The sequence below is a fragment of the Streptomyces sp. ITFR-16 genome, assembly GCF_031844705.1.
GTDB lineage: Bacteria > Actinomycetota > Actinomycetes > Streptomycetales > Streptomycetaceae > Streptomyces.
This window is the reverse complement of sequence record NZ_CP134609.1, coordinates 677291-733839: the sequence shown is the minus strand read 5'-3', so window position 1 is coordinate 733839 and position 56549 is coordinate 677291. Positions and strand designations below refer to the sequence as shown.

Here is a 56549-nt window from a genome sequence, read left to right as displayed (position 1 = left end):
TCGTCGCGCTGAATCTCAGCAATCCGTTCTTCGGCACGCTGGAGAAGGCGACCGAGAACGCTGCCAAGGCCAAGGGGTGGAAGGTCATGAAGGCGGAGGCCAAGACGCCTGGCGACTCCGCGACCCAGGTCACGGCCATCGAGAACATGATCGCCAACAAGGTGAAGGCGATCGTGGTCACCCCGGCCAGCGCCACCGCACTCAACGGGGTCCTCAAGCGGGCCGAGGAACAGGGCATCCTGGTCCTCGCCGTGAACGCCCCGCTCAAGCCCGACAGCACCGCGGCGGCGACCTATGCGACGGACAACGTTGCGGCCGGCAAGCTGATCGGGCAGTGGGCCAAGGCGTCGGCACCGGCAGGTGCCGGCGTCGCGATGCTGGACTTCGACCTGTCGGACGCGCCGTCCGCCGACCGGCACAAGGGCTTTCTGGACGGCTACGGCATCGCCGCATCCGCTCTCGCGGGCAAGGCCCTGACCAAGGGGACCGAGGACACCGGCCAGCAGGAGATGGAGAACCTCCTCTCGGCGCACCCCGGCATCAACGTCGTTTACACCATCAACGAACCGACCGCACGCGGCGCGTACACCGCCATCAAGAACAAGGGGCGCGCGGGCAAGGTCGTGCTGGTGTCGGTCGACGGAGCGTGCAGCGGTGTGCAGGACGTCAGAGACGGCGTGATCGGCGCCACCGCCATGCAGTTCCCCGACAAGATGGGACAGAAGGCCGTGCAGGCCGCTGCCGCCTACATCAAGGACGGGACGAAGCCCGAAGGCGGGATCGTCGACTCCGGGACGCAGCTCATCACCGACCGCCCGGTGAAGGGGCTTGCCTCCCAGACCTCGCAGTGGGGTCTTGAGCACTGCTGGGGACCGAAGTGATGGCGGGCGGCGTCCGGGAGTCCGACATCGCCGAGCTGGAGACACCGCTCCGCGCGCGAAGGGATCTCCGCAGCCTCGTCACCCACCAGATCTTCGGGCCACTGCTCGCCCTGGTGGTGGCGGTGATCGTGTTCGCCCTCACGACCAGCACCTTTTTCAACTCCGGCAATCTGGCGCTGATCGCCCAGCAGTCCGTGGTGGTCGGAACCCTGGCCCTCGGACAGACGCTGATCATCCTGACGTCCGGGATCGACCTGGCCAACGGAGCCATCATGGTGCTGGGCTCCGTGGTGATCGGCAAAATGGCCGTCGGCAACGACCCTGTCCTGGCGGCCGTGGTCGGACTGGTCGTCTGCGTGGCCCTCGGCGCGGTCAACGGCGCTCTGGTGTCCTGGCTGAAACTGCCTCCTTTCATCGTGACCCTCGGCGTCATGTCGGTGGTCATGGCCGCGGCCCGCCTCTATACCGATTCACAGAGCTACCCCATCACCTCCGACTTCCTCACCGTGCTGAACGACGGACCGGCGATCGGCGGAGTCACCATCACCTACGGGGTGATGCTCTGGATCGGGCTGACCGCGGTCCTGGGCTTCGCTCTCACCCAGACTTCCTGGGGTGTCCGGGTCTACGCGGTCGGTGACAACACACGGGCGGCAGAACTGTCGGGGATCAAAGTGCGACGGGTGCTGCTGAGCGTCTATGTGGTCGCTGGCCTCGTATACGCCCTGGCCGCCTGGCAGGCGCTGGGCCGTACACCGACGGCCGACCCCAGTGGGTACGCCAACGGAAATCTCGACAGCATCACCGCTGTCGTCATCGGCGGCACCAGCCTGCTCGGTGGGCGGGGCGGCGTCGTGGGGACGCTCATCGGAGCCCTCATCGTGAGTGTGCTCCAGAACGGGCTCACCCAGGCGGGCATCGACTCGCTCTACCAGCAGGTCGCGACAGGCGTCCTGGTGATCGTCGCGGTGGGTGTGGACCACCTGGCACGAAGGAGGCAGCAGCGATGACCAGGTCGGACCCCACAGTCAACGTGCTGGAGGCACGAGGGCTCACCAAGCACTACGGGCACGTGGTCGCCATGGACAACTGCGACTTCGACCTGCGCCCCGGCGAGATCCTCGCAGTGATCGGTGACAACGGGGCGGGCAAGTCCACCTTGATCAAGTCTTTGACGGGAGCGGTCGTCCCGGACTCGGGGACTCTGTACCTCGACGGGGAGCCCGTACGGTTCCGCGGCCCGCTGGACGCCCGGGGCGCCGGCATCGAGACCGTCTACCAGGAGTTGGGGGTGGCCCCGGCCCTCGACATCACCCAGAACCTCTACCTCGGCCGCGAACAGCGCCGCAAGGGGCTGCGGGGCACCGTCTTCCGCCAGCTGGACACACGGGGAATGCGGCACGAGTCGGCCCGGCAGATGGCGGACCTGGGAATCCGGGTGCAGTCCATCACCCAGAAGGTGGAGACCCTGTCCGGAGGGCAGCGTCAGGCCGTCGCGGTGGCACGTGTCGCCGCCTGGGCCAAACGAGTGGTGGTGATGGACGAACCGACGGCTGCCCTCGGCGTACGGGAGACCAACCAGGTCCTGGACCTGATCCTGCGTGTCCGGGACAGAGGACTGCCCGTCGTGCTCATCAGCCACAACATGCCCAATGTGTTCCAGGTCGCCGACCGCATCCACATCCATCGGCTGGGACGCCGCATCGCGCTCGTCGAGCCGGCGCAGACCTCCATGGAAGAGGTCGTCGCGATCATGACCGGGGCAAAGAAGCCCGGTCCCGGACACAAGAGGGGAGAGCGGGGATGACCCGGAGCACGGGTGCCGAGGACGACCGCACACCGACGGTGGAGGATGCCGGCCACGCGGAGCTCATCGCCGCCGCCAGGTCCATGATCGTCCCCGGGCAGCGCACGGTCCTGGGCATCGTAGGGGCCCCGGGCTCCGGCAAGTCGACGCTCGGTGAGGCCCTGGTGTCCGCACTCGGCGGACAGGCGGTCCTGGTGGGACTGGACGGATTCCACCTGGCCAACGCCGAACTCGACCGGCTGGGCAGGCATCCCCGCAAGGGAGCCGTCGACACGTTCGACGCCGCGGGCTACGTCAACCTGTTGCGCAGACTCCGCGCGCGGGACGAAGAAGTCGTCTACGCCTCCCTGTTCGACCGGAGTCTGGAGGAATCCATCGCCTGCGCCGTACCGGTGCCCCGCGATGTCCCCCTCGTCGTGACCGAGGGCAACTACCTGCTCGTCGAGGACGGGCCATGGGAGCAGATACGCGGGCTGCTCGACACCTGCTGGTTCCTGGAACCAGGGGAGGTGACCCGGCTGCGGCGGCTCATCACCCGGCACATGTCGTACGGACGCTCACCCGAAGAGGCTCACGACCGCTCGCACGGTTCCGACCAGGCCAACGCCGAACTGATCACCCGTACCCGTCGCCGCGCCGATCGCGTCATACGCGTCGTGGCGTCGGACGAAAGCAATGATCACAGCAAGGAGCGCACCTCATGAACGTGTTGGACAGATTCCGCCTCGACGGCCAGGTCGCCGTCGTCACGGGAGGGAACCGGGGCATCGGCAAGGCCATCGCCACGGCCTTCGCCCAGGCGGGTGCCGCGGTGGCCGTCGTCGGACGGGACGAGGAGCGCAACGAGCGCACCGCGGCCGAACTCGTGGCCGACGGAGCCACGGCACTGGCCGTGCGGGCCGACGTCACCAGCCGAGCCGATCTGACCTCCCTGCACGACCGGGTGACCCGGCAACTCGGCCCCGTCGATGTCCTGGTCAACAACGCGGGGATCGGCATCCACGGCGCGTCCCTGTCCATCAGCGACGAGGACTGGGACCGGGTACTGGCCACCAATCTGAGCGCGGTCTGGAAGGCGAGTCAGGTGTTCGGCGCCTCCATGGTCGAGCGCGGCACCGGCTCGATCGTCAACATCGGCTCCATGTCTGGCATGATCATCAACCGGCCGCAGTGGCACGCCCCGTACGCCGTGTCCAAGGCAGGCGTGCATCACCTCACCAAGTCCCTCGCCGCCGAATGGGCCCCGCGTTCGGTCCGGGTCAACGCGATCGCACCCGGATACACCAAGACCGAGATCTCCGACATCGACAGCCCGGAGTACAAGCACTACTGGATCGACGAAGTGCCCATGGAACGGTACGCGCAAGCCCTGGAGATCGCCCCGGCAGCGCTGTACCTGGCGAGCGCCGCCTCGTCCTTCGTCACAGGGGAGATCCTCGTCGTGGACGGTGGGTACACGCTGTGGTAAACACCCCGTCGCCGGAGCAGACGCCGGCCTCCGCCCCTTTCGACTGGACCGATCTGGACCGGCGTGCGGTCGTCACCGCCCGGGTCCTGGCCATGGACGCTGTCGAAGAGGCAGGACACGGCCATCCCGGTACCGCGGTCAGCCTGGCCCCGGCGGCCCACCTGGTCTTCCAGCGCTTCCTGCGGCACGATCCCGCCGACCCGGCTTGGCCGGGCCGTGACCGCTTCGTGCTCTCGTGCGGCCACTCCAGTCTCACGCTCTACATCCAGCTCCTTCTCACGGGCTACCCCCTCACCCTCGACGACCTCCGCGACTACCGGAAGAAGGGCAGCCTGACACCGGCGCACCCGGAGTGGGGACATACCCCAGGAGTCGAGACCACCACCGGGCCGCTCGGCCAGGGCATAGCCACCGCGGTGGGCATGGCGATGGCCGCCCGACGGGAGCGCGGACTCCTGGATCCGGACGCGCCGGAGGGTACGAGCCCCTTCGACCACCGGGTGTTCGTGCTCTGCTCAGACGGCGACATCCAGGAAGGAATCAGCGCGGAGGCGGCGTCCTTCGCCGGTCACCAGAAGCTCGGCAACCTCGTCGTCATCCACGACGACAACCGGATCTCGATCGAGGGCAGTACCGAACTGGCGACGAGCGAAGACGTGGGCGGCCGTTACGCCGCCCAGGGCTGGCACGTCCAGCGCGTGGAACTGGCAGCGGACGGCGATGTCGATGTCGCCGGGCTGTCCGAGGCACTTGAGGCGGCGACCGGGGAGACGTCCCGGCCCTCGATCATCGTCATGCGGAGCACCATAGCGTGGCCCGTCCCCGGGGCGAAGAACACCGCTGCCTCCCACGGCTCCGCCCTCGGCGCCGAAGCGGTCCGCAGGGCCAAAGCAGTGCTGGGTGCCGACACCGACGCCACTTTCGCTCTTCCGGCGGACGTGTACGAGGCGACCACCAGGACGGCCCGGAGCAGGGGGGCTACCGCGCGCGGCGCCTGGGAGCGGGCGCTCACCGGGTGGGCCCGGGCGCACCCCGACCGCAGCGCTCTGCTGACCCGTATCAGGAGCGGTCGGCCCCCGGCCGACTTCCCCGACGCCCGCCCGGTGTTCCGCCCCGGCCCGCCGGTCGCCACCCGCAAGGCATTCGGCCAGGCCCTACGTGCGGCGGCTCTGCAACTGCCGGAACTGTGGGGCGGATCCGCGGATCTGGGCGACTCCAACCACACCACGGTCGAGCCGGCTTCCTCCTTCCTGCCCGCCTCCAGTACTCTGCCCGGCGCTGATCCGGCCGGCCGGACCATCCACTGGGGCATCCGGGAGCACTTCATGGCCGCGGCCATGAACGGCATCGCCCTCTCCGGGCTCAGCCGCCCCTATGGAGGAACCTTCCTCGTCTTCAGCGACTACATGCGTCCGGCCGTGCGCCTGGCCGCGCTCATGGGGCTGCCCACGCTCTATGTCTGGACGCATGACTCGATCGGCCTCGGCGAGGACGGCCCCACCCATCAGCCGGTCGAGCACCTCGCCTCGCTTCGTGCCATGCCTGGTCTGGACGTGGTACGCCCCGCCGACGCCAATGAGACCGCAGTCACCCTCTGGCGGGTTCTGAGCAACAGAGGCGGTCCCGTGGGCTTCAGCCTGAGCAGACAGGATCTCCCGGTACTGCCCGAGGAAGGGGACGGTCTGAGACCGACCGAAGGAGCCGCGCTCGGCGGCTACATCCGCTACGAAATGCCTGCCGGGGAGGAGGAGCGCAGTGCCCCGGACGTCATCCTCATCGCCACCGGATCCGAGGTGTGGGTGGCCATCGAGGCCGCTCGTGCCCTGGCGGCGGAGTCGATCCGGGCCCGCGTGGTCTCCATGCCGTGCCGAGAGTGGTTCGACGCACAGCCCGCCTCGTACCGTGAAACTGTCATCCCGCCGTCGGTACGCCGCCGGGTTGTCATCGAGGCCGGGGTAAGTCAGGGCTGGCATGACCTTCTGGGGCTGGAGGGGCGGGCGATCTGCGTGGAGAATTTCGGCGCCTCCGCTTCGGCCCGGGAACTCTTCGAACACTTCGGCATCACCCGCGAGGCGGTGGCAGAGGTCGCGCGGGCACTCGTGTGAGGTGGTGGCGCGGCGGGCTGCCGCGCGATGGGCGGAGCTCCCCCGCGCAGCGGTGCGGGGGAGCTCCTGGCAGTGCCCGACGAGCGGGGCAGACCGCGGAGCCATCAGTTGCCGAGGCGTACCGGCAGGGTCGAGGAGCTGTTGGAGAAGAGGGACGGCACGGGGACCAGCGCCCCGGGGTCGACCGCCAGCGAAAGATCCGGGTAGCGCCGGAAGACGGCCGGGATGGCCAGCGCGGCCTCCAGGCGTGCCAGGGGGGCGCCGAGGCAGAAGTGGGGGCCGTGGCTGAACGCCAGATGCCTGCGCTGCTCGCGGGTGATGTCGAACCTGTCGGCATCGGAACCGTGTTGGCGCCGGTCGCGGCCGACTGCGCTGTACGGGGCCATGATCGCTTCGCCCTTGGGGATGCGGACCCCGGCGATCTCCACGTCCTCCAGCGGGTAGCGGAAGGGGAAGTTGCCGATCGGCGCGTCCCAGCGCAGGGTCTCCTCCACCACGTCCGCCCAGACCGAGGCGTCGCCGCCCGTGGCGAGAGCACGCTGATCAGGATGGGTCAGCAGTGCGCGTACCGCGTTGGTGATGAGGCTCAGCGTGGTCTCCTGCCCTGCTGACAGCATCAGCAGGAGAGTACCGACGAGCTCCTCCTCGCTCAGAGCGTCGGGGTCCGCCTCACGCGCGGCGATGAGCGCGCTGGTGAGGTCATCACCGGGATCGCCGCGCCGAGCCTCCACGACCCGGCCCAGCAGCTGGTACTGCTCGATCTGGCTGGCGGCGACTTCCGCGGGAGGAAGGTCCGAGCGGAAGATGTTGTCCATCAGCTCCTGGAGCCGCTGACGCTCGTGGGAGGGGACGCCGAACAGCTCGCAGATGACCTGCATCGGCACAGGGTGTGCGAAGTGCCTGCGCAGGTCCACGCTGCCGTCGGCGTCCACTCGGTCGGGAAGGGAGTCGAGCAGGTCGCCGATGATCTGCTCGATCCGTGGGCGCATTTCCTGGACGCGGCGTGGAGTGAAGGTCTGGGTGACCAGTTTGCGCAGCCGGCGGTGTTCCTGGCCGTCGGACGTGACCATGTTGGTCACTTTCACCATGCCTATGAGCGGCCACCCGTCCTCGATCTCGCCGCGGACGATGGCACTCCAGTTGCGCCAGTCCTTGCTGAAACGGGGATCGGCGACCATGTCGTTGAGCAGGGCGTGTTCCGTCACCGACCAGGCCATGACGTCGCCCGGAAGCCGGACCCGGACGACAGGGCCGAGCGAGCGAAGCCGGGCGGCTTCGGCGTGGTGATCTGTTCCGCGGGGGTCGAGGGCGACGACAGGTATGTGGCCTTCGGAGGAATCCGTACGCGTCATGCGCTGCTCCAAGGTACGGGACCCGCGGCGGTGGCCGCAGGTCCGGCGGGGACAGGGGATGTCATCGGCGGATGTCGGCGCCGATGCGGGAGGCGGAGAACTCCGCGGGAAGCGACATCGGCACCCGTGTCCAGGGGGAGGGACGCCAGGTCACTTCTTCTGCCGGGATGCTGAGGCGCATGTCCGGCAGCAGGTGCAGGGCGGTCTGCACCGCTGTACGGGTGATCAGCCGGGCGGGAACCTGTGCGGGGCAGACGTGTGGGCCGGCGGAAAAGGCGAGATGGGCACGGTTTCCCCAGCTCTCCTCGTCGTTCCCGGGGCGGATCACGGGGTCGTCGTTGGCACCGCACAGACCGAGAATCAGACAGTCGCCACGCCGGATGACGTGACCGCCCAGCTCGGTGTCGTGCAACGCGTATCTGGCCGGCATGTTGTTCATGGGAGGATCGCGCCACAGCGCCTCGTCCAACGCGTCGTCGATACCGAGCCGGCCGCCGCGCAGGCGTGCGGCGAACCGGGGGTCGGTGAGCATCAGCCGGAGCGTGTGGGAGATCCAGGCCGTCACCGTCTCGTTGCCCGCCGAGATCATCACGACGACCGACTGGAGGTGTTCCGCCTCATTCCGCAGGTTCGGATCACTGATGAACGCCGTGGTCATGTCACCAGTCGGGTTGCGCCGCCGCTCACGCACAGTGTCCAGGATGATCTGCTCGAAGTTCCTGTTGCCGCTCTGCGAATTGTCGGCGCTCCCGAACAGCGCGATGAGCGCGTCCAGCAGTTCTCGTCCCTCGGTGGTGTCCAGGCCGAAGAGGGAGGCCAGCGACAGCATCGGCACGATGGTCGCGTACTCGTTCACGAGATCCGCGCGGCCACGCGGCGAGAACTCGGCGATCAGCTCGGTACAGAGTGCTTCCACCTCCCGGCGGACCCGCCGCTGGTCCATCTTCGCGACAGCGTTGTCGAGCGGCCTGCGCAGCCGACGATGCTCAGGGCCGTCGGCCCCGATGACGTTCGCCCGCCATGCCATCATCGGGAGAAGACCCGAATGGAGTGGCACGAGGCCGTTGTTGAGGTCGCGCCAGTTGCGGGCATCGCGGGAGAACAACTGTTCCTGCCGGGTGATGGTCAGGAGTTCCCGGTAGCCGAGGACGAGCCAGGCGGGTACTCCCGGTTCCAGTTCGACCTTGGCAACGTTGCCCCATTCGCTGCGCAGCCTGCGATAGGCAGCCTGCGGGTCCGCGGATCCCACCGCCGCCGACAGGGGCATCAGCCCGGTCGACTGCGCGTCGTGTGCCGGGCAGGCGGGTGGTGGTGTGAGGCTCATGACGTGGTCTCCCAGGCGGCCGCAGTCCGGTTGCCCGATACGTACTCCACAAGGCTCACCAGAGAACCGACCGACGAACTGTAGTGGCGTGCGTCGCAGCTGACGATAGGTGTGTCGGGCAGAAGGTCCAGGGCCCCGCGCAGTTCGTCCACCGAGTACTGCTCGCTGTCGGGGAACTGGTTGACGGCGACGGCGAAGGGCAGCCCGCGGATCTCCAGTTGCTCCAGGACGTCGAAGCTGTCCTCCAGCCGCCGGGTGTCGATGAGGACGAGCACTCCGATGGCGCCCTCGGACAGTCCTTCCCACAAATCCCAGAACCGACGCTGACCAGGCATTCCGAACAGATAGAGCACCAGCCGCGAACTGAGCGTGATTCTGCCGAAGTCCATGGCTACGGTGGTAGTTGACTTGGTACTCATCCCCGCCAGGTCGTCGATGCCGACGCTCGCCACGGTCATGACTTCCTCGGTGCGCAGCGGTTCGATCTCGCTGACGGACCCGACGAGCGTCGTCTTGCCCACGCCGAAGGCACCCACGACCAGGATCTTGGCCGCTTGCTGGACAGTGTCGGGTAAATAGCGATCAGACGAGCCGGCGGAGCCCATCCAGTACCTCCTGAAGCAAGTGGCTGTCGGGCAGTGCGGCTTGCGGGACGCCGGACCGCGCGGACAGATGACCGCTGTCCACGAGGTCGGACGCCAGCACCTTCATGAGACTGACCGGCAGCGCGAGATGTGCGGCAGCTTCCACCAGGGAGATCAGACGCTCGCACATGCGCATCAGAGCGAGCTCCTCCCGGGTGGCTGTGACGGGGAGCGGCTTGTGCGTATCGGCCACGATCAGGAGGGTCTCGACCCCGACGGTGTTCCGACTGGGCCGCGCGCGTCCTCGGGTGATGACGTAGGGACGAACGGCACCGTCCGGGAAAGGGTCTCCTCCGGACGCGGTCACACGGACCCCTGCCGCGGCGGACTGCTGAGGTTGTGGGCTCCGATCTTCATGACCTGGGCCTGCATCTGGCGGGCGACCAGCTTCGGATCGACGACCGGTCCCGTCACCACCGCGAGGTGTGCGCCGTTGGCGCTCCGCATGAAGAGGAAGCCGCCTTTGAACTCGACCATCTGCTGGTGTACGGCGCCGCCGTCCTCTCCGAACTCCCTGCCCAGGCTGCGTCCCAAGGACTGCAGCCCGGAACAGTTGGCCGACAGCCGGTCGGCCGAATCCCTGTCGATTCCGTCCGAACTGGCCAGCAGCAGCCCATCCGCACTGAACACAATGGCCTGCCGCACTCCCGGCACCGCTGTGACCTCAGCCAGCATCCATCCACGCTGCTGAGGGCTCTCCACGTAGCTCATGATCAGGTCTGTCCTTCTGTCGAATCTGGGTGAGTAGCGGATAGACCGTGGTCGCTGCCGTGCGTGTACTCGGCATGGCCGCCGGGCAGCGGAGCATCGGCGCGGCCGCCCTCGAAGAACTGCTCCATCCAGTTGCCCGCGTCCTCCGGCGAACCGGGTGGGGTGACAGCCGTCGGCGCCGCCTGGACCTGGGGCGTCTGGCCGTCGCGCCGGGAGCGGCGCTGCGGCAGTCTGCGGGAAGGCCGGTGCGCGGGCGCTTGCGACGAGGAGGACATGCGGTGTTCGGCGTCGGTCGATGCGAGAGGACCGCCCGGCAGCGGTTCCGGAGCAGGATCCGACGACGGCGCGGTCGGCTCCGTCATGGGCTGCGAGGGACGGGCCGCGGGTGCCCGATGCTCCTCCGGGGCCGGTGGCGCGGGCCTGGATCCGGGGACGCGCGCGGCTGCTGGTGTGCCCACCGGGGCAAGGGCCGTAAGCAGTTCCACCGGTACGAGGACCACGGCACGCACACCACCGTACGGAGACGGTCCCAGGTCGACGCCGAGGCCGTGCCGCCGGGCGAAGCGTCCGACGACCGCGAAGCCGGTCTGCGGAATCTCCCCCACATCGCCGACGCCGAGGAGCCGGCGGCCGGAGGCGATCTCGCGTGCTTCGGCCAGGCGGTACTCGTCGAGTCCGAGCCCGCCGTCGTCCACCTCGATGACTGCCCCCCGCTGCACGGTCCGGACCGTGACCGGGACACCGGTTCTCGGCGGGCTGTACTCCGTGGCGTTGGCGAGCAGTTCGGCGAGGAGATGGATGAGGGGCTCCACGACGGGAGCCGTGACGCCGACATCGGGGTCGCCCGTCACTTCGATGCGTTTGAAGGAAACGATCCTTCCTGAAGCGGCTCTGACCACGTCGACCAAGGCCAGCGGCCGCTGCCACTGCTGCCCGGGCCACTCACCGCACAGCACCTTCAGACTCTGGGCGTGCCGCGCCTGCTGGGTGGCCGCGTGGTCCACGTGCATCGTGGCTTCGAGTAGATCCGCGTCTCCCGGGTATCTCTCGGCCACTCCTGTGGCGGTGGCCTGAATGCGGTGAGCGGAGGTCTGGACGCGGTTCGCGAGTTCGATCAGTGCCAGCCGGTGTGACTCCTCACGATCCTCCACCGCGGTCGAGACCTGGGAGAGCAGCCGCTCCAGGCTGTCCGCCAAGACAGGGCCCAGTTGTGAGGCACCGCGGCGCGGAGGCGGAATCTCCCGTTTCCCGAGGGCCGCGGGCAGCCGCTCGGAGGCGAGATGGCCGACCTCCTCGACAACCAGTTCAGACTGTCGGCCGACGTACTGCCTCCACTCGGCGTCCTGGCGCGCAGCTTCCGCCTGCCGGGCCTGAGACTCCGTCCGCCGGAGAGCGGCATCTGCGGCCGTCTTCAGATGCCGTGCCCGCAGGGAGATGAGGCAGGCCATGGCCGACACCGCCGAGGCTGCGTAGACAACGGCCAGTGGGGCGGACAGCCGACTCGTGGAGAACACTCCGAACACGAGCGGCACAACGGTGAGCAGCAGAGCCGCCCACCAGAGGCCGGGCCTGTCGGGTGGGGCGCCCGAGGACGCAGGAGAACGTGCCATGGATAACCCTTGAGTTGGCTCGGAATCGCCGACTGATGCACGCGGGCCCCGCGTGTGCCGCCGGTGAGTCACGGCGGGGGACACGACGGTCGACGTGAGGCCTACGGATGAGGTGCCCGCCCGGAACTGCACCGTTGTCTCGCGGCGGGACCGGAGCGCGCTCGGCTGGGCTGATTGTGCATCAGGCATGGTCGGGTGATCGTATATGGCAGAGGCACATGGCGTAGCCGTCTACCGGTCAGATCGGCTCGGGATGGCTGGGATTGTTCGGTGCGTGTACGCCGCGCGGGCTCACAGGGGAACAGGTGTCTTCGCCTGGTCTCCCGTGAGCCCGCCGGTGGCGCAATCCGTTTGAAAAGAGGCGCATGTGTTGATCCGCGGTCCAGGGTGTGGCGGCGGCATCGGGCGGGGAAGGGCCGCGTTCCTACGGAGCGTGTCGCTTATGGCGAGTTGATCCCAGGGTGAAGAGGTTGATTCTGTACGAGTTGACGGCGGGCGGGACCAGGCGCGCCAGAAGCGGTATGCCGTATCGATGGCGCTATGGCCAGGTTCTGGCTATGTCCGCCTGCGGGCTGGCGAACGTCCTGCTCTCGCGCAGCGTCGGCCCCAGGCCTCCAGAGCCTTCGGGTCATCGCAGGTCCATGTCATCCGTGCATCAACGGACTTGAACACCGGGTTGCGATCCTGGTTGCGCATCATGGCGCCACCGCCGGTGTCGAAGCTCAGATCGGATCCGGGGAATCGGCCCGTCAGGGCTTCTACGACAGAGCGGACCTGACCTTCGTCCAAGTAGAGGAGCACGGCCTCGCTGACGAAGAAGTACGGACCGCCGCCGTCCGCCACTTGCTCGAACCAGTCGGTCTCCAGTACCGATGCCGCGAGGGTCGTGGTCCGCGGGGAGTCGCGAAGGAACCTCCGCCGCAACTCCACGGTGTCCGGCAGATCGAGGTCGAACCAGCGCGCTCGCCCGTTGTCGAGGCGGCGAGAGCGTGTGCCGAGCCCGGCGCCGAGTTCGACCACGGTGCCGTCGGGATGTTCGCTGAGGAAGCGGCGTACCCAGCCGTCGAAGATGGCGCTGCGCAGCACGGAGCCCACGAGCGAGGGCCCGCGGAACTTCTCGAAGTCGTAGTCGATGCGCTCGACCATCCTCAGCGCCTCGGCATCTCCGAGGATCGGTCGGCGAGCCTGCGCGTCGAGTGCGCGTCCGTAGAGCGGGATGAGCAGTGTCTCCTGTACGGTCCCGAGCCGCACGTTCTCCTTGGGCACTTGATCACCATCCAAGAGAAGTTAGGTATGCCTAAGTAACTCTATCGTGGGCGGTCTTCCCTGCGGTGATTCCTGGTGGCGTCTTGACCCGGTGGCGCCCCAGGACACACGCTCAGGGCTTTCCCCATGGGGACCAGCGGGGACAAGGGGGCGCAGGTTCACATCCGCAGAGTGCGTGCGTGCACGTCGGGAAGTCCGCGGAAAGAAATTCTGACGATGATGTCGAGAACCCGGGACCGGCTCCGTCCCCGTGGTGAACGCGACCGGACCGGTCGCACGACACCGAGGAGAAGACCATGGCCAAGTACCTGCTGCTGAAGCACTACCGAGGCGCCCCGGCCGCCGTCAACGACGTGCCGATGGCCGAGTGGACGCCGGAGGAGATCTCGGCCCACCTGCAGTACATGAACGAATTCGCGGCCCGGCTGGAGAAGACCGGCGAGTTCGTCGACAGCCAGGCGCTCGCCCCCGAGGGGACGTTCGTCCGGTACGACGGCGAGGGCCGCCCGCCCGTCACCGACGGCCCGTTCGCCGAGACGAAGGACGTCATCGCCGGCTGGATGATCATCGACGTCGACAGCTACGACCGCGCGGTCGAGCTGGCCGGGGAGCTGTCGGCCGCCCCCGGCGCGGGCGGGAAGCCCATCCACGAATGGCTGGAGCTGCGCCCCTTCCTGGGCGTGCACCCCACCGTCACGGAGTGACGTCCCCCATGGACGAGGTTCTGCTCCGCAGCCTCACGCCGCAGGTGCTCGCCGTCCTCGTCCGCCGCGGAGCCGACTTCGCGGCGGCGGAGGACGCGGTCCAGGAGGCGCTGGTCGAGGCGGTCCGCCGCTGGCCGGCCGCCCCCGCCCCGGGCTCCTCGCCCGGGGCCGGCGGGGAGCCCCTCCGGGATCCGAAGGGCTGGCTGGTCACCGTGGCCTGGCGCAAGTTCCTCGACGCGACCCGGGCGGACACCGCTCGCCTCCGGCGCGAGGAACGCGTCGAGGAGGAGCCGGCGCCCGGGCCCGCGCCGGCCGTGGACGACACACTCCAGCTCTACTTCCTGTGCGCCCACCCGTCGCTGACCCCGTCCTCCGCCGTCGCCCTCACCCTGCGCGCGGTCGGCGGGCTGACCACCCGCCAGATCGCCCGGGCGTATCTGGTCCCCGAGGCGACCATGGCCCAGCGCATCAGCCGGGCCAAGCGCACCGTGGCCGGGGTGCGGTTCGACCGGCCGGGCGATGTCGCCACCGTCCTGCGCGTTCTCTACCTGGTCTTCAACGAGGGCTACTCCGGTGATGTCGACCTCGCAGCCGAGGCCATCCGCCTCACCCGGCAGCTCGCGGCCCGGATCGACCACCCCGAGGTGGCGGGCCTGCTCGCGCTGATGCTGCTCCACCACGCCCGGCGCGCCGCCCGTACCGCCCCGGACGGCAGCCTGGTGCCGCTCGCCGACCAGGACCGGGGCCAGTGGGACACCAGGGCGATCGCCGAGGGTGTGGTGATCCTCCAAGCAGCCCTGGCCCGCGACCGGCTGGGGGAGTTCCAGGCGCAGGCCGCCGTCGCGGCGCTCCACGCCGACGCGCCGACCGCCGAGGAGACCGACTGGGTGCAGATCGTGGAGTGGTACGACGAGTTGGAGCGGCTGACCGACAGCCCGGTGGTCCGGCTCAACCGCGCGGTCGCCGTGGGCGAGGCCGACGGGCCGAGGGCCGGCCTGGCGGCGCTCGCGGCGCTGGACGACTCGCTGCCGCGTCACACCGCGGTGGCGGCCTACCTCCATGAGCGCGACGGCGACCTGGCGAAGGCGGCGCGGCTGTACGCAGAGGCGGCGGAGAAGGCCCCCAACCTCGCCGAACGCGACCATCTGACGCGCCGGGCGGCCCGGCTCAACGCCCGTCGCGACCGCTGACCGGCGGTACGGGGCCGGGGCTCCGGCGGGAGCGGTCAGCCCAGCTTGAGCAGCAGGTCCGACAGCTCGGCGGGCATGGTGATCATGCAGTCGTGCCCGGTCGGCAGCTCCCACACCTGTGCGGGGGTGCCGTCGGGCTGCACCGGCGGGACGGGGCGACGGGTGATGCCCTCCGGTTTGCCGACGGTGCAGTGGATGTGTGTCCGCCGGACCGCGTCGGCGGCGGGATTGTCGAGCTGGACCGGCTGCCGGAGGCAGCGCACCGGCTGGTCGGACAGCATGGCGCGCAGCCACGCGACGTCGGCCGGGTCGGTGACCCCGAACAGTCCGGCGGGCGGCGGCATCTCGGGCAGCGGCGGAATCCGCCAGGGGGTGTCCGACTTCGCGGCCTCGTCGATGAGGACCAAGGTGATCGGCTGGGCGTCGACCGCGGTCTCGCCGTGCTCGGGGACCATCGCGTCGAGGTAGACGAGGTGCGCGATCCGGTCGGGCACCCGGTTGGCGACGGACGTGATGACGAGCCCGGCGTAACTGTGGCCCACGAGCACCACATCGCTGAGGTCCTCTTCGGTGATCAGCCCGACGATGTCCTCGACATGGGTGTCCAGCCCCACGTCGGGGCCGAGCAGGTGCGCCTTGTCGCCGTAGCCGGTCAGGGAGGGGGCGAGCACCCGGTGTCCGGCCGAGGTCAGCAGCGGCACCACCCGTTCCCAGGCCTGCCCGCTGTGCCAGGCACCATGGACCAATAGATAAGTCGACATTGTTTCGCTCCTTCGCGCACGCGCCCGGCCGGAACCAGGGCGGTCCCGGGCGGCGTCGGCGGGTACGGGCGCCCGCGGTCTGTCATGATGGATAAACGGGACGCTGTCCCGATTGAAAATACGGGACACTGTCCCGTTTAGCAATCCCGGGTACGGAAGCCCGGTGCGAAGACCGATACGGAAGCCAGGTACGGAAGGACGATGCGGTGACTGACGCCGATCGGGACGCGGTGCGTGCGCCCCGGCCCAAACGCGCGGACGCGCGACGCAACGAGGAGGCCCTGCTCGGCTCCGCGGCAGCGGTCTTCGTCGAGTCGGGCGTGGAGGCGCCGATCCGCGACATCGCGGCCAGGGCGGGCGTCGGGACGGCCACCATCTACCGCCATTTCCCGACGCGGGCGGACCTCATCGTCGCTGTCTACCGGCACCAGGTGGAGGCCCTTGCCGAGGCCGGTCCCGCCCTGCTGGCGGACAGCGCCACCCCGCACGCCGCGCTGGGGCGATGGGTCGATCTCTTTGTCGACTTCCTCGTCACCAAGCAGGGGCTCGCCGGGGTGCTGCAGTCCGACGACCCCTGCTTCGACCCGCTGCACTCCTACTTCCTGGAGCGGCTCGTTCCCGTCTGCGCCGAACTGCTCGACGCCGCCGTCCGGGCCGGCGAGATCCGCTCCGACGTGGACGCCTACGCGTTCATGCGCGGCGTCGGGGGCCTGTGCGCGGGCGCCGGCGGCAATGCCCGGTACGACGCGCGCCGGCTGGTCGAGGTCCTGGTCGCGGGGCTGCGCCGGTCGTCCGGGTGAGGCCGGGCCGCGTGCGGTTCAGCGCGCGGTGAGCGTCATGTCGAACGAGTAGCGCGAGGCCCGGTAGAGGTGCGAGCCGAACTCCACCGGGCGGCCCGCGTCGCCGAGCACCGTGCGCTCCATGGTCAGCAGGGTGCCGCCGCGCGGCTCCGTCAGCAGGCGGCACTCCGCCGCCGTCGCCCGGCGCGCCCCGATCGTCTGCTCGGCGGAGCGCAGGGTCACACCGGCCCGGCCGAGCAGCTGGTAGAGGCCGTGCGCGGCGAGATCCTGCTCGCTCGGGCTCAGCAGGTCCGCCGGCAGATGGTTCTCCATGACCGCGATGGGCTCGTCGTCCGCGTACCGCAGCCGGCGCAGCGCCAGGGTGGGCGCACCCGGTTCGAGCCGGAGCGCCGTCGCGACCCTGCCGGCGGCCGGCAGGGTCTCCATCGACAGCAGCTCGGTGCGCGGCCGGCGGCCGTCGCGCTCCAGGTCCTCGAAGAGGCTGGTCAGCTCGATCTGCCGGCGGACGCGGTCGTTGACGACCTGGGTGCCCACTCCGCGCTTGCGCGCGAGCAGTCCCTTGTCCACCAGGTGCTGCATGGCCTGGCGCATGGTCGGACGCGACAGCTCGAACCGCTTCGCCAGCGAGATCTCGTTCTCCAGCTGCGTACCGGGTGCCAGTGTGCCCGACTCGATGAGCTGCTGGAGCTGCTGCGCGATCTGGAAGTACAGCGGCACCGGGCTGTCCCGGTCGATGGTGATCAGCCTGGTGATCGACTCCGCGTCGGGCATTTCGGAACGGTGCGCCACACGCCCAGTATGCCGCACCTTCCGGTCAAGCTCCATACATCTATATGTCAGAACAAAGGGGAGAGGGGAGTCAGCCGGCCAGCTCACCGAGGAGCGCCCAGGTCCGGCGCCGGTCTTCGTCTCCGGCCAGGTCCGTCCCCGCGAACACCACCTCGGTCGCCCCGGCGTCCCGGTAGCGCCGCACCTCGGCTGCCACCGCCTTCTCGTCGCCGATCACCGCCACGTCGGAGGCCCGCTTCCCGCCGGAGAGCTCGATCACGCGCGCGTAGGACGGGAACTGCTCGTAGAAGGCCAGCTGTTCGGTGGCGGTCGCGCGGGCGGCGTCGGGATCGCCGGTGACCACCCCGTGCACCAGGGCCACGATCCGGGGCGCCGGCCGGCCCGCGTCGCGGGCGGCGGCGGTCACCGCAGGGACGATGTGCTCGGACAGCGCCCGGGGCCCCGCCAGGTACGGCAGGATCCCGTCCGCCAGCTCGCCGCTGGCCCGCAGTGCCTGCGGGCCCATCGCGGCCACCAGCAGCGGCACGCCCTGCTCCGCCCCCGGCACCCGGGCGGGCAGCGGGGTGGTCGCGGTGATCAGCTCGCCGTGGAAGTCGGCCTCACCCGTCTCGGTGAGCCGGCGCAGCGCGGTGAGGAACTCCCGCAGCCGGGCGATGGGCCGCTCGTACGGGATGCCGAAGCCCGCCTCCGTCAGCGGCTTCGTGCCGAGGGCGAGCCCCAGGTGGTAGCGGCCGTGCGTGGCCGCCTGGGCGGTCTGCGCCTGGCTGGACACCAGCAGGGGGTGCCGGCCGAAGACGGGGATCGCGGACGTGCCCACGTGCAGCCCCGGCACCTCCCGGCCGACGATCGCCGCGAGCTGGGGTGAATCGGCGCCGAAGGTCTGCCCGAACCAAGCGGACCGCAGCCCTGCGGCGGCGGCCTCCCGGGCGAGCTCCACGGTGGCGTCGATCTGGTTGGCGGATCCGGTCGCGCTGAGCGCTACTCCCACAGTCATATCAAGGAAAACAAAGGCCGGTTGGGCCCGCATTCCGGCCCGTTCATGACGACTTCATGACCGCTGTGTGTACAGGCGCGGGGGGCCGATTGGGTGATCAAATGAAGGATGGTTACCATATGAGCGCCGCCTAGCTCGAAAGATAAACCTGTGACTGTCAATGACGACGCGTTCACCAACTGGAAGAACCGCGAGGAAATCGCGGAGTCGATGATCCCGATCATCGGGAAGCTGCACCGCGAGCGGGACGTGACCGTCCTCCTGCACAGCCGCTCCCTGGTGAACAAGTCGGTGGTGAGCATCCTCAAGACCCACCGCTTCGCCCGGCAGATCGACGGCGAGGAGCTCTCGGTCACCGAGACCCTGCCGTTCCTCCAGGCGCTCACCACGCTGGATCTCGGCCCCTCCCAGATCGACATCGGCATGCTCGCCGCGATGCACAAGGCCGACGACCGCGGCCTCACCGAGGCGGAGTTCACCGCCGGTGCCGTCGCCGGTGCCACGGGCGCCGAGAAGATCGAGCGCCGCGCGTCGCGCGATGTCGTCCTGTACGGATTCGGCCGCATCGGCCGCCTCCTGGCCCGGCTGCTCATCGAGAAGGCCGGCTCCGGCAACGGCCTGCGGCTGCGCGCCGTCGTCGTCCGCAGGGGCGGCGGCCAGGACCTCGTCAAGCGCGCCTCGCTGCTGCGCCGCGACTCCATCCACGGGCAGTTCCAGGGCACGATCACCGTGGACGAGGCGAACGACCGGATCATCGCCAACGGCAACGAGATCCAGATGATCTACGCCGACGACCCGGCGTCGGTGGACTACACCGCGTACGGCATCGACGACGCGATCCTCATCGACAACACCGGCAAGTGGCGCGACCGCGCGGGCCTCTCGAACCACCTGCGCCCGGGCATCGCCAAGGTCGTCCTGACCGCGCCGGGCAAGGGCGACGTGCTCAACGTCGTGCACGGCGTCAACCACGACATGATCAAGCCGGACGAGCAGATCATCTCCTGCGCGTCCTGCACCACCAACGCGATCGTCCCCCCGCTGAAGGCGATGGCCGACGAGTACGGCGTCCTGCGCGGGCACGTGGAGACCATCCACTCGTTCACCAACGACCAGAACCTGCTGGACAATTACCACAGCTCCGACCGCCGCGGCCGGTCCGCGCCGCTCAACATGGTCATCACCGAGACCGGCGCCGCCTCGGCCGTGGCCAAGGCGCTGCCCGACCTCGACGCGACCATCACCGGCAGCTCGATCCGTGTCCCGGTGCCCGACGTCTCCATCGCGATCCTCAGCCTGAAGCTCGGCCGCGAGACCACCCGCGAGGAGGTCCTCGGCCACCTCCGCGAGGTGTCGCTGACCTCCCCGCTCAAGCGGCAGATCGACTTCACCACCGCCCCCGACGCGGTCTCCAGCGACTTCATCGGCTCACGCCACGCCTCCATCGTCGACGCGGGCCCGACCCAGGTCGACGGCGACAACGCGATCCTCTACCTCTGGTACGATAACGAGTTCGGCTACTCGTGCCAGGTCATCCGGGTCGTCCAGTACGTCTCCGGGGTCGAGTACCCCACGTACCCCGTCCCGGCGCTCTGACCTCACCGGCGACCGCCGGCGCCCCAGGGGCCGGTCCCACCCTCCGACGGGTGGGACCGGCCCTGCGCGCTATCCGGCCGCGGCCGTGCCGGACACCGAGGCCGGGGCCCGGTCGTAGCCGGTGGCCCGGGTGGTGAACGTCCCCCGGCCCTGCGTCCGGCTGCGCAGCCGGGTCGCGTAGCCGAACAGCTCGGCCAGCGGGACGGTCGCGGTGATCACCACCGTGCCGGCCCGCGCGGTGGAGCCGGACACCCGGCCGCGCCGCGCGGCCAGATCACCGAGCACCCCGCCGACGGCGTCGTCGGGCACGGTGGCCGTGAGCTCGACCACCGGTTCCAGCAGCGCCGTCGCACCGGCACGCAGCGCCTCCCGCAGGGCGAACCTGCCGGCGGTGCGGAACGCCATCTCCGAGGAGTCCTTGGGATGGGTGGAGCCGTCGGTCAGCGTCACCCGCACCCCGGTCACCGGATGCCCGCCGAGCGGGCCCTCCACCAGGGCGTCCCGGCAGCCGGCCTCGACCGCGCGGACGTACTCCTGCGGCACCCGGCCGCCGACGACCGCCGAGCGGAACACGAAGTCCGCCGCCGCGCTCTCCCCGTCGTCCCCGCCGGTGGCTTCCAGCGGCTCGACGTCGATGACCACATGCGCGAACTGCCCGGCCCCGCCGTCCTGTTTGACATGCCGGTAGACCAGACCCGATACCCCGCGCACCGGCGTCTCCCGGTAGGCGACCTGCGGCCGGCCGACCCGGAGTTCCAGCACGTGGGCGCGGCGGATCTTCTCCGCGGCCACCTCCAGATGCAGTTCGCCCATGCCCGAGAGCACGGTCTGACCCGTCTCGGGGTCCGTCCGTACCGCGAGCGACGGGTCCTCCTCGGCCAGCCGGACCAGCGCGGCCATCAGCCGCTCCGTGTCGGTGCTCCGCCGCGCCTCGACCGCCACCGAGACGACCGGTTCGGCCACCGCGGGCGGTTCGAGGACGAGCGGGGCGTCCGGAGCGCACAGGGTGGCGCCGGCCCGGGCGGACTTGGGCCCGATGACCGCGACGATGTCCCCGGCCACCGCCGTGTCGACATCGACATGGCGGTCCGCCCGGACCCGCAGGATGCGGCCGATGCGTTCGCTGCGCCGCGTGCCGGCGTCCAGCACCGTCTCCCCCTTCCGTACCGTTCCCGAGTACACCCGCAGATAGGTCAGCCGGCCCGTCGCGGTCGCGTTGACCTTGAACGCGAGCGCGGCGAACGGCGCCGCCGGATCGGCCGCCCGCTCCTGCTCCGTGTCGCCGGACATCCCGCGCACGGGCGGTACGTCCAGCGGCGAGGGGAGATACGCCACGACCGCTTCCAGCAGTGGTTCGACCCCGCGGTTGCGGTAGGCCGAGCCGCACAGCACCACGACGCCGTCACCGGTCCGGGTCAGATCACGCAGGGCCCCGGCGAGCGTCCGCCCGGAGAGCTCCGACCGGTCGCAGAACTCCTCCAGCGCGGCCGGGTGCAGCTCGGCCACCGTCTCCTCCAGCAGCCTCCGGCGCCGGCGCGCCTCGTCCCGCAGCGCATCGGGCACCTCCCTCTCCTCGTACGTGTCCCGGCCGTCGGCCCAGACGAGGGCCCGCATGCGCAGCAGATCGACCACGCCGGCGAACGCGTCCTCGCGGCCGATGGGCAGCTGGACCACGAGCGGGACCGTGTGCAGCCGGTCGAGGATCGACGCCACCGCCGTGTCGAGGTCGGCGCCCGCCCGGTCCAGCTTGTTCACGAAGGCGATACGCGGCACGGCGTGCCGGTCGGCCTGGCGCCACACGGACTCGCTCTGCGGTTCCACCCCGGCGACCGCGTCGAACACGGCGATCGCACCGTCCAGCACCCGCAGCGAACGCTCGACCTCGTCGGCGAAGTCGACGTGCCCCGGAGTGTCGATCAGATTGATCCGGTGGCCCGCCCAGGTGCAGCTGACGGCGGCGGCGAAGATGGTGATGCCGCGGTCGCGTTCCTGGGAGTCGAAGTCGGTGACGGTCGTGCCGTCGTGGACCTCGCCGCGTTTGTGGGTGGTACCGGTGGCGTAGAGGATCCGCTCGGTGACGGTGGTCTTGCCGGCGTCGACGTGGGCGAGGATGCCCAGGTTGCGCACGTCGTCGAGCGCGTTGGTGAGGTGACGGTGCAGTTCGGTACGCACGGTCCGTGGCCTTTCGGGGTGATCCAGAAGGAGACGGCGCGATACCCCGGACGGGCGGCCCGGTCGGGGGCCGCGGGAACCCCGCCCCGCGCACGGCGGACAGCGCCGCTGTCGCGTGGACGGTCCGTCAGAAGACGGAAGGAGAAGAGGGGTTCAGATCGTCACGAGGGTCCGGGGCCGGCCGCGCAGCCGGCGCCGGGCGGCCGTGGACACCAGGATCACCTCGTACCGCGACAGGGGAACGACGACAGCGGTGCGGTAGCGCACGGCAGCTCTCCCCTCGATGGTCACGGCGCACACGGCGGGGCGAACTCCCGGCGTGTGCTGGCGCGGTGAGTCTAGGGAACGAAGGGAGTGCGGGGGAACCGGTTTTCCGGCCGGGCGGCGTCGCGGTGCGTGGCGCGGCGGGCGCGGGGCTTCCAGGTACGGCAGTGGCGCAGCGCGCTCCGGCCGCAGCCGCGCCACTCGGCGGGGGAGACCCCCGTGCCCTGACCGGTACGGGTGATCAGGGCATTGACCGGGGTCAGCGGGTCCAGGGCCATGGTGCGGGCCAGCAGGACCCCGAGGACCAGCGGGCCCAGGGTGACGGCCAGGGTGGTGCCGGTGCCGGCCATGTGCCGCATGCGGGGACGGGGTGCGTCGGGAGCCATGGCTCCATTCCAGCGGCGGCCGACCGGCACGGGATCGGGCGACGTACTCAGAACGCACGGCCCGGGTACTCACCCGGGCCGTGCGGCGCCCCCCGCGGCGGGACTACGCCGTGGTGCCGGGGCCGGAACCGGTGCCCGACGCGGCCTTGATGCCCTTGGTGATCCGGTCCAGGACGGACAGGGCGGGTGCCTTGGGATTGATGTCGAAGCCGGAGCGCACGAGGATGATCGTGTCCGGGGCGTGCGGCGAGGGGAAGGCCAGGGACTCCACGTAGCCGTCGTCGCCGTTCTTCGTCACGACCTTCCAGCGCACCCGGTAGCCCTGCTGGCCGGCCACCGTGACCGCCTCGGACTTCAGCTGCTGGTGCGAGGTGATGCCGCCGTAGATCTTCTCGCCGTACGACTCCTCGGCGTTGGTGGAGATGTCCTTCTCGGCGGTGGCCTTAGCCGTGGAGGTGGTGAGCTTCAGCGCCGCGGCCGGTGCGGAGAACACTCCGCCGCGTACGCACTGCTCGTCGGAGTCGCCGGGGCAGGCGTACGTGCCCGTGGTCACGCCGGCGCCCATGCCGGACTCGCCCTTCCAGCCGTCGGGGACCGGGATGCTGATGCCGCTGGCCATGTCCGTCGCATAGCCGTCCTCGGTCTGCGGCTGCTGCTGTCCGGGGCTCTCCTCGCCGCCGCCGTTCCCGCCGCTGTCACCGCGCCCGCCCGGTGCGCCGGGCGGGCGGGAGGGATCGGGGGAGGGGGACGGCGAGGCGGACGGGGACGACACGGTGTCCGACTTCCCGGAGTCGTCCGTCAGCAGGTACACACCGCCGCCGATGGCGGCGAGGACCACGACGGCCGCGGTGATGCCGGCGCCGATGCGGATCCGCCGGCTGCGGACCGCGGCCGGCGGGACCCGCAGATGGTCGGTCCACTGGGTGCCGTCCCACCAGCGTTCCTGGAGGGGGCCAAATCCTGAATACCCGGGGTCTGGATGCCAGCCGGGAGGGCTCGTCTGCGTCACGGCAGCCACCGTAGCCGTACTGCGTGAGAATCATATGAATCGGCTGAGGGCTGCCTGCCAGGATGCCGGGGTACCACCGGCGGGCGCACGGCCCGCCGCCGTGTCCGACCGGCACCCGTGGAAAGGCGCACGATGAGCGAGAGTCCCGCCGTACGGATCGAACGCGACGGCCCCGTCCTCACGGTGATCCTGTCCCGTCCCGGGGTCCGCAACGCCGTGGACGGCCCGACGGCGCGTCAGCTCGCCGACGCCTTCCGCGCGTTCGACGCCGCCCCGGATGCCTCGGTCGCCGTGCTGTGGGGCGAGGGAGGCACCTTCTGCGCGGGCGCGGACCTCAAGTCCATCGGCACGGAGCGCGGTAACGCCGTGACCGCCGAGGGGGACGGGCCGATGGGGCCCACCCGGCTGCGGCTCGGCAAGCCCGTCATAGCGGCGGTCGCCGGGCACGCGGTGGCCGGCGGTCTCGAGCTGGCCGCCTGGTGCGATCTGCGGGTCGCCGAACAGGACGCCGTGTTCGGGGTGTTCTGCCGCCGCTGGGGCGTTCCGCTGGTGGACGGCGGGACCGTGCGGCTGCCGAGGCTCATCGGGGAGAGCCGGGCCATGGACATGATCCTCACCGGCCGGGCCGTCCCGGCCCCGGAGGCGTACGCCATGGGGCTGGTCAACCGGCTCGTCCCCGTCGGCCGGTCCCGCCCGGCGGCGGAGGAGCTGGCCAGGGAGCTCGCGGCCTTCCCCCAGCTCTGTCTGCGCCACGACCGGCTCTCCGTGCGCGAACAGCACGGTCTGAGCGAGCCGGACGCCCTCGCGGCGGAGTACCGGCACGGGCTGGTGCCCCTGACGTCGGGGGAGACGCAGGCGGGGGCCGACCGCTTCGGTGCCGGTGCGGGCCGGCACGGAACCTTCACGGACTGACCCTTCGCGGACCGAATCCTTCGCGCACCGAACTGGGGCGTCTTTTGGTCTAGACAACTGGAGGGACGGTCGCTAGCATCCGCCGACAGGGCGCGGCGGAGCCGACCTCCCGCCGCCCGGCTGATCGTTTCGCCAGGAATGAGGGCCCATGGAAGCGACCGCTCCCGACCGTCGTTTCGCCGAGGACTACCGGCTCGCCCGGGAGATACCGCGTGACGGGCTCACCGCGTGGCGGGCGGCCGTCGCGGCGGAGGTGGACCTCGGGCCCGGCGCGACCGTGCTGGACGTCGGCGCGGGCACGGGTGCCTTCTCCTCGGCGTTCGCCGACTGGTTCGGCGTACGCGTCCTGGCGGTCGAACCGGCCGACGCCATGCGGGACCTGATCCCGCGTACCGCTCTGATCGAGCCCCTTGACGGACGCGCCGAGGCGCTTCCCGTGCCGGACGGCTGCGCGGACGCGGCCTGGCTGGGCTCGGTCGTCCACCACATCGCTGATCTGCCCGCGGCGGCACGGGAGTTGCGCAGGGCGCTGAAGCCCGGCGCCCCGGTGCTCGTGCGCAACTCGTTCCCCGGCCGGTGCGCACGGGATCTGCGGGTGCGTTTCTTCCCCGGGGCCGAGCGCATCGTCGAGGGGTATCCGACCGTCGAGGAGACGTGCGCCGCCTTCGCCGCCGCCGGTTTCGCCCGGGTCGCCCTGCATGCGGTGCCGCAGGAGAGCGCGCCGAGCCTCGCCGCGTTCGCCGACCGGATACGGCGCGACACCGACGCGAAGCTGCGGAACCTGGACGACGAGGAGTTCGAGCGGGGCATGCGACGGCTGCGTCGCGCGGCGGCGCAGGAGCCGGACCGGCCGGCCGTCAGCTGGATGGACCTGCTCGTCCTGGCCTGACCCGGGCCGACGCCCGTACGCAGGTCCTTCGCCGTCCCTGCGCCGGTCGCACGGCCGTCGGACGCCGGCCGGCCGGCGCCCGTAATCCGGCGGACGGCCCGCCGCTGTCCCGTCTACGCTCGGCGGATGACTGCCGCCATATACCCCGCCAAGCCCCTGCCCGGTGACCGCGTCGCCATCCTGTCGCCTTCGTCCGGACTCCCCGGCATCCTCCCGCTGCCGTACGAACTGGGCCTGCGCAGACTCCGGGACGACTTCGGTCTCGAACCCGTGGAGTACCCCTGCACCCGCAAGATGGGCTCCACCCCGCAGGAGCGGGCCGCCGACATCCACGCGGCCTTCGCCGACCCCACCATCAAGGCGGTCATCGCCAGCATCGGCGGCGACGACCAGATCACCGTGCTGCCCCACCTGGACCGGGAACTGCTGCGGGCCCACCCCAAGCCGTTCTTCGGCTACAGCGACAACACCAACCTGCTGGTGTTCCTCGACCGCCTCGGCATCGTCGGCTACCACGGCGGATCGGTGATGGTCGAGCTCGGACGCCCCGGGTCCCTGCACCCGCTGACCGCCGAGTCCCTGCGCGCCGCGCTGTTCACCCGGGGCGAGTACGAACTGACCCCGGCGAAGGACACCGGCAGCATCGGCGGCCGCTGGGAGGACCCGCGCACCTTCGAGCGCGAGCCCGACACGCTGCCCGCCGACGCCTGGATCTGGCACCACGCCGACCGGGTGGTGGAGGGTGCGAGCTGGGGCGGCAACCTGGAGATCCTGTCCTGGCTGCTGATGGCCGACCGGGAGATCCGGCCGGCCGAGGAGTACGCGGGGCGGGTGCTGTTCCTGGAGACCTCCGAGGAACTGCCGAGCGGCGACGAGGTGTACCGGATCCTGCGGAACATGGGCGAGCGGGGCCTCCTGCGGCAGTTCCCCGCCCTGCTCATGGCGCGCGCCAAGAACTGGTCCTTCGAACAGCCGCTGGAGACCGCCGCCGGTGAGGCGTACCGCGCGGGGCAGCGGGCGGCGGTGCTGCGCGCCCTGAGCGAGTACGCCCCCGACACCATGGCCGTCCTCGACGTCGACTTCGGCCACACCTGCCCCCAGCTGATCATTCCGTACGGCGGACAGGTGCGGGTGGACGGTCCGGCCCGGCGCATCGTCGTCACGTACTGAAGCCACGGCGCAGGGAGGGAGCGGCCCCACCGCTTTCTGGTCCGACCACATACCGTGTGTGACATAGTGGGAGGTTCTGACAGGACTGGTCGGTGAGGGAACGGCTCCGGCCGAGGCAGGTGGTGGCGGATGCCCGTCGAATGGCAGCCCGTACGGCAGTCTCGCACGCATGAGCTGGTGCTCCAGAGCATCGAGCAGCGCGTCTTCGCCGGTGACCTCAAGGCCGGTGACCGGCTGCCGCCGGAACGGGAGCTCGCCCCGGTCCTCGGGGTGAGCCGCTCCGCCCTGCGGGAGGCGCTGCGGGTGCTGGAGACCATCGGTGTCCTGGTGGCCCAGCCGGGCCGGGGGCCGGACGCCGGTGCGCGCATCGTCCGCAACCCCGACGACGCCCTCGGCCGGCTGCTCCGGCTCCACTTCGCCCTCGGCAGCTACAGCCTGGAGGACGTGCTGGAGGCCCGTGTCACGCTGGAGCGGGCCGGCTTCGAGGCCGCCGCGCGCCATGCCTCCCCGGCCGATCTCGACGAGGCCGGGGAGCTGGTCGTACGGATGGGCGCGCCGGACATCGGCGTGTCCGAGTTCAACGACCTGGACACCCGCTTCCACGTACGCATCGCCCGCAGCTCCGGCAACGAGCTGACCTCCACCCTCACCTCCGCCGTGCGCGAGTCGGTCCTCCCGCTGATCCTGCGCGCGCTCGAAGCCGCGGAGGACTGGCCGGCGACCGCGGCCGCGCTCAACGCCGACCACACCGAACTGCTGCGCCTGGTGCGGGCGGGCCAGGGGGCGCGGGCCGCCGATCTGGTCGAGCGGCACATCCGGGGGCTGCACGGCACGCTGGTCGACGAGAAGCCCCACGCCTGACCCGGGCCCGCGCGAAAGCCGTCGTGGCCGCCCCTTCCCGGGGCGGCCACGACGGCTTTCGCGTACCCGGACGGGCCTCTGTCCCGTTTCGGGTTGAGCGTAGTATGGTCGGACCATAAATCGGCTACCTTCACCCTTCACCCGCAGAACATCACGCAGAGCATTGATCGGGGAGACCCATGCGCATCGGACTCTTCGCCACCTGTCTGGGAGACACGCTCTTCCCCGAGGCGGTGAAATCCACCGCGGTGCTGCTGGCCCGCCTGGGCCACGAGGTGGTCTTCCCGCCGGGCCAGACCTGCTGCGGGCAGATGCACGTCAACACCGGCTACCAGCGCGAACCCGTCCCGCTGGTGCGCAACTTCGCCGAGCAGTTCGGCGACGCCTCCATCGAGGCCGTCGTCATGCCGTCGGGATCGTGCGCCGGATCCGTCCGCCACCAGCACGAGACCGTCGCCGAGCGGTACGGGGACGCGGCGCTGCGCGCGGGCGTGGCCACCGTGAAGGCGAAGACGTACGAGCTGTCGGAGTTCCTCGTGGACGTGCTGGACGCCACCGACGTCGGTGCGTACTTCCCGCACCGGGTCACCTACCACCCGACCTGCCACTCGCTGCGGATGCTCAGGGTCGGCGACAAACCGCTGCGGCTGCTGCGGGCCGTCGACTCGATCGACCTGGTCGAACTCCCCGACGCCGACGCCTGCTGCGGATTCGGCGGCACCTTCGCCGTGAAGAACGCCGACACCTCCACGGCCATGCTCCAGGACAAGATGCGGCACATCGCCACCACCGGCGCCGACGTCTGCACCGCCGGCGACTCGTCCTGTCTGATGCACATCGGCGGCGGTCTCTCCCGGATCCGGTCCGGCACCCGCACCCTGCACCTGGCCCAGATCCTCTCCTCCACCCGCACCTCGCCGCACGTCCTGACGGAGGCCGCCCGATGAGCGAGACGTTTCTCGGCATGCCCGCGACCCCGCCGCGCTCCCCGTACGGCACGGGAAACCTGCGCGGCGACCGGAAGTTCCCCGCTGCCGCCCACGACGAGCTGAACAACGAGCAGCTCCGCCGCAACCTCGGCCGCGCCACCCACACCATCCGCGCCAAACGCCTCCACGTCACCGGCGAACTGCCCGACTGGGAGGAGCTGCGCGACGCCGGATCGGCCATCAAGACCGACACCATGAACCGGCTCCCCGAACTGCTGGAGGAGCTGGAGCGCAACGTCACCGCGCGCGGCGGCACCGTGCACTGGGCGCGCGACGGCGTCGAGGCCAACGAGATCGTCGCCCGGCTGATCCAGGAGACCGGCAGCACCGAGGTGATCAAGGTCAAGTCGATGGCCACGCAGGAGATCGGTCTCAACGAGCACCTGGAAACCCTCGGCATCACCGCGCACGAGACCGACCTCGCCGAACTCATCGTGCAACTGGCCCACGACAAGCCCTCGCACATCCTGGTCCCCGCGATCCACCGCAACCGCGACGAGATCCGGGAGATCTTCCTCAAGGAGATCCCGGGCGTCGACCCGTCCCTCGACAACGTCCCGGCCCACCTGGCCGCCGCCGCCCGCGCCTATCTGCGCGAGAAGTTCATGACGACGAAGGTGGCCGTCTCCGGCGCCAACTTCGGCATCGCCGAGACCGGCACCCTGTCCGTCGTCGAGTCCGAGGGCAACGGCCGCATGTGCCTGACCCTGCCCGACACCCTGATCACCGTCATGGGCATCGAGAAGGTGCTCCCGCGCTACCGGGACCTGGAGGTCTTCCTCCAGCTCCTGCCGCGCTCCTCGACCGGCGAGCGGATGAACCCGTACACCTCGATGTGGACCGGGGTCACCCCCGGCGACGGGCCGGGGACCTTCCATCTGGTCCTCCTCGACAACGGCCGCACCGCCGCCCTCGCCGACCGGATCGGCCGCGAGGCGCTCAACTGCATCCGCTGCTCGGCCTGTCTCAACGTCTGCCCGGTGTACGAGCGCGCAGGCGGCCACGCCTACGGTTCGACGTACCCCGGGCCGATCGGTGCCGTCCTGACCCCGCAGCTCGCCGGCATGGACGCCGCGAAGGGCGACCCCAACAGCTCCCTGCCGTACGCCTCCAGCCTCTGCGGGGCGTGCTTCGACGCCTGCCCGGTGAAGATCGACATCCCGTCCCTGCTGGTCGAGCTCCGCCACCAGCACACCGAGCAGTCCGGCACCACCGCCGAGAAGACCGCCATGAAGGCGGCGGCCGCGGTGATGAAGCGGCCGAAGCTCTACACGGCCGCGCAGAAGGCGGCAGGCCTCGGCCGGGCCCTCGCCGGACGGGACGGCAGGATCACGCGTCTGCCGCCGCCGTTCGACGGCTGGAGCGACAGCCGCGACACCCCCGCCCCGCCCAAGGAGACGTTCCGCGCCTGGCTGGCCTCGGCCGAGGGTGCGGCGACGATGCGCGCCGCCGCCGACGCGCACACCGGCGACCAGCAGCAGGAGGAGGAGAAGTGACGACCGCTCGTGAGACGGTGCTCGGCCGCATCCGGGACGCCCTGGCCCTCGCCCCCACGGCCTCCGCCCCGGTCCCGCGCGCCTACCGCACCGGGCGCACCCTGCCCGACGCGGAGCGGCTGGCCCTGTTCACCGACCGCCTGGTCGACTACAAGGCCCAGGTCCACCCCTGCACCCGCGACCGGACCGCCGAGACCGTCGCCGAGGTGCTGCGGGAACGCGGCGCCCGGCGGATCGGGGTCCCCGCCGGACTCGACCCGCGATGGCTCACCGCCTACGACGGCGAGGTCCAGGAGGACTCCGCGGACATCCCGGCACCCCGGCTCGACGCCCTCGACGGCGTCGTCACCGCGTCGGCCGCCGGCTGCGCCGAGACCGGCACCATCTTCCTGGACGGATCGCCCGACCAGGGGCGGCGGGCCCTGTCCCTGGTGCCCGACCTCCATGTCTGCGTCGTCGATCTCTCGGCCGTGCGGGTGGGGGTGCCGGAGGCGGTCGCCCGGCTGGTGCCGGAGCGGCCCACGACCCTGATCAGCGGGCCGTCGGCCACCTCCGACATCGAACTCGAACGCGTCGAGGGCGTCCACGGCCCGCGCACCCTGGCGGTCGTGATCCGTACGGACGCCTAGGGCCCGGGGCGCGTACGGTGGGGGCGCACCCCCCCCGTACGCCGCTCAGCCGTGCGTGACCGTCACCGGTCCGAACGCGATCCGGGTCGTCGACGCGTCCTCGGCCCAGGACACCTCGACCGTGTCCCCGTCGACGTTCACCCCGCTCACCGCCGCGTCGAGCGCGTCCGCGCCCGGCTCCGCGCCGAGCGAGGCCAGCGCCACCAGCGCCACCAGGACCACCGTGCCCTCCGCCTCCGCGCCCAGCCGGGGCACCACCGCCCACGGGGTGTACGCGGTGCCCTGCGGGGCCCGTACCTCGTCGCGGGACTCCCAGCCGTGCAGCCCGTGCAGCGCGGAGGTCACCTGCTCGTCCGGACCGGTCGCCCAGCCCGTCTGCTCCACCCGGGCGCCGTACGGGGCACCGAGCACCCGGTGCACCCGCAGTTCGTACCGGCCGCGCGCCACGGTCACGCTCTCCACCCGCAGCCCCGGCACCATCGGCGCACCGCCCTCGAACACCGGGCGGTGCCAGGACGCGGCCCAGCCCCAGCCGTCACCGCCGCCCGCGCCCAGCGGGCGGATCGCCCGGCGACCGCTGCGGATCCCGGCGACCACCACCGCCAGGTGGTTGTCCGCGCTGTTGGCGCGGGCGGTGGGACCGGTGACCGTCGAGTACGCCTGACGGCTGTAGAGCGGGTCGTCCTGCACCGCCGACTCGCCCTCGTGCGGCCGGACATGGTCGCTGCCGTGGTTGTGCAGCCGGACGATCCCGTCGGCCCGCGTCGACTGCACGAGCAGCCCCGGCTCCGGGAGCGCGAGGACCCGGTCGGGCCCCTCGCTCGGCGCGGGCTCCTCGGTCGCCGTCCACAGCGGGTGGTCCGCGGGGGCGAGCAGCGAGACGAAGGCCTTGGAGGCCCAGTAGGGCGACGCGGGGCCCGAGTAGGGCTGGAGCGTCGCGTCGTGCGGGCCGTGCCAGCCCAGGCTGAGCAGCCCGTCGGTGCCGGTCGCGCCCCGGTCCAGGAAGTAGCGCAGCGCCCCGCTGATCACCCGGCGCGACGCACCCGGTGCGAGCGGGGTGTGCCCGGTCAGCGCCCCCAGCCCGACCGAGGCACCGGCCGCGAACCGGTAGGCCAGCGAACGGCCGAAGTGGATCGGCGCCCCGTCCCCGCCGAACAGCAGCGAGAAGCCCTCCAGATGCTCGCGCAGCCGGCCCCCGTAGAGCGCGGACAGCTCGGCGTCGCCCGACAGATGGGCGTCCAGCACCGGATACAGGTGCAGCGCCCAGCCGTTGTAGTGGTCGAAGGCCCGGCCGTCGCCGTCCGCGTACCAGCCGCCGCCCCGGTACCAGCCCTCCATCAGGTCCTGCGCCCGGTCGCGGGCCCGGGCCGTCTCGGCGTCGCCCCGGCCCACCGACTCCAGGAACCCGGCCACCGAGTAGGGGAACAGATACCAGTTGTTCGGCGCGGGGGAGTGCCGCAGGGCGCCGCGCAGCCACTGTTCGGCCCGGTCCTGGACGGCCGGGTCCAGCCGGTCCCAGAGCCACGGCCTGGTCAGCCGCAGCCCGATGGCCACCGACGCCGACTCCACCATGGGCTGACCGAACACGCTGTGGTCGCGGATCAGCGGCCAGGACTCGGCGTCGTCCCGGCCCGGGGTGCGGGTGCCGGCGGTGAGCCCGTCCGCGTACCGGCCGAGCCAGCCGTGCGGGTCCTCGCCGTCCGCCCCGGCGACCCGGAAGGCGGCGGCGAGGAACGTGCGCGCGTAGCCTTCGAGGCCGTCGGAGCGGACCCCGGAGCCGGAGGGCCGGCCCGGCAGGTCGAGCAGCGCGCTGCCCGGGGTGGCCCACCGCCAGGCGGCCGACAGCAGTCCGTCCGCCGCCGCCTCCCAGTGCGCGCGGGTGTAGCCGGTGAACGGGCTCGTGGTCCGGTCGTCGGCGGGGAGCTCCAGCGGGGAGTCCGGGTGCGGTGCGCTCATGCGAGAAACGCCAGCCTTTCGCGTCGTACGGGATGGGCGAAGCCGTCGCCCGCGGCCCAGCGTCCGGCCTCGCCCACGGCCAGGTCGACCAGACGCTGCCACTCGTTGCCCTGGGAACCGGCGAGATGCGGGGTGATGAGGGCGTTCTCGCACTCCCACAGGGGATGGCCGGCCGGCAGCGCGTCGGGGTCCGTGACGTCGAGGATCGCCCGGATGCGGCCGAGGCGCAGCACGTCGGTGAGCGCGTCCTGGTCGATGACGGCGCCCCGCGAGGTGTTGAGGAGCACCCCGTCCGGCCGCATGGACATCAGCAGCTCACGGCTGACGAGCCCGCGTGTGGCGGGCAGCAGCGGGGTGTGGACGCTCACCACGTCGCTCAGCGCGAACAGTTCGTCCAGCCCGACCGCCGCGACGCCCAGCGCCTCGGCCTCCGCCTCGGAGACGTACGGATCGTGCAGCAGCACCCGCAGGTCGTAGGGGCGCAGCAGCTCGATCACCCGGCGGCCGATGAGCGAGGCGGACAGGATGCCCACGGTCCGGCCGTAGTTGCCCACCTGGGAAGAGGTGGTCAGCCAGTCGTCGCGCAGGCGTCGCGACCGGTAGTCGCGGGCCCTCTCCAGGGCCCGTTTGCCGGACAGCAGGATCATCGCGACGGTGTACTCGGCGACCGGCAGGGCGTTGGCGGCGGCTGCCGAGGACACCTCGATGCCGCGCTCCCAGCAGGCGTCGGTGATGTGGCCCCGGACGGAGCCCGCGGTGTGCACGACCGCCCGCAGCCGGGGCGCCGAGGCGAGCGCGGCGGCGTCGAGCGGCGGGCAGCCCCAGCCGGTGACCAGGAGTTCGGTGTCCGCGAGCACGGCGCGGGCGCGGTCGGTGGTGAAGTCGTCGAGCACGGGCAGCGGCGCGAGGTCGCAGACCCGCGCGAGCGCGGCCAGCGATCCGGCGTCCAGCAGGGCGTCTGCGGTCTGCGGCCGCATGGCGAGCGCGGCGCGCGGCCGCAGACCCTCGGGTCGTTCGGTCGGTGCGGTGCTGGGCATCTTTCTCCAGGCGAGGGGACGGGAACGGGCTGACGAGCAGGGCTACTTGACGGCGCCCGCCGTGAGCCCCGACTTCCAGAAGCGCTGGAGCAGCGCGAAGGCGAGGATCAGCGGCAGGACCGCGAGCAGCGAACCCATGATCACCACGGGGTAGTACTCGGGCGAGACGGTGGCGGCGCTGTTCCAGGTGTAGAGGCCGAGGCTGACGGGATACAGGTCCTGGTCGGAGAGCATCACCATGGGCAGGAAGAAGTTGTTCCAGATGGCGGTGAGCTGGAAGAGGAACACGGTGACCAGGCCCGGCCCCAGCATGCGCAGCGCGACCCGGAAGTACGTCGTCAGCTCGCCGGCCCCGTCCACCCGGGCGGCTTCGAGCACCTCGTCGGGCACGTACCCCTGGCTGAAGATCCGGCCGAGGTACACGCCGAACGGGTTGAAGAGCACCGGGATGAACACGGCCCAGAAGGTGTTGACCAGACCGGCCTGGGACGCCATCAGATAGAGCGGCAGCGCGAGCACGGTCTGCGGCACCATCACCGCGGCGAGCACCAGACCGAACAGCTTCTCCTTGTGCGCGAAGCGGTACTTGTCGAAGGCGTACCCGCAGGCGATGCTCACCAGCGCCCCGAGGGCCGCGCCGAGGACCGCGTACAGCAGGCTGTTGCCGTACCACCGCGTGTACAGGCCGCCGTCCATCGCGAACAGGTCCTTGATGTTCTGCGCGAAGGAGAAGTGGTCGAGCGACAGGACGTCGCTGCCGAACAGCGCGTCCCGGTCCTTGGAGGCGGCGAGCACCAGCCACAGCACCGGCAGCAGGGTGTAGAGCACGGAGACGCCGACGACCAGGTTGACGACGGACCGGCCCAGGAGCCGGGGGCGCAGGGCGGCGGCGGTGCGGGTGGGGCTCGTGGCGCTCATCGGGCGGCCTCCTCGGGGGCGTCGGAGCGGTTGGTCCAGCGGGTCACGCCGTAGGACAGGGCGATCGTGCAGACCAGCAGGACGACCGAGGCGGCGGCGGCCAGGCCGTAGTTGTTCCGGGTGAACGCGGCGTCGTAGATGTACATGCTCGGCGAGAACCGTGCGCTGATCATCGGTGTCGCCTGGCTGAGCAGCATGGGCTCCGTGAACAGCTGGAGCGCGAAGATCAGCGTGAACATCGCGACCATCACGATCGAGGAGCGCACCAGTGGCGTCTTGACCTGGAGCGCGGTGCGGACGGGTCCGGCGCCGTCGACGACGGACGCCTCGATGACCTCGCGCGGCACGGCCTGCAGGGCGGCGTAGAAGACCACCATGTTGTAGCCGAGGTTGCTCCACAGGGCGATGTTGACGATCGACGGCACCACCGTGTGGAGACCGAGGAAGTCGACCGTGATGTCCGCCTTGCCGAGCAGGTCGATCACCGGGCTCAGCCCCGGCGTGTAGAGGTAGAGCCAGATGACGGCGGCGATGATGCCGGGCACGGCGTGCGGCAGGAACAGCCCGAGCTGTGCCCAGGAGCGCAGCCGCACCACGCCGGAGTCCAGCAGCAGGGCCAGCGCCAGCGCGCCGATCACCATCAGGGGTATGTAGATCACGCAGTACAGGACGACCGTGCCCAGGCTGCTCAGGAAGGTCGGGTCGGTCAGTACGGCGGTGTAGCTGCGCAGTCCGACGAAGACCGTGCGCTCCGGGCCGAAGCCGAGCCCCGGCTGGTCGTCGCTGAAGAAGCTGAGCCAGACGGCGGTTCCGACCGGAATCAGGAAGACCGTCACCAGAAGGATGAAGAAGGGGGTCATCAGGGCGCCGCACGCGCCGAGTTCACGGCGCCGCGCGGAGCGGTGCGTGGTGCGCGGGGACGTGGTGGGCCCGGCCGGCGCCGCGGTGGCGTCCACGGGGGCGGATGCCGTGAGGGGGCTGGTCATGGGTCACCTGCCTCTCTGCTGCTGGGAAGGGGGACGGTGCACGGCTCAGCTGCTGTGCTCGGTGGTGGCCAGGCCCAGCGCCCTGAGGTCGGGCATGGTGCCGTCCTGGGCCGCGCGGACGGCGTCGATCAGTGAGCCCTGACCGCCGCTCACCCGGGCGAAGCCGTCCTGGATGACCTTCTGCGTCGCGGTCATCCGCGGTCCCCAGGTCCAGCCGTCCCGGATCTTGTGCGCCTCCTGCTCGAAGAGGGTGTAGATGTCCTGGCCGCTGTAGTAGGCCCGGTCGAAGGCCTTGCGGCCGACGGCGACGAGGCCGGGGGCGGCCGGGTACTGGCTGCTGGCCCCGCTGGAGAGCCGGGCGCGCAGCGCGTCGGGGTGCGAGACCTGCCACTCGATGAACTCCAGCGCGGCTTCCGGGTGGCGGCTGTCCCGGGTGACCGCGAAGGTCGATCCACCGTGGGTACCGAGTGCGGTGCCGCCCTTGTCCCACTGGGGGAGCGGGGCGATGGCCCACTGTCCCTTCTGGCCGGGCCTGGCGTTCATCTGGGCGCCGGCGTCCCAGGCGCCGCTGAGCCGGGCCAGCACCTTGCCGCCGCTGACCAGGGCGTCGTACTGGCGGGTGTCCACCGGAGTCATGGAGACGAGGTCCTGGTCGATCAGCCGCTGCCAGTACGCCGCCACCCGGCGGGTGGGCGCGTCGGCCAGCGAGACGTTCCAGGCGCCGGCGCCGGTGTCGAACCACTGGGCGCCCGCCTGCCAGGCGAACGCGGCGAACTGCGGGCCGCCGTCCGTGGCGAAGACGGCCAGCCGCCGGCCGGGCGCCCTGTCGCGCACGGTGCGGGCCGTCTCCTCGAACTCCTCCCAGGTGCGGGGGACGTCCAGGCCGTACTGCTCGAACAGGTCGGTGCGGTAGTGCATCACCATCGGTTCGACGTCGAGCGGGACGCTGAAGACTCGCTTCTCGAACGTGGTCAGCCCCAGCGCCTGGGGCAGCAGCGCGGACCGCAGCTTGTCGCCGATCAGGTCCGTGAGTTCCAGGGCCACCCCGTCGATCGCGAAGCCGGGGAGCTGGGGGTACTCGATCGTCGCGACGTCCGGGGCGTTGCCGGCCCGCGAGGCGTTGCTGAGCTTCGCGTAGCCGCCCTGGCCCCCTGCGGGGATCTGCTGGTAGTCGACCTGGATCGTGCGGTGCGTCCGGTTGAACGCGTCCACCACTTCCTGGCTGCCGCGCAGGGCGGACCAGAAGGTGATGCGGGTCGCGCCACGGCCGGAGGTGTCGCTGACGGTGCTGGTCCTGCTGCTGGTGCTGTCCCGCCCCGATGGGCCGCCGCCGGTGCAGGCGCTCAGTGCGCCCGCCAGCGGCAGTGCGGCCATCGTGGCGAGCACGGATCGACGGCTCTGTCGACCGGGCATGGGCGCCTCCCGCGGCTACTGGTTCAAGACACGGGGAATCCTGATCGGCTGATCGGTATCGGTCAATAGATCGCTCAGAACTTGCTTGAAGCGGTCAAACGCTCAGTCGTTGGCGGGGATGACCGCCTGCGCCGATCCCCGGACCTTCAGCTCCGGCAGCAGCTCCGTCCTGCGTACGGGACCGGCCGCCCCAGGCCCCTCGGAGAGCCGGAGCAGCAGCAGTTCGGCGGCGGCCCTGCCGACCTCCGCCTTGGGCGGTGCCACCGCCGTCAGCGGGGTGCTGCCCAGCGCCGCCACCACGTCGTCGTACGCCACCACCGAACAGTCCCGGGGCACCTGCACCCCGCTCTCCGCCAGCCGCTGGACGAGCATCAGCGCGTCCACGTCGCCGTGCAGCACCGCCGCCGTGGCCCGGCGCTCCCGCAGCAGCGCGGCCAGATCGAGCGGTGCGCCGACCCCGCCCGGCGCCCCGGCCCCCGTCCCGTGGCCGCCCGTCGCGGGCTCCGCCGTGACGGGCCCCGGCACCGCGTCCGGAGAACTCAGCACCACCGTCCAGTCCTCCACCTCGGGCCGCTCCCGCACGATCTCCGCGAACGCCGTCCGCAGACTGCGCGCGGTCGGGCTGTCGTCACGGGCGGCCATCACGATCCGCCGGTGGCCGAGCGAGACCAGGTGCTCCACGGCGAGATACGCCCCGTACCAGTGGTCGGAGCAGACCGAGTCCAGGGCGTGCATGGCGCTGCCCGGCCGGGGCCTGCGCTCCATCAGCACGGTCGGCACCCCGACGTCCGCGAGCCATCCGTAGTCCCGCTCCTCGGAGAGCGGGTTGCGCCACCGGGGAGCGATCAGCAGCCCCCGCGCCCCGTCGGCCAACGCCCGCTCCACCAGGGGCCGTTCGCCGCCGGGTGCCTGCGGCGCGATGTGCAGGGCGATCCGGATCCCGGCCTCCTCCAGCACGGTCCGCGCCCCGTGCAGCGTCTCGTACAGATACGAGTGCCGTTCCGGTACGACCAGGGCGACCGCGCCCTGGTCGTGGGCCGGCTCGCCGTCCCGGGGCGCCGGCAGGGCCGCCGGCCGTGCCGGGTCCCGCAGCGGCCGGGCCAGACCGTGACCGCGCCGCAGCCGCCCCGCCCGGGTCAGCTCCTCGACGTCCCGGCGCACGGTGACCACGGAGACGTCCAGTTCGGCCGCCAGCGCGCTGACCTTGACCGGGCCGCGCGACTCCACCACCGCCAGGATTCGCTGCCGCCTGAGTTCAACCGGCTCCCGCATGCTGCTGGCCCCCTCGCCGTACCGCTGCGCGTTGTGCGTTTGAACGCTTCGTGTGAGCGCTTGGAGCGCAGCATAACCATGCCGGTGACCGTTTCCCGGGGCATCCGGCGGCAGGCCGAAAATCGTAGGGGATTACGATCTGTCCCTGGCATGGACACCCTTACTCTCTGGCAACTGGCGGCACTGGCCGCGGCATCCGCACTCGTCGGCTTCTCCAAGACGGCCGTCAGCGGTGCCAATACGATCAGTCTCGCGGTCTTCGCGGCGGTGCTCCCCGCCCGCGAGTCCACCGGGGTGCTGCTCCCGATCCTCATCGCCGGCGACGTACTGGCCGTGCTCACCTACCGGCGCCACGCGCACTGGCCTACCCTGCTGAGGCTCTTCCCGGCCGTCGCCGTCGGCGTGGTGGCGGGCACGCTCTTCATGCTGTGGGCCGACGACGCGGCCGTGCGGACCTCGATCGGCGCGATCCTGCTCTTCATGGCGGGGGTCACGATGTGGCGTCGCCGCAGGTCGGAGACTGCTGAGGAACCGGGGGACGGGGACGGGCCGCCGACCGCGGCGGAGCGGCTGAAGGCCCGCTCGTACGGGGTGCTCGGCGGGTTCACCACCATGGTCGCCAACGCGGGCGGCCCGGTCATGTCGCTCTATCTGCTCTCCGCCGGCTTCCGCAAGCTCGGCTTCCTGGGCACCTCGGCGTCGTTCTTCCTGATCGTCAACGTGTCCAAGGTGCCGTTCAGCGTGGGCCTCGGCCTGATCGACGGGCGGTCGCTGCTGCTGGACGCCTGCATGCTGCTGTTCGTGCTCCCGGGCGCCTGGATCGGCCGGAAGTGCGTGGACCGGATCAATCAGCTGCTCTTCGAACGCCTGGTCCTCGCCGCCACCGTCCTCGGCGGCCTGCAACTCCTCCTGGTCGGCTAGGGCGTGTCGTAGGAGACGCCGGTGGGCCGGGGCAGCGGCCCCGGCCCACCGGCCATTCCCTCGCTCAGACGATGCCTTCCTCGATCTCCGCCTGCTCACGGGCGCTGCCGTACGCCGACGGCGTGCCGTACGAGCCGCGTGCGACGAACCACCACACGGTGGCCAGCACCAGCACCGCCACCAGCGCGATCGACGCGTAGTTCATCGAGTCGATCGTCACCGGCGATGACTGCGGCAGCAGGAACAGCACGGTCACGATCGCCACCCAGGCCACCGCGATCCAGCCGACCGGCTTCGACCAGCGGCCCAGGTGCCACGGCCCGCGCGTGAAGCGGTCACCGGCGCGCAGCTTGAGGAAGATCGGAATCGCGTACGCGGGCGTGATGCCGATGACGTTGATCGCGGTCACCGCTCCGTACGCGGTCTCCGAGTACAGCGACGGCACGGCGAGCACCCCGGCGACGATCACCGAGAGCCACACCGCCGGGACCGGGGTCTGGGTGCGGGCGCTCACCTTGCGCCAGAGCGAGGACCCCGGCAGCGCGTTGTCCCGGCTGAAGGCGAACACCATCCGGCTGGCGGCGGCGACCTCGGCGTTGCCGCAGAACAGCTGCGCCGCGATCACGATCAGCAGCATCGCCGTGGCGCCCGAGGTGCCCAGCGCGTCGATCAGGATCTGGGCCGGCGGCACCCCCGTGGCGCTGTCCTGGGTGCCCGCGTAGTCCTGGATCGCGAACGTCAGCCCCGCGAGGAGGACGAAACCGGCCACCCAGGAGACCCAGATCGCCCGGACGATGCCGCGCGCGGCCGCGACCGAGGCGTTCGAGGTCTCCTCCGACAGATGGGCGGAGGCGTCGTAGCCGCAGAACGTGTACTGCGCGAGCAGCAGCCCGATCGCCGCCACGTAGAGCGGGTTCTCCCAGCCGGTGTCGTTGACGAACTCGGTGAAGACGAACGACGGCGACTGATGGTGCGCGGGCACGATCGCCAGGACCGAGACGATCACCGCGACGCCGGCCAGGTGCCACCACACGCTGATGGAGTTGAGCACGCTGACGAGCCGTACCCCGAAGAGGTTCAGCACGGCGTGCAGCAGCAGGATGCACAGGAAGATGACCATCGTCTTCCCGGGCGTGGGCGAGAAGCCCCACTGCAGGTTCATCAGCGCGCCGGTGAACAGCGCGGCGCCGTAGTCGATGCCCGCGATCGCGCCGAGCAGCCCGAGCAGATTCAGCCAGCCCGTGTACCAGCCCCACTTGCGGCCGCCGAGCCGGTCCGCCATGTAGTAGAGCGCCCCGGACGTCGGATACGCACTGGTCACCTCGGCGAGCGCCATGCCGACACAGAGCACGAACAGACCGACCCCGGCCCAGCCCCACAGCATCACCGCCGGACCGCCCGTGGACATGCCGAACCCGTACAGGGTCATGCAGCCGGACAGGATCGAGATGACGGAGAAGCTGATGGCGAAGTTGCCGAAACCGCCCATGCGGCGGGCCAGCACCGGCTGGTAGCCGAGTTCGCGCAGCCGTTGTTCCTCGTCGTGCGGCGGTATCCCGGCACCCTGCCGGTTCGAGGTGGACAGGGACATGGGGGGCCTCCATGAGCGGTGGGGGAAGGGGACGGACAAGGGACGGACGGGTCTCGGGGGAGCCTGCGGGGCCCGCTCAGCCGTGCGGACCCCGGCCGGGGTCACGGGCCGCGGCGAACGCGCGGGCACGGGCGCGCACGAAGACCTCCTCGGCGCCGCCGGGGTCCTCGGGCGAACGGGAGCGGTCGGCCCAGGGGAGCGAGGTGAAGTACGGGCCCAGCTCCTGGAACACCGCGGCCGCCTCGGCGAAGTGCAGCGCCCCCCACAGGGCGTGCGCCAGATGGTTGAGGTCGAGCAGGGTGTGGGTGGCGGCGGGGCTGCGCCGGAACCAGATCTCCAGGGCGCGCAGGGCCTCGCGCTCGGCGTCCTCGGTGACCCAGTGCAGGTCGAGCGCCTTCTCGTGGCCCTGCTCCCGGCGGTAGCGCTCCACGCGTACGTACAGCGGGAGCACATGGAGCGCGGAGCCGTCGGGGGCGGAGGAAGACGCCCACTGCACGAAGTTGACCGCCTCGGAGACGGAGCCGCCGGTCTTGCGGGCCAGGACGAACTGGAGCATCCGGTGGTAGGCCTCGCGGTTGTACGGATCGCGCTTGTCGGCCTCCGCGAGCATCCCCCACGGCCCCGGGAAGAGCATGGGCCCCGGCGGGGGCAGCCGGTGCTCCTCCAGCCTCCGGCCCTCGTCCAGCTGGGAGAGGGCCAGCAGGCAGACCCAGGGCACCGGGTCCGCCCGTGAGGTGTGGGCGGCCGACCGGCACGCCTCCCACGCCTCCTGCCAGAGCTGCCGCCCGCTGGGGTGGCCCGAGCGGTGGGCGCGGACGGCCCGCTCGACGGCGACCCGGGCGCGCATCACCACGGCGGCGACGCTGCGGGGCTCCTCGGTCAGCCAGGCCTGTACCGCGTCCGAGCCCGCGGCGACCGCGCCGAGCACCTGGGTGCGCTGGGTCCAGCGGGTCCAGTCCGGGGTGCTCTCCAGCAGATCGCGCATGGCCAGCCAGCGGCCCGTACGCAAGTCCTGTAACGCGGAACGGAGTTCATTGTCGTGACCGGCCGGGTGGTATACCGGCCGGAATTCACCGTTGGCCATGGACGGACTCGGGGCGGGGTGCTGATTTCATCGATCCTCAGGGACGGGGGGTGGGAGACATGGGGGGTGGAGTAGCTGTTGAAATGCGAACTGCTTTAAGTTGAAATACGAACGACCTTAAAGAGTCCGCTTGTTGCCCGGCGGTGAGTGTAGAGCCCTTTGCGGGGAACTCCCGAACGAATCATGGATCTTAATCAAGTCACTTGTCCTGAACAGGTGTTGGGAATCCCCGTACGGTTCCGGGCATCCGGGACGGACCCGCTTGACGCAGCCGCTGGGCTGCACCACCCTGGGTCTCCGCGACCGAAGATCATGATTCCGTTCAGGCCCCCGGGCCGCGTACCGCTGGAGAACCGATGACAGGCCCGGTGCTCGCCGTCGACCAGGGCACGTCCGGGACGAAGGCCCTGGTGATCTGCCCCGAGCGGGGCGTGATCGGTTCCGGTTCCGCGCCGGTGCGGCCCCGGTACGGTCCCGGGGGAGCGGTCGAGGCGGACCCCGCCGAACTGCTCGGATCCGTCGTCGAGGCCGGCCGGCTGGCCCTGGCCGAGGCGGGCGAGGACGCCGTCGCCGTCGGGCTCGCCAACCAGGGCGAGACCGTGCTCGCCTGGGACCCGGACACCGGGCGCCCGCTCACCGACGCGGTCGTCTGGCAGGACCGGCGCGCCGACGGGATCTGCGCCGGACTCGCCGGGCGCGAGGAGGAGCTGAAGCAGCTGACCGGGCTGCCCCTCGACCCGTACTTCGCCGCCCCGAAAATGGCCTGGATCCGCCGTGAACGCACCCGCGAGGGCGTCGTCACCACCAGCGACGCCTGGCTGGTCCACCGGCTCACCGGCGCCTTCGTCACGGACGCGGCCACCGCCGGGCGCACCCAGCTCCTCGATCTCGACCGGGCCGCCTGGTCGCCCGCCGCCCTGGACGTCTTCGGCCTGGGCGACGAACGCCTGCCGACGGTGGTCGACTCCGCCGGGGCGTTCGGCACGACGACCGCGTTCGGCGGCGAACTGCCGCTCACGGGTCTGCTGGTCGACCAGCAGGCGGCCCTGCTGGCCCAGGGCGCGCTGGAACCCGGCACGGCCAAGTGCACCTACGGCACCGGCGCGTTCCTCCTCGCGCAGACCGGGCCCACCCCGCGCCGCGGCTCCACCGGACTCGTCAGCTGCGTCGCCTGGCGGCTCGGCGGGCGGACCAGCTACTGCCTGGACGGGCAGGTCTACACGGCGGCCTCCGCCGTGCGCTGGCTCACCGACCTCCATGTGATCTCGGGCGCCGCCGACCTCGACCGCGTCGGCGGCGGCGTCCCCGACGCCGGGGGCGTCACCTTCGTACCGGCGCTCGCCGGGCTCGCCGCCCCCTGGTGGCGCGGCGACCTGCGCGGCTCGCTGACCGGCCTGGGCCTGGACACCTCCGCCGGGCATCTGGTCCGGGCCCTGTGCGAGGGCATCGCCGCCCAGGTCGTCGAGCTCGCCGACGCGGTGGCGGCCGATCTCGGATCACCGCTGTCCGCGCTCCGCGTCGACGGCGGGCTGACCCGCTCCGCCCTGCTCATGCAGACCCAGGCCGACCTGCTGCAACGGCCCGTCGAGGTCTCCGCCCTGCCCGACGTCACCGCGCTCGGCGTCGGCGCGGTGGCCCGAATCGGCCTCGACCCCGGACTGCCGCTGCACCGGGCCGTCCCCGACTGGCGGCCCGCCGCGGTCTACGAGCCGCGCATCGGCGCCGACGAGGCGGCCGAACGGCTCGGGGTGTTCCGGGCGGCCGTGCACAGCCTGCTGGAGCGGTCATGAGCCCGGCCGGCCGGGCGGCCCGGTGAACCCCACCGTCACCCGGGCCGGGGACCCGCTGCCCGGCGGCCCGCCGTACGACGTCGCGGTCGTCGGCGCGGGCGTCGTCGGCACCGCCATCGCACGCGAGCTGGCCCGCCACCGGCTGCGGACCGCGCTGGTCGAGGCATCCGACGACATCGGCAACGGCACCTCCAAGGCCAACACCGCGATCCTGCACACAGGGTTCGACGCCGTGCCCGGCTCCCTGGAGGCCCGCCTCGTGCGAGAGGGACAGCGGCGGCTGACCGCGTACGCCGCCGGGACCGGCATTCCCGTGGAGCGCGTCGGCGCCCTTCTCGTCGCCTGGGACGAGGAACAACTCGCCGCCCTCCCCGCCCTGCTGGCCAAGGCGGAGCGCAACGGCTACCACGCGGCCCGGCTGCTCGACGCCCAGGAGACCGCTGCGCGCGAACCGCACCTCGGGCCCGGCGCTCTCGGCGCCCTGGAGATCCCCGACGAGGCGGTCGTCTGCCCCTGGACCCCCCCGCTCGCCTTCGCCACCCAGGCGGTCCGCGCGGGCGTCCACCTGCATCTGGACTGCCCCGTCCGGCACCTCGCGTACGACGACGGCGTCCACACCCTCACCACCGGTCGCGGCCCGCTGCGGGCCCGCCTGCTGATCAACGCCGCCGGGCTGCACGCCGACGAGATCGACCGGAAGCTGGGCCACGACACCTTCACCGTCACCCCGCGCCGGGGCCAGCTCATCGTCTTCGACAAACTCGCCCGGGACCTCGTCCGCCACATCCTGCTCCCCGTGCCCACCGCCGCCGGCAAGGGCGTCCTGGTCGCCCCGACCGTCTTCGGCAACGTCCTGCTCGGCCCCACCGCCGAGGAACTCGACGACAAGACGGCCACCGGGTCCACCGCCGAAGGGCTCGCGCTGCTGCGGGAGAAGGGCCGCCGCATCCTGCCCCGGCTCCTCGACGAGGAGGTCACCGCCGTGTACGCGGGACTGCGCGCCGCCACCGGCCACGAGGACTACCGCATCAGAGCCGTTCCCGAGCAGCGCTACATCGCCGTCGGCGGCATCCGCTCCACCGGGCTGACCGCCTCCATGGCCATCGCCGCCCATGTGACCTCGCTCCTGCCCCGGGCCGGCCTCGACCCGGGGGAGCCCGCCGAACTCCCGCCCCTCACCATGCCCTCCCTCGGCGAACGCGACGACCGCCCCTACCTGCGCGCCGACCTCATCGCCCGCGACCCCGCCTACGGCACCGTGGTCTGCCACTGCGAACGCGTCACCGCCGGGGAGATCCGCGACGCGCTGCACTCCACCCTGCCCCCGGCGACCGCCGGAGGACTCGCCCGCAGGACCCGGGCCGGGAACGGCCGCTGCCAGGGCTTCCACTGCGGGGCCGCGATCCGCGCACGCGTCGAGGAGGCCCGGCCATGACCCGCCGCGAACGGACCGTGGACGTCCTGGTCGTCGGAGCGGGCCCGGCCGGACTCGGCGCCGCTGCCGGACTCGCCGCCTCCGGCGTCCGCCGGGTCGAGGTCCTGGAACGCGACCGGGACCCCGGCGGCATCCCGCGCCACTGCCACCACGACGGATTCGGCACCCGCCGCACGACCGGCGGCCTGACCGGCCCCGCGTACGCCCGGCGCTGCGCGGCCGCCGCCGAAGCCGCCGGCGCCACCCTGCGCACCGGCATCACCGCCACCGGCTGGGCCGGACCCCGCACGCTCGACACCACAGGACCGGACGGACTCGAACGGATCACCGCCCGCGCCGTCGTCCTCGCCACCGGGGCCCGCGAACGCCCCCGCAGCGCCCGGCTCGTCCCCGGCACCCGCCCGGCGGGCGTCTACACCACCGGCGAACTCCAGCAGGCCGTCCACCTCCACCACCAGCACATCGGCACCCGCGCGGTGATCGTCGGCGACGAGCCGGTCTCCCTGGCCGCCGCCGAGACCCTGCGCACCGCCGGGGTCCGGGTCGTCGCCCGGATCACCGGCCTGCCGCCGGAGCCGTGCGCCGCGCTGCGCCCACGCGACCGGGCGCCACTGCTCACCCGCACCACCGTCACGGCCCTGACCGGCCGCCCACGGCTCACCGGGGTCGCGGTACGCCATGAGGACGGCCGTACCACGACCCTGCCCTGCGACACCGTGGTGTTCACCGGCGACTGGATCCCCGACCACGAACTGGCCAGGCGCGGCGGGGTGGTCCTGGACCCCGGCACCCGGGGCCCCGCCCACGACGCCGCGTACCGCACCGGCGCGAACGGGGTCTTCGCCGTCGGGAGCCTGCTGCACGGCGGGGAGAGCGCGGAGACCGCGACCGCCGAGGGGCGGGCCGTCACCGCCCCCGTCCTGCGTCATCTGACCACCGGAGCCTGGCCCGCCGGGCGCCCGGCGCTCGCCGTCACGGAGCCGCTGCAATGGGTCGCGCCCAACCTCGTCGGGCCGGACGGCGAGCCGCTGCCCGGCCGTCTCACCCTGCGCACCGGCCGACGGCTGACCGCCCCGCTGCTCGTCGTCCGCCAGGACGGGGCGGTGCTGCACCGGGGGCGCCTGCCGCGGACCCTGCGCCCTGGCAGCTCCTTCCGCCTGCCCGCCGGCTGGCTGGTCCGGGCCGACCGGCAAGGCGGCACGGTGCAGATCACGGTCGGCTGACCGCGCCCGCCGCGCTCAGGGAATCAGCAGCCAGTCCGAGCCGACGGCGGCCAGCAGCCCGATGCCCAGCAGCCAGCTCCCCAGCCGCGTACGGCCGTTGCGGCTCAGCTCGATCACGATGCCGCACAGGATCAGCGCCAGCCCGTACACCCCGACCACCAGTACCGAGGAGCGGCTCGCGATCCGCAGACCGAGGACGACCGCCATCGCGGCCATACCGACCGAGGACAGGACGATGCGCAGCCGTCTCGCCTGGCGCGGCGTCAGCCTGCGGTCCTCGGTGACCGCGTGCTCGGCTTCGCTGTCGCTCCCGGCTATCGGTACGTCCACGGTCCGGTCCTGGTCAGAAGTGCTCATGACGCCGGATCGTAATGGCTCCGGGCGGCCCTGTTCACCGCTCCGTGCCAACGAACGGCAAAGCCACCGGAGTCCGCCGCCCAGCCCTCCCGCACCCGCGCGGCTAACGCAGCCGGGGCGCCTCCCGCGCCGCGTCGACGGGTCCGCCCTCCGCCCGCTCCACCCGCACCGCCAGCTCCCGCGCCCAGCCGGTCAGTGCCGCCACGTCCATCCCGTGCGGACGAGCGGCCGTGAACGCCTCAAGCGCCGCCGCCCCGCGCCGCAGCAGCCGCGCCCCGCCCGTCGCGTTGCCCCGCGCGGAATGGGTCAGCCCGACGGCCAGCTGCGCCAGCCCCCGCCACAGCTCCCGCTCCCCGTCGGGGCCCGACTTCCAGGCGTCCTCGAAGACCTCGTGGGCGTGGAACGGCATCCCGGCGTCCAGCAGCCGCTGCGCCTCCCGCACGGTCCCCTCCGGCGTGCGCACCACGCCCTCGGGCTGGCGCTCCACCCCCTCGGCCCCGTACGGCAGGGGGCGCCCCAGCCCGTCACGGGGGCGCGCGTTGTGCGCCCTGCCCTCGATGTCGCGGTCCCTGCGTGTCTCGTCCACCCCTCGATTGTGCCCCGCACCTGCGGCGAACTGGTTGAACCACTGTCGGTGGGCCCCCGCGCACGACTAGGCTCGACAGTCATGGTCACGACGTTGGGGGAGAGCAGGCATGAAGCCGTCCCGGCCGCTTTACGAGCGCGAACCGGAACTCGCCGCTGCCGTACAAGCCGTTGACGCACTGTGCGGTGCGCAGGCCGCCGGCGGGCTGCTGATCTACAGCGGCGAGGCGGGCATCGGCAAGACCGCCCTCCTGGCCGAGATCCGTGCCCTGGCGGAGGACCGCTGCACCATCTGGTCCGCACGCGGCGGCGAGACCGTCACCTCCGTGCCGTTCCACGTCGTACGCCAGCTGCTCCAGCCCGCCCTGGTCCAGCTCCCCGAGGACGACGTCAGGGCCCTGTTCGGGGCCTGGTACGAGATCGCCGCGCCCGCCCTCGGACTGGCCGAGCCCACCGGACCCCAGCCCGATCCGCAAGGTGTGCGCGACGGCCTCGACTACGTCGTCTCGCGGCTCGCCTCCCGGCTGAGCCACCGCCCGCTGCTGCTCATCATCGACGACGCCCACTGGGCGGACGGCGAATCCCTCGCCTGGCTCGCCTCGTTCACCGCCCGGCTCGGTGAACTGAAGGTCCTGGTCGTCCAGGCCCACCGCCCTGAGGAGCTCGCGGCCCGGGAGGCCGGGCGTCCGGCGGGCGACCATCCGGCACAGGTCCGTGTCGCCCTGCGGGCGCTCACCCCGGACGCCACCGCCGAGCTGGTCCGCGCGACCCTCGGCGACCACGCCGACGACCCGTTCTGCCGCGAGGTCTGGGCCGTCACCGGCGGCAACCCGTACGAGGCGGTCGAACTCGTCGCCAAGGTCCAGGACCGCGAACTGGCCCCGCTGGAGGAGTCCGCCGGGCTCCTGCGCGAACTCGGCGCCTCGGCCCGGGGCAGCGGCCTCGTCGCCCGCCTCGAACGGCTGGGTAAGAACGCCAACCGGTTCGCCTGGGCGGCCGCCGTCCTCGGCACCGACATCTCCCAGGAACTCGCCGCCACCCTCGCCGGGATGAGCCCGGCCGAAGCGGCGGACTGCACCGCCCGGCTGCGCGAGGCCCGTATCGTCAGCGGATTCGACCCGCTGGAGTTCGTGCACCCGCTGATCGCCACCGCCGTCTACCGCTCCATCCCGCCGGCCACCCGGACCGCCATGCACGGCAGGGCGGCCTGGGCGATCACCCGGGCCGGGCTCGGCCCCGCCGCGGCCTCCCGGCACCTGCTCGAAGTCCACCCGGACGACGACCAGGAACTGGTCGAACAGCTCAGGGCGGCCGCCAGCCAGCACCTCGCGGTCGGCGCGCCCGAGGCCGCCCGCCGCTGTCTGGAACGGGCGCTCCAGGAGCCGCCCCGCCACGACATGCGCGCCACCCTGCTGTACGAACTGGGCTGCGCCACGCTGCTCAGCGACCCGCCCACCACCGTCCAGCATCTGCGGGCCGCGCTCGACATGCCGGGGCTCGCCGACGACCTGCGGGTCGACGCCACCTACCGGCTGGCCGCCGCGCTGTCGCACAACAACCAGCTGAAGGAGGCGGCGCTCGCCCTTGCCGCCGAGGCCGAGCGGACCGCGCCCGGCCCCGGCCTGATGCGGCTCCAGGCCGCCCACTTCCTCTGGGAGGGCACGCAGGCCACCGAGGAGGACGGGCCGGGCCGCTCCCGCAGGCTCGCCGCCAACGCCGACCATCTCACCGGCCGGGACAACGCCGAACGGGCGCTGCTCACCCTGCGCGCCTTCGACGCCATGCTGCGCGGCGAGAACGCCCAGCTCATCGTGGAACTCTGCGAACGCGCCCTGGTCAACGGCCACCCGGCGCGCGGACTCGGCTGGACCGACACCGAGTGGGGCTTCGAACTCCCGGCCACGCTCGGCATCACCTACGCCTTCATCGACCAACTCGACCGCGCCGAGGAGCTGTTCGGCGAGGCGGTGCGCGCCTTCGAGATCTCCGGCTGGAGCGGCGCCCACCTGGCGTTCGCCCACACCCTCCTCGGTCTGGTCTACCGCCGTCGCGGCCGGCTCGCCGAGGCGGAGGGCTTCCTGCGCGAGGGACTGCGCCTCGCCGACCGTGTCGGCAGCGGCCTGCCCGTCCACTGGGACGCCGCCTGTCTGCTCATCGACACCCTGCTGGCGCGCGGCCGGGTCAGCGAGGCCCGCAAGGTCGCCGACGACTACCACTTCGGACTGCCCTACCCGAGCGCCATGGTGCTGCCCGACGGCCCGTGCGTCCGGGGCCGCCTGCTGCTCGCCGAAGGCCGTACGAAGGAGGCCGTCACCGAGCTGGAGGCGGCGGGCCAGTCCCTCGAACCGCGCGGCAGGTTCAACGGCGTCTGGGGACCCTGGGCCGGTGACCTGGCTCGCGCCCTGGCGGACGAGGACCCGGGCCGTGCCGCCCAGCTCGCCAACTCCGCCCGGGTGCACGCCGAACGGTTCGGCACGGACACGGCCATCGGGGAGGCCCTGCGCTGTGTCTCCCTCTTCGCCCGCCCGGAGGAGGCCGTGCACCTGCTGGGCGAGGCGGTCCGCCACCTGGAGGCGTCGCCCTCGCAGTACGAGTACGCCCAGGCCCTGGTCGACTACGGCATCGCGACCCGCTCGCCCCGGGAGCTGGCCCGGGCCCACAAACTGGCCACGGCCTGCGGCGCCGAATCCCTGGCCGCCCGCGCCCAGCAGGCACGCGCGTCGATCCGGTCCACCGAGTGAGGTAATGTTTGTCCTGCGCAGCCGCCCGGCACGACCGGGAGGAATCGCAGCGGGACGTGGCGCAGCTTGGTAGCGCACTTGACTGGGGGTCAAGGGGTCGCAGGTTCAAATCCTGTCGTCCCGACTCGTGAGAGTCGTTCGTCGAGGGGCCGTGCCGGAGAGATCCGGTACGGCCCCTCGGCCGTTCTCCGCCTCAGCGGCTCCGGCGCAGCCGCAGCGGGGTGTAGACCGTCAGGGCCACGAGGAACGCCACCCCGTAGGCCAGGTCGGCGCCGTGCAGCGCGTGCGCCACGGGGCCCACGTACAGGCTGGTGCTCATGAAGGGGACCGCCGCCGCGAAGGCCGCCGCGAAGGCGGTGAGGGCGGGCCACCACGGCCGGCGGTGTGCGCTCTCGGTGGCCAGGTCGACGGGGGAGTGGCCGCGGGCCCGCGCCCGCACGGCCCAGTCGACGGCCACGATCGCGACGAAGCCGGGGATCCAGTAGCCGACGAGCAGCAGCACGTTCTGGAAGCGGGTCGTGGTGTCGGCCGCGTGCATCCACAGGACCAGCGGGAAGCCGAGCGCCGCGGCGAGTGCGGCGGCGACCGGTCGCGGCAGCCGGACACCCATCGTCTGGAGCGCCAGCGAACCGCTGTAGTCGTTCATGGCGTTGCTGCACAGCGCGGCGAGCGCCACGGCGAGCAGCCCGAACGCGCCGAGGGCGCCCCCGCCCAGCAGGGTGTCGATGCCGCGCGCCGTCTGGTCGGTGAAGACGGACGCCCCCCACAGCCCGAGGGCCTGGACGGCCACGAAGGAGGTGCTGATGCCCAGCAGCGTGCACCAGAACATCCGCGGCCGGGACGCGGTGCGCGGCAGATAGCGGCTGAAGTCGCTGGCGTACGGCGCCCAGGACAGCGCCAGGCTCAGCGCGACGGTGCAGGTCAGGACGGCGGCGCCGGCCCGGTCCGCGCCGTGCACGGAACCGGAGGCGGCCGGGTGGACGCCTTGCAGGAGCTTGGTGGAGAGCACGGCGAAGGCGGCGGCCAGGGCGAACGTCATCACGGTCTGGAGCCGGTGGATCACCTCGTACCCCAGGACGCCCAACGCTCCCTGGGCAGCCATCATGACCAGGACCCCCAGCCAGAACGGCCAGCCGCACAGCTGGGCCAGCGCGTCCCCGCCGAACAGCCCGATCAAGGCGTCCCAGGCGATGGAGGACAGCCACTGCAGCACCCCGGGCACGACGACACCCCGGCCGAACGCCAGCCGGGCCAAGGGGAGTTGCCCGGCCCCGGTCTGGCTGCCCCAGGTGCCCAGATACGCGGTGGGCACGGCGCCCACGAGGGTCCCGAGCACGACGGCGGCCAGCGCGGTGGCGAAGTCCAGGCCCAGCGCGATGCCGACGGTGCCGGTGAAGACACCCGTCATCGTCAGATTGGGCGCGAACCAGACGGTGAAGAGCCGGCCGGGCCCGCCGTAGCGGCGGTCCTCGGGGACGGGGGCTATCCCGTGTGCCTCGACGCGCAGATCGCCGGGTGCGGTGGGCATGCGCCCGCCGAATGCGGCGAGCTCGTCCTGGGCATGCGACAACGACATGAAGACATCCCTCCGCCAGTGCTAACTGGTTCAGGTTCGACGGGTGTGATCTCAGCCCCTGTGCGGGGCACCCCGTGTCCGGTGTGGCGGCCAGGATAGCCGGGCGGGCGCGGATGCCGGTGCGGGGGTGGGTACCTGTCCACCCCCTGCGCGCCCGGCGCGTGACTCAGCCGAAGAGCTTGGCCACGAAGGCGGAGAGATTGGCCGCGGTGCGGCCGACCTGCTCCTCCAGGGTCAGCGACTCCTTGAAGCGGGCGCCCGAGGCCACGGCCTTCTTCCCGCGCACGTACAGGGAGCAGGCCAGGTCGGTGCACATGTACAGGCCGACCGAATTGCCCTCACGCCCGGCGGGACCCGTCTTGCGGGCGGTCATCAGGGAGACCCCGCCGCCGGGGTGCGTGGTCAGGCAGAGGGAGCACATGCTCCGGTGGAGGAACCCGCGCTGCTGGGAGGGGAAGCGCAGCGAGATCCCCGTCAGCTTCCCGTCGTGCTCGGTGACGATGTAGCTGCGCCCGGGCGCGCTGAGATCGCGCCAGCCCAGGAAGTCGAGATCCTCCCAGGGCAGCTCCCCGAAATCGCGGGGCAGCGGCAGACGCCCGGCCTCCCCCTTGGAGCAATTGACGAACGATGTGCGGATGTCCTGCTCGGTCACGGCCTTCATGCCCACGACGCTAACTCTGCCTATGAGCCCTAGGCAAATGATTAATCGAATTAGGTGTGTACCTCGGTCTCCTCGGTCACCAGGTCCAGCCGGTGCGCGGGCGGGTGCGTGAGGCCGAGGCCGGGGCGCCAGGCCGCCAGGATCTGCGCCGAGGGGTCGAAGAGGGGTGCCGGCAGCTCGTCGGGCGAGGTCCACCGCCAGGTGCTGATCAGATGGGGCTCGGTCACCTCGGGGGTCGCCGAGCCGACCCGTACAAGAGCGCCGAGCGTGACCCGGTTGATGCCGCCCACCGCGTCGTGCAGCATCACGAAGATGCTCACCTCGTGCTCCGCGACCCTCAGACCGGTCTCCTCGCGCAGCTCACGCGCGGCGGCCGCCGCGACGGACTCCGGCAGCGGATCGACCTTGCCGCCCGGCAGCTCCCAGGTCCCGCTGTGGTGCCGGCCGAGCAGGATGCGCCCCCGCGCATCCTGCACGATCACCCCGACCCCCAGCGCCGCCTGCGCCTTGGGCGGACGGGAGTTGCGGGACGGAACGGGGGTGGCGTCGGTGGTCATGGCGCTCTCCTTGCACGGTCGTACGGGGCCGGGCGTCGAGCCTACGGGGCGGCCGGGACCCGCCCCGGCGCGCTCACACGGTCAGCCGCAGCGCCGTCGCCGCGATGCCGAGCCGTACGCTCTGGCCCCACGTCAGCTCCAGCGCGTCCGTCTCCATCCCGTCCCCGAAGACCACCACCCGGTCGGACTCCACGGTCAGCCGGAGCTCCTGCCCGCGCCCCAGCTCCCCGGAGACCAGTGAGGTGCCGGTCACCGGGGACGGCCACGCCTCCCGGACGAACCACAGCAGCCGGGGATCGGTCGGCGCCGGCAGTGCCAGCGGGCTGCGGCGCTCCTGCCACAGCGAGCGCAGCCAGCCCGTGGCGCCGGTCCCGGTGCCGACCAGCACACCGGAGGAGGCCTGCGGCTCGGCGGGTGAGCCGGCCGCGTCCGTGCCCAGCCGGTAGCGGGCCGTCTGGTGCCCCGGCGGGCCGAGGTAGATCTCGTTGAGAGCCAGCAGCCGCTGGGTGTCGTCGGCCACCGCCTCCACCATGGTCAGCTCGTCCGCGCGGCCGCCCGGCGCCGCGGCGGCCCGGAGCAGCGCCGCCGCGTCGCCGGGCCGGTGGCGCACGAGCACGCCGGGATTGCGGCCGGGATCGGTGTCGATGCCCACGACCGGCTGGCCGGAGAGGTACTTCGCCGCGTTGGCGACCAGACCGTCCTGCCCGACGACGACCACGACGTCCTCGGGCGCGAACAGGAACCGGTCCAGGTCCGCCCGCTCCACCCGTGAGTGCCGCCACTGGAGCGGGACGGCCGCCGCCACATCGGCCAGCGCCTGCCGGGTCCGCTCGTGCCGCCGGGCCACCTCCTCGATGGACCGGCCCCGGCTGGACAGGAAGAACGCGGCCTGGCCGTGCGTTCCGTGCCGGGCCAGCAACTCCTCGTACTCGGTGGTGCGGTGGACCAGGACCGCCCTCGGTGCCAGGCTCACGCCCCGGTCTCCGGCGCCGGCCGGCCGAGCTTGCTGAGCAGACCGGTCAGGACGTCGGGCGACAGGGTGAGGCTGTCGATGCGGGGCAGGTTCTCCGCGAGCCGGGTGGCGGCCAGCGCGTGCAGGGTCGCCGCCTCCACCTCGCCGTGCACCCGCAGCCAGGCGGCCTGCGACTCGGCGCGTGCGGCGCCCACTTCGCGGGCGGCCTCCGCCTCGGCCCGGGCCAGGCGCACCTTGCGGGCGGCCTCCGCCTCGGCGCGCACGCCGTCGGCCGCCGCGTTCTCCTCGGCCTCGCGGCGGGTGTTGGTGCCGCGCTGCTCGACGAGCTGCTCCTCCCGGCGGGCCAGCTCGATCTGGCTGGCCAGTTCGTTCTCGGCGATGGTCCGCTCGCGCTCGACCGCCACGGCCCGCCGCTCGTAGGTGGCCCGGTCGGCCTCCTGCTGGATCTGCTCCCGGGCGGGGGTGCGCAGCGCCCGCTCCACCTCGGCCTCCGGGCGGATGGCGACGACGCGCACGGCCACCACGTCGATGCCGGTGGCGGGCAGCCGGGGTTCGGCGGCGAGCCCGGCCGCGACCCGCTCGCGCACGGCGGCGACCCCGTCCACCAGCGCCCCGGCCAGCGGGGTGCGGGCCAGCACGTCCAGGGTGTGCTGCTGGGCCGTCTCGGTGAGGAGCGTGGTGATCTGCTCCAGCGGGGCGCCGCGCCAGGCGCCGGTGTCCGGGTCGACGGAGAAGTCGAGGCGGGCGGCGGCCTCGGCCGGGTCGCTGATCCGGTAGGTCACGGTGGCCTGCACGGTGACGTCCTGGAAGTCGGACGTACGGGCGTGGAACGCCATGGCCAGCTCGCGGTCGTTGACCGGGACCTCGGACAGGGCGGCGCTGAGCGAGCGGTACCAGAAGCTGAGCCCGGCCCCGTCGTGGGTGAGCCGGCCGCGCTTGTGGTGGCGGATGTGGGCGGTGGGCGCGGAGCGCAGATGGCGCCAACCGAAGCGCCGGGTGATGTCGGCCATGTGGCCCCCCTTGTTCTCGTCATGACGACGATAAGGGAGACGGGTGCATATCGTCAAGGGGACGAGAAAGGGTTTCCGCCGGTCGCCCCTCCCCGGTCCGGGAAGGCCGGCGCGAGGAACCGGGCGGGGAACTCGCCGCCGCCGTGCACCGCCAGATCCGCGCCGGTGACGTACCCGGCGAGATCGCCCGCGAGATACAGGCAGGCGCGCGCCACATCGTCCGGCGCGGCCATCCGCCGCATCGGGATCACGCCCGCCACGGCGGCGCCGCCGTCCTCGCCGTACACGGCCGCCGCGCTCTCCGTCGCGACCGGGCCCGCCGTGATGTGGTTGACGCGCACGGCCGGCGCCCACTCCAGGGCGAGGGCCCGGGTGAGCCCCAGCAGTCCGGCCTTCGCTGCGGTGTACGCGGCGGTGCCCGGCTGGGGCGTGTGCGCGGAGACGCTGCCGATGTTGATGACCGAGCCCCCGCCCTCCTGGTCCCGCATGACGCGGTACGCCGCCTGGGCGGTGTAGAAGGGCGCCAGCAGATTCAGTGCGACGACCTTCTCGACGAACCGGGGCGACACCGTCGCGGCCTCGGCGTCCGGGGAGCCGCCCGCGTTGTTGACCAGCACGTCCAGCCGGCCGAAGAGGTCCGCCGCCGCGTCCACGAGCGAGGATGCGGCCACCGGGTCGCGCACGTCACCGGCCAGGAAGCGGGCCCGCCGGCCGCCGCCCGTCGGAAGGTCCGGGGGCTCGGTGCGGCCGCAGACCAGCACCTGGGCCCCGGCCGCGAGGAAGGCCCGGGCGATGGCGGCGCCGACGCCCTTCGTGCCGCCGGTGACCAGGACCGCCCGCCCGGTGAAGTCCACGGGGTTGCCGGTGTCCATGAATTGCCTCCGCAGTGCCGGGGGCCGCTGAGGGCCGGACCAGCGAAAGCTACCAAGCGTTTGTTCGGTGGAACAGGGCGCGGACCTCGCGCTCCGGAACCGCCGGTACGCGAACGGCCGGTACGCGAACGGCCGGTGACTTCGCGAGAAGTCACCGGCCGGCCGGGTTGCGCGCCGCCCCCGTCCCCACGGTGCGGCGCGAGCGGGCCGCCGTCATCCGCTGGGACGACGGCCCACGTCTGTCAGGACCCGGACGCCGAGGCGTCCAGGCCGAGTGCGGGAAAGACCGCGCCCTCCACGAAACGGAGGAGGTACGTCTCGTCCGCGATGGCCCCCTCCAGCATCGGGCGGGCCCGCATCACGCCGAGCATCTGCGCGGAGACGAACTCCGTGGCCGGGTTGTCCGCCGCCACCTCGCCCCGCTCCACCCCGCGCCGGACGATCGCGTCGATGGCCGCCATCTCCGGAAGGATCAGCGACTCGCGCAGCGCGCACAGCAGCTCGGGGCTCTGCAGGGCGGCATGGCTCAGCGCCAGCATCAAAGGGGTATCGCGCCCGGAGACCTGGCCGATGGCCCGCGCCGCCTCGCGCAGGTCGCCCGCCAGGGTGCCGGTGTCGATCCGGCGCAGCACCCCGCGCCGGGTGCCGTGCAGGGCGGCGACGACCAGTTCGGGCTTCGAGCCCCACTGCCGGTAGAGCGTGGACTTGCCGCAGCGGGACCGGGAGGCGACCCCCTCCATGGTCAGCGACTCGTAGCCGCTCTCCCTGAGCATGTCGAGCACGGCCGTGTAGAGCTCCTGGGCCCGCTCCGG

At 72.0% G+C, this 56549-nt stretch carries 53 protein-coding genes, 1 tRNA gene and 1 riboswitch (2 of these 55 running past the window's edge); of the genes, 23 read left to right on the top strand and 31 right to left on the bottom strand.

All coding sequences use genetic code 11. From position 1 onward, the window contains the following. The 6 genes from RLT58_RS03420 to RLT58_RS03395 form a co-directional block, all read left to right on the top strand. A protein-coding gene (locus tag RLT58_RS03420) for a substrate-binding domain-containing protein (RefSeq protein ID WP_311308877.1) crosses the window boundary here: on the top strand, positions 1-881 show its 3' portion. The gene continues 133 nt to the left of window position 1, outside the view; only the last 881 of its 1014 coding nucleotides appear in the window; its start codon lies beyond the left edge, outside the window; it ends in the stop codon at positions 879-881. Further along, positions 881-1891 (top strand): ABC transporter permease, encoded by a 1011-nt coding sequence (locus RLT58_RS03415; protein ID WP_311308876.1) that lies wholly within the window; start codon positions 881-883, stop codon positions 1889-1891. Before RLT58_RS03420 ends, RLT58_RS03415 begins: the two co-directional genes overlap by 1 nt. Continuing rightward, entirely contained in the window at positions 1888-2688 is an 801-nt protein-coding gene (locus tag RLT58_RS03410; protein WP_311308875.1) for an ATP-binding cassette domain-containing protein, read from the top strand. Before RLT58_RS03415 ends, RLT58_RS03410 begins: the two co-directional genes overlap by 4 nt. Next, complete coding sequence (locus tag RLT58_RS03405; protein WP_311308874.1) at positions 2685-3392, top strand: nucleoside/nucleotide kinase family protein; 708 nt, start codon at positions 2685-2687, stop codon at positions 3390-3392. The genes RLT58_RS03410 and RLT58_RS03405 overlap by 4 nt, the downstream gene beginning before the upstream one ends. Next, positions 3389-4156 (top strand): SDR family NAD(P)-dependent oxidoreductase, encoded by a 768-nt coding sequence (locus tag RLT58_RS03400; protein ID WP_311308873.1) that lies wholly within the window; start codon positions 3389-3391, stop codon positions 4154-4156. The genes RLT58_RS03405 and RLT58_RS03400 overlap by 4 nt, the downstream gene beginning before the upstream one ends. A gap of 92 nt (positions 4157-4248) precedes the next feature. Further along, the gene (locus tag RLT58_RS03395) at positions 4249-6261 is read left to right on the top strand and encodes a transketolase family protein (RefSeq protein WP_311314401.1); all 2013 of its coding nucleotides are present in this window, start codon (positions 4249-4251) and stop codon (positions 6259-6261) included. Between the two features lie 104 nt (positions 6262-6365). Here RLT58_RS03395 and RLT58_RS03390 read toward each other — a convergent pair whose 3' ends face one another. The 7 genes from RLT58_RS03390 to RLT58_RS03360 all read right to left on the bottom strand — a co-directional run bounded on the left by RLT58_RS03390 (position 6366) and on the right by RLT58_RS03360 (position 13168). Continuing rightward, positions 6366-7613: a cytochrome P450 family protein gene (locus RLT58_RS03390; RefSeq protein ID WP_311308872.1), complete on the bottom strand. Its 1248-nt coding sequence runs from the start codon at positions 7611-7613 to the stop codon at positions 6366-6368. 61 nt (positions 7614-7674) lie between these two features. Beyond that, entirely contained in the window at positions 7675-8937 is a 1263-nt protein-coding gene (locus RLT58_RS03385) for a cytochrome P450 (protein ID WP_311308871.1), read from the bottom strand. Then, on the bottom strand, positions 8934-9542 hold the full coding sequence (locus tag RLT58_RS03380; protein ID WP_311308870.1) for a GTP-binding protein: 609 nt from the start codon (positions 9540-9542) through the stop codon (positions 8934-8936). The genes RLT58_RS03385 and RLT58_RS03380 overlap by 4 nt, the downstream gene beginning before the upstream one ends. Next, positions 9520-9888 carry a DUF742 domain-containing protein gene (locus tag RLT58_RS03375; protein WP_311308869.1) on the bottom strand — a complete coding sequence of 123 codons (369 nt, stop codon included), beginning with the start codon at positions 9886-9888 and terminating at the stop codon, positions 9520-9522. The genes RLT58_RS03380 and RLT58_RS03375 overlap by 23 nt, the downstream gene beginning before the upstream one ends. Further along, positions 9885-10292 (bottom strand): roadblock/LC7 domain-containing protein, encoded by a 408-nt coding sequence (locus tag RLT58_RS03370; RefSeq protein ID WP_311308868.1) that lies wholly within the window; start codon positions 10290-10292, stop codon positions 9885-9887. The genes RLT58_RS03375 and RLT58_RS03370 overlap by 4 nt, the downstream gene beginning before the upstream one ends. A 2-nt stretch (positions 10293-10294) precedes the next feature. Next, positions 10295-11902 (bottom strand): ATP-binding protein, encoded by a 1608-nt coding sequence (locus RLT58_RS03365; protein ID WP_399130823.1) that lies wholly within the window; start codon positions 11900-11902, stop codon positions 10295-10297. Positions 11903-12457: 555 nt separating this feature from the next. Further along, positions 12458-13168: a class I SAM-dependent methyltransferase gene (locus RLT58_RS03360; RefSeq protein ID WP_311308866.1), complete on the bottom strand. Its 711-nt coding sequence runs from the start codon at positions 13166-13168 to the stop codon at positions 12458-12460. Positions 13169-13464: 296 nt separating this feature from the next. Here RLT58_RS03360 and RLT58_RS03355 point away from each other — a divergent pair, with 296 nt between their 5' ends. Then, positions 13465-13872, top strand: coding sequence for a YciI family protein (locus tag RLT58_RS03355; RefSeq protein WP_311308865.1), 408 nt, complete (start codon positions 13465-13467; stop codon positions 13870-13872). A gap of 8 nt (positions 13873-13880) precedes the next feature. Beyond that, positions 13881-15062: an RNA polymerase sigma factor gene (locus RLT58_RS03350; protein ID WP_311308864.1), complete on the top strand. Its 1182-nt coding sequence runs from the start codon at positions 13881-13883 to the stop codon at positions 15060-15062. A gap of 35 nt (positions 15063-15097) precedes the next feature. On the opposite strand, the gene RLT58_RS03345 is transcribed toward RLT58_RS03350, so the two are convergent. Further along, positions 15098-15823: an alpha/beta fold hydrolase gene (locus RLT58_RS03345; protein ID WP_311308863.1), complete on the bottom strand. Its 726-nt coding sequence runs from the start codon at positions 15821-15823 to the stop codon at positions 15098-15100. A gap of 206 nt (positions 15824-16029) precedes the next feature. Between RLT58_RS03345 and RLT58_RS03340 the strand changes: the two genes are divergently transcribed. Further along, entirely contained in the window at positions 16030-16623 is a 594-nt protein-coding gene (locus tag RLT58_RS03340) for a TetR/AcrR family transcriptional regulator (protein ID WP_311308862.1), read from the top strand. Positions 16624-16641: 18 nt separating this feature from the next. Here RLT58_RS03340 and RLT58_RS03335 read toward each other — a convergent pair whose 3' ends face one another. Both RLT58_RS03335 and RLT58_RS03330 read right to left on the bottom strand, forming a co-directional pair. Beyond that, positions 16642-17394 carry a GntR family transcriptional regulator gene (locus tag RLT58_RS03335; RefSeq protein ID WP_311308861.1) on the bottom strand — a complete coding sequence of 251 codons (753 nt, stop codon included), beginning with the start codon at positions 17392-17394 and terminating at the stop codon, positions 16642-16644. Between the two features lie 88 nt (positions 17395-17482). Then, the gene (locus RLT58_RS03330; RefSeq protein ID WP_311308860.1) at positions 17483-18406 is read right to left on the bottom strand and encodes an LLM class F420-dependent oxidoreductase; all 924 of its coding nucleotides are present in this window, start codon (positions 18404-18406) and stop codon (positions 17483-17485) included. 150 nt (positions 18407-18556) lie between these two features. On the opposite strand from RLT58_RS03330, the gene RLT58_RS03325 reads away from it, so the two are divergent. Further along, the gene (locus RLT58_RS03325) at positions 18557-20002 is read left to right on the top strand and encodes a glyceraldehyde-3-phosphate dehydrogenase (protein ID WP_311308859.1); all 1446 of its coding nucleotides are present in this window, start codon (positions 18557-18559) and stop codon (positions 20000-20002) included. 69 nt (positions 20003-20071) lie between these two features. Here RLT58_RS03325 and fusA read toward each other — a convergent pair whose 3' ends face one another. From fusA to RLT58_RS03305, 4 genes are all read right to left on the bottom strand, one after another. Then, on the bottom strand, positions 20072-22174 hold the full coding sequence (fusA, locus tag RLT58_RS03320) for an elongation factor G (protein WP_311308858.1): 2103 nt from the start codon (positions 22172-22174) through the stop codon (positions 20072-20074). A gap of 153 nt (positions 22175-22327) precedes the next feature. Further along, positions 22328-22465 carry a hypothetical protein gene (locus RLT58_RS03315; RefSeq protein ID WP_311308857.1) on the bottom strand — a complete coding sequence of 46 codons (138 nt, stop codon included), beginning with the start codon at positions 22463-22465 and terminating at the stop codon, positions 22328-22330. A gap of 47 nt (positions 22466-22512) precedes the next feature. Further along, positions 22513-22824, bottom strand: coding sequence for a hypothetical protein (locus RLT58_RS03310; protein WP_311308856.1), 312 nt, complete (start codon positions 22822-22824; stop codon positions 22513-22515). Positions 22825-22927: 103 nt separating this feature from the next. Next, the gene (locus RLT58_RS03305; protein WP_311308855.1) at positions 22928-23833 is read right to left on the bottom strand and encodes a DUF2510 domain-containing protein; all 906 of its coding nucleotides are present in this window, start codon (positions 23831-23833) and stop codon (positions 22928-22930) included. 132 nt (positions 23834-23965) lie between these two features. On the opposite strand from RLT58_RS03305, the gene RLT58_RS03300 reads away from it, so the two are divergent. The 7 genes from RLT58_RS03300 (at position 23966) to RLT58_RS03270 (ending at position 30779) form a co-directional block, all read left to right on the top strand. Beyond that, entirely contained in the window at positions 23966-24745 is a 780-nt protein-coding gene (locus RLT58_RS03300; protein WP_311308854.1) for a crotonase/enoyl-CoA hydratase family protein, read from the top strand. A gap of 148 nt (positions 24746-24893) precedes the next feature. After that, the gene (locus RLT58_RS03295; protein ID WP_311308853.1) at positions 24894-25634 is read left to right on the top strand and encodes a class I SAM-dependent methyltransferase; all 741 of its coding nucleotides are present in this window, start codon (positions 24894-24896) and stop codon (positions 25632-25634) included. Between the two features lie 126 nt (positions 25635-25760). Next, entirely contained in the window at positions 25761-26804 is a 1044-nt protein-coding gene (locus tag RLT58_RS03290) for a S66 family peptidase (protein ID WP_311308852.1), read from the top strand. A 129-nt stretch (positions 26805-26933) separates the two neighbouring features. After that, positions 26934-27665, top strand: coding sequence for a FadR/GntR family transcriptional regulator (locus RLT58_RS03285; protein ID WP_311308851.1), 732 nt, complete (start codon positions 26934-26936; stop codon positions 27663-27665). A 179-nt stretch (positions 27666-27844) separates the two neighbouring features. Continuing rightward, positions 27845-28612 carry a (Fe-S)-binding protein gene (locus tag RLT58_RS03280; RefSeq protein ID WP_311308850.1) on the top strand — a complete coding sequence of 256 codons (768 nt, stop codon included), beginning with the start codon at positions 27845-27847 and terminating at the stop codon, positions 28610-28612. After that, positions 28609-30150: a lactate utilization protein B gene (locus RLT58_RS03275; protein ID WP_311308849.1), complete on the top strand. Its 1542-nt coding sequence runs from the start codon at positions 28609-28611 to the stop codon at positions 30148-30150. Before RLT58_RS03280 ends, RLT58_RS03275 begins: the two co-directional genes overlap by 4 nt. Beyond that, the gene (locus RLT58_RS03270; protein WP_311308848.1) at positions 30147-30779 is read left to right on the top strand and encodes a LutC/YkgG family protein; all 633 of its coding nucleotides are present in this window, start codon (positions 30147-30149) and stop codon (positions 30777-30779) included. Before RLT58_RS03275 ends, RLT58_RS03270 begins: the two co-directional genes overlap by 4 nt. A gap of 45 nt (positions 30780-30824) precedes the next feature. On the opposite strand, the gene RLT58_RS03265 is transcribed toward RLT58_RS03270, so the two are convergent. The 6 genes from RLT58_RS03265 to RLT58_RS03240 all read right to left on the bottom strand — a co-directional run bounded on the left by RLT58_RS03265 (position 30825) and on the right by RLT58_RS03240 (position 38361). Beyond that, a complete protein-coding gene (locus RLT58_RS03265) occupies positions 30825-32735 on the bottom strand; it encodes a DUF2264 domain-containing protein (RefSeq protein ID WP_311308847.1) in 1911 nt (636 codons plus the stop codon). Next, the gene (locus tag RLT58_RS03260; RefSeq protein ID WP_311308846.1) at positions 32732-33772 is read right to left on the bottom strand and encodes a hydroxyacid dehydrogenase; all 1041 of its coding nucleotides are present in this window, start codon (positions 33770-33772) and stop codon (positions 32732-32734) included. Before RLT58_RS03260 ends, RLT58_RS03265 begins: the two co-directional genes overlap by 4 nt. A 42-nt stretch (positions 33773-33814) precedes the next feature. Next, positions 33815-34690 carry a carbohydrate ABC transporter permease gene (locus RLT58_RS03255; RefSeq protein ID WP_311308845.1) on the bottom strand — a complete coding sequence of 292 codons (876 nt, stop codon included), beginning with the start codon at positions 34688-34690 and terminating at the stop codon, positions 33815-33817. Then, the gene (locus tag RLT58_RS03250; protein ID WP_311308844.1) at positions 34687-35676 is read right to left on the bottom strand and encodes a carbohydrate ABC transporter permease; all 990 of its coding nucleotides are present in this window, start codon (positions 35674-35676) and stop codon (positions 34687-34689) included. The genes RLT58_RS03255 and RLT58_RS03250 overlap by 4 nt, the downstream gene beginning before the upstream one ends. A gap of 45 nt (positions 35677-35721) precedes the next feature. Next, positions 35722-37089 carry an ABC transporter substrate-binding protein gene (locus tag RLT58_RS03245; RefSeq protein WP_311308843.1) on the bottom strand — a complete coding sequence of 456 codons (1368 nt, stop codon included), beginning with the start codon at positions 37087-37089 and terminating at the stop codon, positions 35722-35724. A 102-nt stretch (positions 37090-37191) separates the two neighbouring features. Continuing rightward, on the bottom strand, positions 37192-38361 hold the full coding sequence (locus RLT58_RS03240; protein ID WP_311308842.1) for a substrate-binding domain-containing protein: 1170 nt from the start codon (positions 38359-38361) through the stop codon (positions 37192-37194). A 150-nt stretch (positions 38362-38511) separates the two neighbouring features. Between RLT58_RS03240 and RLT58_RS03235 the strand changes: the two genes are divergently transcribed. Continuing rightward, positions 38512-39282, top strand: a complete 771-nt coding sequence (locus RLT58_RS03235) for a sulfite exporter TauE/SafE family protein (protein ID WP_311308841.1) — start codon at positions 38512-38514, stop codon at positions 39280-39282. 64 nt (positions 39283-39346) lie between these two features. Here the strand turns inward: RLT58_RS03235 and RLT58_RS03230 are convergent, their stop codons facing one another. Both RLT58_RS03230 and RLT58_RS03225 read right to left on the bottom strand, forming a co-directional pair. Then, positions 39347-40873, bottom strand: coding sequence for an amino acid permease (locus tag RLT58_RS03230; protein ID WP_311308840.1), 1527 nt, complete (start codon positions 40871-40873; stop codon positions 39347-39349). A 76-nt stretch (positions 40874-40949) separates the two neighbouring features. Next, the gene (locus RLT58_RS03225; RefSeq protein ID WP_311308839.1) at positions 40950-41957 is read right to left on the bottom strand and encodes a hypothetical protein; all 1008 of its coding nucleotides are present in this window, start codon (positions 41955-41957) and stop codon (positions 40950-40952) included. A gap of 356 nt (positions 41958-42313) precedes the next feature. Between RLT58_RS03225 and RLT58_RS03220 the strand changes: the two genes are divergently transcribed. The 3 genes from RLT58_RS03220 to RLT58_RS03210 are packed head-to-tail and all read left to right on the top strand — an operon-like array spanning position 42314 to position 46405. After that, positions 42314-43747 carry an FGGY family carbohydrate kinase gene (locus RLT58_RS03220; protein ID WP_311308838.1) on the top strand — a complete coding sequence of 478 codons (1434 nt, stop codon included), beginning with the start codon at positions 42314-42316 and terminating at the stop codon, positions 43745-43747. A 22-nt stretch (positions 43748-43769) separates the two neighbouring features. Further along, positions 43770-45182: an NAD(P)/FAD-dependent oxidoreductase gene (locus tag RLT58_RS03215; RefSeq protein ID WP_311308837.1), complete on the top strand. Its 1413-nt coding sequence runs from the start codon at positions 43770-43772 to the stop codon at positions 45180-45182. Further along, a complete protein-coding gene (locus RLT58_RS03210) occupies positions 45179-46405 on the top strand; it encodes an FAD-dependent oxidoreductase (RefSeq protein ID WP_311308836.1) in 1227 nt (408 codons plus the stop codon). Before RLT58_RS03215 ends, RLT58_RS03210 begins: the two co-directional genes overlap by 4 nt. Positions 46406-46420: 15 nt before the next feature. Here the strand turns inward: RLT58_RS03210 and RLT58_RS03205 are convergent, their stop codons facing one another. Continuing rightward, positions 46421-46762, bottom strand: coding sequence for a hypothetical protein (locus RLT58_RS03205; protein ID WP_311308835.1), 342 nt, complete (start codon positions 46760-46762; stop codon positions 46421-46423). Between the two features lie 103 nt (positions 46763-46865). Then, positions 46866-47348, bottom strand: a complete 483-nt coding sequence (locus RLT58_RS03200) for a DUF309 domain-containing protein (protein ID WP_311308834.1) — start codon at positions 47346-47348, stop codon at positions 46866-46868. A gap of 109 nt (positions 47349-47457) precedes the next feature. Here RLT58_RS03200 and RLT58_RS03195 point away from each other — a divergent pair, with 109 nt between their 5' ends. Together RLT58_RS03195 and RLT58_RS03190 are read left to right on the top strand one after the other, a co-directional pair. Next, a complete protein-coding gene (locus RLT58_RS03195; protein WP_311308833.1) occupies positions 47458-50088 on the top strand; it encodes an ATP-binding protein in 2631 nt (876 codons plus the stop codon). Positions 50089-50138: 50 nt separating this feature from the next. Further along, positions 50139-50212 (top strand) — tRNA-Pro (locus RLT58_RS03190). 69 nt (positions 50213-50281) lie between these two features. Here RLT58_RS03190 and RLT58_RS03185 read toward each other — a convergent pair. The 7 genes from RLT58_RS03185 to RLT58_RS03155 all read right to left on the bottom strand — a co-directional run. Further along, positions 50282-51664, bottom strand: coding sequence for a purine-cytosine permease family protein (locus tag RLT58_RS03185; RefSeq protein WP_311308832.1), 1383 nt, complete (start codon positions 51662-51664; stop codon positions 50282-50284). Then, positions 51655-51749: riboswitch (TPP riboswitch) on the bottom strand. It overlaps the preceding gene by 10 nt. Before the next feature lie 81 nt (positions 51750-51830). After that, positions 51831-52325, bottom strand: a complete 495-nt coding sequence (locus tag RLT58_RS03180; RefSeq protein WP_311308831.1) for an FBP domain-containing protein — start codon at positions 52323-52325, stop codon at positions 51831-51833. 50 nt (positions 52326-52375) lie between these two features. Next, positions 52376-52882 carry a nucleotide triphosphate diphosphatase NUDT15 gene (locus RLT58_RS03175; protein WP_311308830.1) on the bottom strand — a complete coding sequence of 169 codons (507 nt, stop codon included), beginning with the start codon at positions 52880-52882 and terminating at the stop codon, positions 52376-52378. Between the two features lie 73 nt (positions 52883-52955). Then, positions 52956-53855 carry a hypothetical protein gene (locus RLT58_RS03170; RefSeq protein ID WP_311308829.1) on the bottom strand — a complete coding sequence of 300 codons (900 nt, stop codon included), beginning with the start codon at positions 53853-53855 and terminating at the stop codon, positions 52956-52958. Beyond that, complete coding sequence (locus RLT58_RS03165) at positions 53852-54865, bottom strand: SPFH domain-containing protein (RefSeq protein WP_311308828.1); 1014 nt, start codon at positions 54863-54865, stop codon at positions 53852-53854. The genes RLT58_RS03170 and RLT58_RS03165 overlap by 4 nt, the downstream gene beginning before the upstream one ends. Positions 54866-54918: 53 nt before the next feature. Then, complete coding sequence (locus tag RLT58_RS03160) at positions 54919-55737, bottom strand: SDR family oxidoreductase (protein WP_311308827.1); 819 nt, start codon at positions 55735-55737, stop codon at positions 54919-54921. Between the two features lie 242 nt (positions 55738-55979). Then, a protein-coding gene (locus RLT58_RS03155; RefSeq protein ID WP_311308826.1) for a TetR/AcrR family transcriptional regulator crosses the window boundary here: on the bottom strand, positions 55980-56549 show its 3' portion. It continues 60 nt past the right edge of the window; the window shows 570 of its 630 coding nt (coding positions 61-630); the start codon falls outside the window, past its right edge; it ends in the stop codon at positions 55980-55982.

Coding starts and splice junctions, on each gene's coding strand:
- RLT58_RS03415 (WP_311308876.1), top strand. CDS start 881: ATGGCGGGCGGCGTCCGGGAGTCCGACATCGCCGAGCTGGAGACACCG.
- RLT58_RS03410 (WP_311308875.1), top strand. CDS start 1,888: ATGACCAGGTCGGACCCCACAGTCAACGTGCTGGAGGCACGAGGGCTC.
- RLT58_RS03405 (WP_311308874.1), top strand. CDS start 2,685: ATGACCCGGAGCACGGGTGCCGAGGACGACCGCACACCGACGGTGGAG.
- RLT58_RS03400 (WP_311308873.1), top strand. CDS start 3,389: ATGAACGTGTTGGACAGATTCCGCCTCGACGGCCAGGTCGCCGTCGTC.
- RLT58_RS03395 (WP_311314401.1), top strand. CDS start 4,249: ATGGACGCTGTCGAAGAGGCAGGACACGGCCATCCCGGTACCGCGGTC.
- RLT58_RS03390 (WP_311308872.1), bottom strand. CDS start 7,613: ATGACGCGTACGGATTCCTCCGAAGGCCACATACCTGTCGTCGCCCTC.
- RLT58_RS03385 (WP_311308871.1), bottom strand. CDS start 8,937: ATGAGCCTCACACCACCACCCGCCTGCCCGGCACACGACGCGCAGTCG.
- RLT58_RS03380 (WP_311308870.1), bottom strand. CDS start 9,542: ATGGGCTCCGCCGGCTCGTCTGATCGCTATTTACCCGACACTGTCCAG.
- RLT58_RS03370 (WP_311308868.1), bottom strand. CDS start 10,292: ATGAGCTACGTGGAGAGCCCTCAGCAGCGTGGATGGATGCTGGCTGAG.
- RLT58_RS03365 (WP_399130823.1), bottom strand. CDS start 11,902: ATGGCACGTTCTCCTGCGTCCTCGGGCGCCCCACCCGACAGGCCCGGC.
- RLT58_RS03355 (WP_311308865.1), top strand. CDS start 13,465: ATGGCCAAGTACCTGCTGCTGAAGCACTACCGAGGCGCCCCGGCCGCC.
- RLT58_RS03350 (WP_311308864.1), top strand. CDS start 13,881: ATGGACGAGGTTCTGCTCCGCAGCCTCACGCCGCAGGTGCTCGCCGTC.
- RLT58_RS03345 (WP_311308863.1), bottom strand. CDS start 15,823: ATGTCGACTTATCTATTGGTCCATGGTGCCTGGCACAGCGGGCAGGCC.
- RLT58_RS03335 (WP_311308861.1), bottom strand. CDS start 17,394: ATGCCCGACGCGGAGTCGATCACCAGGCTGATCACCATCGACCGGGAC.
- RLT58_RS03330 (WP_311308860.1), bottom strand. CDS start 18,406: ATGACTGTGGGAGTAGCGCTCAGCGCGACCGGATCCGCCAACCAGATC.
- RLT58_RS03310 (WP_311308856.1), bottom strand. CDS start 22,824: ATGGCTCCCGACGCACCCCGTCCCCGCATGCGGCACATGGCCGGCACC.
- RLT58_RS03300 (WP_311308854.1), top strand. CDS start 23,966: ATGAGCGAGAGTCCCGCCGTACGGATCGAACGCGACGGCCCCGTCCTC.
- RLT58_RS03295 (WP_311308853.1), top strand. CDS start 24,894: ATGGAAGCGACCGCTCCCGACCGTCGTTTCGCCGAGGACTACCGGCTC.
- RLT58_RS03290 (WP_311308852.1), top strand. CDS start 25,761: ATGACTGCCGCCATATACCCCGCCAAGCCCCTGCCCGGTGACCGCGTC.
- RLT58_RS03285 (WP_311308851.1), top strand. CDS start 26,934: ATGCCCGTCGAATGGCAGCCCGTACGGCAGTCTCGCACGCATGAGCTG.
- RLT58_RS03280 (WP_311308850.1), top strand. CDS start 27,845: ATGCGCATCGGACTCTTCGCCACCTGTCTGGGAGACACGCTCTTCCCC.
- RLT58_RS03275 (WP_311308849.1), top strand. CDS start 28,609: ATGAGCGAGACGTTTCTCGGCATGCCCGCGACCCCGCCGCGCTCCCCG.
- RLT58_RS03265 (WP_311308847.1), bottom strand. CDS start 32,735: ATGAGCGCACCGCACCCGGACTCCCCGCTGGAGCTCCCCGCCGACGAC.
- RLT58_RS03260 (WP_311308846.1), bottom strand. CDS start 33,772: ATGCCCAGCACCGCACCGACCGAACGACCCGAGGGTCTGCGGCCGCGC.
- RLT58_RS03255 (WP_311308845.1), bottom strand. CDS start 34,690: ATGAGCGCCACGAGCCCCACCCGCACCGCCGCCGCCCTGCGCCCCCGG.
- RLT58_RS03250 (WP_311308844.1), bottom strand. CDS start 35,676: ATGACCAGCCCCCTCACGGCATCCGCCCCCGTGGACGCCACCGCGGCG.
- RLT58_RS03245 (WP_311308843.1), bottom strand. CDS start 37,089: ATGCCCGGTCGACAGAGCCGTCGATCCGTGCTCGCCACGATGGCCGCA.
- RLT58_RS03240 (WP_311308842.1), bottom strand. CDS start 38,361: ATGCGGGAGCCGGTTGAACTCAGGCGGCAGCGAATCCTGGCGGTGGTG.
- RLT58_RS03235 (WP_311308841.1), top strand. CDS start 38,512: ATGGACACCCTTACTCTCTGGCAACTGGCGGCACTGGCCGCGGCATCC.
- RLT58_RS03230 (WP_311308840.1), bottom strand. CDS start 40,873: ATGTCCCTGTCCACCTCGAACCGGCAGGGTGCCGGGATACCGCCGCAC.
- RLT58_RS03225 (WP_311308839.1), bottom strand. CDS start 41,957: ATGGCCAACGGTGAATTCCGGCCGGTATACCACCCGGCCGGTCACGAC.
- RLT58_RS03220 (WP_311308838.1), top strand. CDS start 42,314: ATGACAGGCCCGGTGCTCGCCGTCGACCAGGGCACGTCCGGGACGAAG.
- RLT58_RS03210 (WP_311308836.1), top strand. CDS start 45,179: ATGACCCGCCGCGAACGGACCGTGGACGTCCTGGTCGTCGGAGCGGGC.
- RLT58_RS03205 (WP_311308835.1), bottom strand. CDS start 46,762: ATGAGCACTTCTGACCAGGACCGGACCGTGGACGTACCGATAGCCGGG.
- RLT58_RS03195 (WP_311308833.1), top strand. CDS start 47,458: ATGAAGCCGTCCCGGCCGCTTTACGAGCGCGAACCGGAACTCGCCGCT.
- RLT58_RS03185 (WP_311308832.1), bottom strand. CDS start 51,664: ATGTCGTTGTCGCATGCCCAGGACGAGCTCGCCGCATTCGGCGGGCGC.
- RLT58_RS03180 (WP_311308831.1), bottom strand. CDS start 52,325: ATGAAGGCCGTGACCGAGCAGGACATCCGCACATCGTTCGTCAATTGC.
- RLT58_RS03175 (WP_311308830.1), bottom strand. CDS start 52,882: ATGACCACCGACGCCACCCCCGTTCCGTCCCGCAACTCCCGTCCGCCC.
- RLT58_RS03165 (WP_311308828.1), bottom strand. CDS start 54,865: ATGGCCGACATCACCCGGCGCTTCGGTTGGCGCCATCTGCGCTCCGCG.
- RLT58_RS03160 (WP_311308827.1), bottom strand. CDS start 55,737: ATGGACACCGGCAACCCCGTGGACTTCACCGGGCGGGCGGTCCTGGTC.